The sequence below is a fragment of the Marinobacter lipolyticus SM19 genome, from assembly GCF_000397065.2.
In the GTDB taxonomy this organism is placed as follows: domain Bacteria; phylum Pseudomonadota; class Gammaproteobacteria; order Pseudomonadales; family Oleiphilaceae; genus Marinobacter; species Marinobacter lipolyticus.
The window spans coordinates 634,712-688,232 of the sequence record NZ_KE007317.1 but is presented as its reverse complement, the minus strand read 5'-3'; the positions used below and the strand labels follow the sequence as shown (position 1 = coordinate 688,232).

Below are 53,521 nucleotides of genomic sequence, written 5' to 3'. Positions count from 1 at the left end.
GGGTTCCCTCCGCTGGCGCTCCGGCGCCGGTTACCTCAGCGTTATAAGCTGTGTGCAGACCAATGAAACGAGTTAATTTTGACGAAGTTTCGCATAGAGTTGATGAGTACCTGCGGATCTTCAATGAGTCGGGTGCACTAGCTTTTGATATACCTGAGAAAGATTATTTTCAGCTCACTAAATTGACGAAGTGATACCAGAAGAACCGAGGCAATGCTAAGGATTTGAACGAAGGCCAGCTTGGGGAAGTTTTTCAAAGCCTTGGTGTTAAGAGTGATTCGAAGATCATATTCATCTTTGGATTTCTCATGCTGGTTTGGAACAAGAACACGAAAATTCAGGCAGAGAGAAAGGCTGGTTCAATAGAGTTCACAGTAACCAAAACCGAAGCTTATGGCGACCGGTCAGGCTCATAACCGTCAACCGGACGCCAAAAGCGTACCGCTTTTGGTTCCCTCCGCTGCGCTCCGGCGCCGGTTACCATCAGCGTTATGTAGCAAGGTGAACATGGATGACTTGGCAGTATTTGGTACTCGCACCTTGGATTGTGGTTCTTCCAATCTGGTTTTTTCTCATGTTGAGACGAAACTATCGAAAACAGTCGGGTCTGTGTGTCGGGTGTGGCGAGCGGCTCGCCGGTCGCAATACTTGTGAGAACTGCTTGGACCCGAAAGCAAAGAAACTCGGTCGGTTTAAGCCGGTGGTCATCACGGTATTTTTCTTATGGGGCATTCTGAGTATTTCAGTTTTTAGGTATCTGACGTGGTCTTAAACTGTTCACTACATAACAAGTGACTGTGGTGTCAATCGCACACATTAAGCCTTATTTTCGCGCCACGGCTCCTGGTTTTTGACCATGGTATTGAGCACCACGATCATCTTTCTCATACAGGCAATGAGGGCTACTTTTGGGATCTTCCCCTGGGCCTTGAGACGTTCGTAAAAGCGTTTGAAAACCGGATTGCATTGGATGGATGAGAGCATGGCCATGAACATCACGGTTCGAACTCTGTGCCGGCCACCTCGTATCCGCCGCTTTCCATTGAGCTTGCCGCTGTCCCGGTTGATGGGTGCCACGCCGACGAGCGCAGCAATCTCCTTACGGTTCAGCGAACCGAGTTCCGGGAGCTCACTCAGGAAGGTGTAAGCAAGGACCTTCCCAACACCAGGTACGCTGGTCATGATCTCCATTTTGGTACGCCACTGATCGACTTTGGCGACCTCTTGGTCGATCTGTCGGGTCACGTTTTCAATCTGGCTCTGGAGCATTCTGAGCAGGCTTTTGATAGACCGGTGAAGGTATTTGGGCAGTATCTGGAGACGGTTTTTCTCCATGGTGGACATTTCCAGAAGCTGAGAGCGTCGAATCAGTAAGTCCTTAATTTTCTGGGAAGTCTTATCCGGAATCGGCTTGATCTCAGGCTTTAGCGTGGCGGCATACCGGGCAATGACCTGTGCATCGATCCGGTCGGTTTTGGCGAGCACACCGATAGCCTGAGCGTAGCGCCGGACGCTGATGGGATTGACCACAATGATGGGCAAACCAGCCTGGTCGCAGGCTTGAACCAGCGCATGTTCGTACCGCCCTGAGGCTTCCACAACGATGCGTTCGACGTTGTAGTTTTGGAGGATTTTAACGAAATGCCGGATGTGGGCTTCGGTATTTGGAATGGTATGGAACTGCCCGGAGGGATGAAGAGCGATGTCCAGGTTGGCTTTACCGACATCGACACCGACGTTGACTGGGGTTTGGATTTCCGTGTTGTTCATAATAAGCTGACTCTGCCTTGCTATACGGGCTCGAGGCCCCGATGACTGTTCGAGTTATCGCTTGAGAGTCATGCAGCGCTGCGCACTTGTTATCGGTCTCTCGAAAGAGGAGCCAGGCAAGCATCGAGCTGCTGCATGAAGGCCCCCAGCGGCCACTGGGGGTGGGCCTCAATTTACCCAAACACAGCAGAAATTATCCATACAATCGCAGGCACGGCGACGTCTTTTCCATCGCGGCTTCGCCTCCATTCCAAAGCCGCGCATGCTACGGGCGTTATGCCTATGAATAAGAAACGTCTGTGGTTAGCTTCAACTGTTGCTCCAGTTACCCCAATCGTTGTGGTGATCCTTGTGCCCGCGTTGCTTACCCAAGGGCAGGCATATGGTAATGCGCTGCCGATGGCTATTTTGTTCGGCCTACTCACAAGCTACTTGGGAACCATTGCTCTGGGAGTGCCGCAGTTTCTCATGTTGCAAAGGTTCGGGCGGCTCAACCTGACTGCCTTGTCGTTAGCTGGTGCCGCTTCTGGTGTCCTGGTGTTTTCTTGTTTTCTTTATCTTTTTGGGTTGTTATTAGATTCTCAAGCAAGCATCGGAGCTACAGAAATTTTATGGGGCGCTGGTTTGGGGGTCATGGTAGCGGTTCCTTTCAGCCTGCTTGCAGGCATAACCAATGCAGGCAAGGGGCGCTCCTGACGTCGCGCCCCTGCTGCAAACGTTGATATGAGTAAAAGCGAGCTTTATGTCTAAGCTGCAAGTTATTTCAATTTCCGTCCTGTGCTTCGCAGGATTCGCTTCGGTTCTGTCGCTGATTTTCTATTTTGGTGATTGGCCTCGACTGATTGTGTTAGTCGTAGTCGGAGTATTTCTGGGATTGTTAGCTGCACCCTCGATTGAACCGAAAGCGTTCAAACATGCTTGGGCTTACGAACTTCTATCAGGGGCAATGGCAGGTGCCTTGATTGGTCTGATTTTTATTGGCACCGGCGAGGCGCTTTTAGTGGGTGCGTTAATTGGGGCTGTGCTTGGTTATACGGCTCCCTATTGGATAAAGCATGCCCCAACTCCTTAAAACTCATAACAAGGCACATCAGTACGTGGCCTTCGGCCGCCGGACGCCACTGACGTGGCGCCGCTTTGCTTGTCGTTATGCAATCGAGTTGAAACAGAGCAGTAAAACAGATTTGCCCCGTTCTCCCTCCACGCCCCATTTTGATACGTTTCACAGCGCAAAACACTGAGGTTCCAGTCACTCCGTGATTGGCTGTGAGAGGATCCACAGGCTCAGTACAGTCAACCCGACCATGGCGATTGTCATCGGGACCTGCGAGAGCGCTGCGCGCCGCGCATCTTTGAACAACTCGAGAGCGAGCCGGTGCGCGACCAGGACAGAGAGCGCGTGCCCCACAATCAATGCTGTGAAGGCTATCCACCAGATGTGTCGGGTCCCGATGACGCTGATGTCGATGGACCAGTTCCGCGTGCCGAACAGATCCCACCCCAGACCAAACGGATCGGACGCCGCGGGGAAGATCAGCTGGCCGGCGATCAGCAGGTACGAGACATAGTGCGAGAGGTGGTAGGCGACCGCGATAGGCAGGAGCGTGCCGGCGAAGGCGCGCGCGAGATGACCGATCCTGAACATATCTCCGACCAGTGCCTTCATCACCATCATCAAAACCCAGTAAGCGCCGTAGAATCCGGCAATGGTCACCAACAGGCCGATGGTGCGAATCACCTGGATCAGATCCGCCCCCTGATCACGCAGCCAGAGCAAAGAGGGGCGCAGCGATTGCGAGTTGCTCACGTAATCCAGCACTGCGCCCCAGACGGGGGTCTCGGACAAGCCATCGAAGAGCACAATCCCGATGAGGCCGGTGGCCAGCGTCACCTCGCCGCAGACCGGCGCTGCCCTGGTCAACAGGCCCTCGCCCGGCGGACGCACGCGTACGGTGGTGGGGCTGATCACTGCGAGAGGTGCAACCCGGCCAAGCACAGCGAAAATGCGGCTTAGGGGGTCTGCCACCCGGAACCACTGTTCTCCGAAGGCGAGCCCGCCGAAGAGAGCGACCAGGAGATAGACGGTCACCAGCAGGCCTACCACGTGCGGATCTTCCGGCCCGTCCGATGCCAGCTCGATCCATCCGATCGCCAGCAGCCCTGCCGGCGCCAAGAGACCGGCAGCCGACGGCAGGTTGGCCGCACTGTCATGCCATGGCCGGCTGGTCGCCAACGCCGAAAACGCCGCCAGCCTGCGGAATGGGTCGATCTGCGGCCAGAGGCCGATCACCAGGGCCGAGAACAGCACGAAACCTACCCACCAGATCACCCAGACCCAGACGGTCGCGAAATTGCGCATGGCCTCCTGGGGTCCGAAGAACGCAGAACCGAGTAGGACTGCCAGTACAATCAGGCCGGCAGTGCCCAGCATCGCAGAAAACGCGTGACCGGCTTTGGCGGGCAGCGGTATGTCCAGATGCCGAGGGCGCGCCCGCCCGGTGCGGAGAAAAAACAGTGCACCAAGAAACGACGCCGCCACCGCCATCCCCGCTGCGGCAAGATACAGACTGAGCGGCAACGGCAGGTCGTAGCGGGCGCCGAAGGCATGAGCCTGGGCCTGCGACGTCGCCAGAACCGTTATTGCGAGCGCAACCGGCCAACGTGTCACTCAGGCCGAACCTCAAGGTAGGCGAGCACGCTGTCGGTGCGGCCCAGAAGGTCCTGCAATCCGTGCGCTTCAATGGGAAAGCGGCCCGCATGATCGGCGCGGAAGTTCATGACGACCGGCGTCTTGCCGTTAAAGCTTCCGGACAGGTTGTACCCGTGCAGGTGCAGTTCAACACCAGTGGGCGAGTGCAGTACCAGGCGGACCGTCGTGCCCTGGCGGACCACAATGGTCCCGGCGGGGCCCTCCCCCAGCGTTCGTTCAATTACGGTAACCCCGCTATCCGCTACCTTGTGCGGGGCCTCGGGTACGGACCCCGCAGGTCGATGGTCGGACGTATCCCGAGCCCAGCCAACCCCGAGTGCTGTACATAGCAGGAGAACGCCTATCATTGCTGCCACAAGCCCGTTCAGATGCATCGCCACCTCCGGGAGGTCTACCGTGGCGCCGCCGATCCAGCGCCGCGGCATTCGCCTAGTGTCCGGCCAGGTGGTTCCACTCCGGCAAGAGCGTGAGCGAGTTCGGATTGAACCCGGCGTTCTTGAGGGTGTCCATCGAGGCGACTACCTCACCGCTCTCGAGATCCACCACCGAGACCGAACCGTCACTCATGTCCGGCAGGTTGATGAACGAGTTCTGGACGAATCCGTACCTGAAGTCCGGCGTGAATCCGACATGGTGGGCACCATCGGCCGTGACAACCTGTCTAAGCAGCTTCGGCTTCGTTGGGCCTGCCGAAATGTCGAAGATGTGCAGGTGACCGGGCTTCATCGCCGTCGTCACGTACATGCGATCGGGGTTCTGGTTGTCATTGAAGTAGATCTCAAGCGGCACAGAGGCCTTATACTCTGCGAAGTTGAAGATCGTCTCCCGGGCGAACGCCTGCGAGTCGGTATCCCAGACCAGCGCCTCGAGTGTGTGTCCGAACATGTTGGTCACGATCGCGGTCGCCGGGTCGGCACCGGGCACGAAGAACACCTCGACGGGTGCGACCTTGGACGGCGACGCGGCATCGGACATCTTGATCTTGCCAAGCGGCTTGAGATCAGAGGCACGCACCACCGAGACGAACTCGTCCGGGGTGGTCAGATCCGGCGTGATGGTCGAGGTGACCAGTATGCGATCAATCGCAGTGTTGACGGCGAGGCCGTGGGGGTAGGTACCCGGCAGCTCAATCTCGCCCACCATTTCGTCGCTTGCGACGTCGCCGACGATCACCTTGCCGGAGCCCATGCAGGTCAGATACCAGCGCTCGTTCGCTTCGTCCAGGATGACGTCTTCGGCCACGTTACACGGCGGCGTTTCGATCGTGGAGAGGCGGTAGGGATTCTTTGTAAGATCAAGAACCTGAAGCGCTGGCTGTTGCAGGCCGGTGATGTAGGCCTTGCTCATCGTTCGGTCATAGAAGATGTGGTGCGCGACTGTGGCGGGGTCAATCGGAATATCAGAAACGATCTTTCCGAAATTCGGACTCTCCGGGTCGACATCGATTATCGCCAGACCCTCGCGCCGAGCTGTTTCGCCAGATAACTTGAGGCTCTTCAACTGGTCAGCGGGTTTGCTTTCGTAATTCATGACGGCCAGGATTTCTGCGGTCGTCGGGGTGAAGGGGGCGAATGCTGCCAGGGCAGCCAACGTCCAGGGGATTGCTGTTTTCATGGGATGCCCTCCTCAGGGAAGGACGACCACCTGAGCCAATCCCAGGCAGTCCCATAGCAATATATAGCGCTCGCCGGACAGGAAAGCAACGAGTTTCAGGACGGGTCAATCACGCAAAAACCGAGGGCTGGAACCGATCTGTTAATAAAGAAGGTGAAATTTGGTGCGTTCGAAGCTGAGGATAGGAAATCGAGAAAGTGAGTAAAAGCTTGGGTGTGAAAGTTATCGCCGAGCTACGGCGAATATTCAGAGGGCTGCCGGGTAAAGCTGTGGAGAAAAGGCCCATCAGCAAGCAGGAGAAGCGGCATTGCGCAAGAATACTGGGAGCTGCTGGAAATGGCAGGGATGGTTCGCAGCATGAGCCGCAAGGGCAATCCGCTGGACAATGCGGTCATGGAATCCTACTTCCACACCCTGAAAGCGGAGTTGGTGCACGAGCGTCTGTTCGACACGAAAGTGCAGGCGGTCTCAGAAATCAATCACTACATGATGTTCTATAACAGCGAGCGGCTGCACTCGAGTCTGGGCTACCAATCCCCGGAAGAGTATGAAAAGCTCAGTGCCTAAAGTGTCCACCAAAGTGGTGAAAGATCAAGGCCGCTGAAGATTGGCGTTATGTTGCAAAGAAATGGTGAGTCGTGGACGAAGAAGAATCACTCAACAGAGCAATTTATGAAGAGGTGGTTATTATCCCTTATGACAAGGGATGGCCGCTTTTGTTTGAAGAAGAACGTGACCGCCTCCTTCATCTTTTTCCAGGTAGCTTTTTGGCGATCGAACATATTGGAAGCACTGCTGTACCAGGCCTTTCAGCCAAACCTGTCATTGATATCCTGGCGGGCGTAGATGCGATGCCACGCGCTGATGCTCTGATAGAACCGTTGTGCCAGGCAAAATATACAACGTCAATGGAGTTCAACGCCTCATTAGTTGGGCGACGCTGGCTTATGCGATGGGCTGAGGGGCGTCGAACACACCATTTGCACCTTGTGGTTTACGGCAGCCAAGAATGGCAACAACGGTTGGCTTTCCGCGACAAACTCCGTACCAATGCTGAGATAGCAGCGCAATATGAGCAGAATAAGCGGGTATGGGCGGCTGAATTCAGATCGGATAGAGAGGGCTATACTGCGGCGAAGGGTGATTTCATACGGGGAGCTCTGAGCAGTTCAACATAACCATGCCAAGGACAGCGATAGTTTTTACGTTGCGGCTTCGCCTTCACTACAAAGCTGCGCGTGTTGGCGGCGTTATCACACAAGGAGGTGCATCAATGAAGCAAACAGGCCGTTGCCTCTGCGGGGGCATTCAGTACGAGATCAATGCTCCGCTGGGCGATGTTCTGAACTGTCACTGTTCAATGTGTCGAAAGCTTCATGCTTCGGTATTCAGAATCAACCAGCCGCGTATGGCGGACGCCCCTGTCTGGCCGCCGTTTCGTTCCGCGATATACGGATTCGTATGGTCGAGTACAGCCCCGGCTATCTGGCTGATCATTGGTGCGCCATAGGGCACACGGAGGTTTGCTGGAGCGTCCTGCAGCTATGCCACCAAGTGAGTGTGGAACGAAAGCGTATGTTTGCTCAATGGAATAAAGACTCTCAAGCATTCACCAGGCCTTGAAAGTGAGCTGGAGTTTCACCTGTGTTCGCCCTACATTAAGAACATAGGGGTCGGCGCCGCTTATTTGATATGGCTTGGTATTCCATGGACGATGAAATAGTACTGATTGGCAATACCGTTGTTTCAGAGTTTTCAGGCCTCACTGACCTGGGCGAAATGCTGATTGTTTTGCTCAGGCTCCTGCTTGCCGTGCTTCTGGGAGGAGTGCTGGGGCTTGAGCGGGAACAACGAGGCAAAGCAGCCGGTGTGCGCACGCATATGCTGGTTTGTATGGGGGCGGCTTTGTTCATCCTGATTCCTCAACAAGCAGGCATCTCTGACGTGGAGATGAGCCGTGTTATTCAGGGCGTGATTACCGGCATCGGCTTTCTCTGTGCGGGAACAATCATCAATCGCAGTGACGAGCAAAGTGCATCCGGACTCACCACGGCGGCGGGCATCTGGTTCACGGCCGCAATAGGAATCGCCGTCGGACTGGGTCGGGAACAGACGGCTGTTCTATGCACGCTTCTGGCCTGGATCGTATTGTATGTGGTACCTAAATTCTCGCGCCTCATCGGTTCGAAAGAACGCAAATAGGCTAGCCGCCCTAAAATAGCAGAGACGCTGGCTGGCCCCGTTCACTCATACAACTTTCAGGACATAACACAAGATGACGACTGTCTTACCGCGCCGTTTGCGAATTGCCTTGTCACTGACAGCGGCTCTTGTACTCGCGGGCTGCGACACTTCGCAGCTGCTGCCGCCCGATGCCCGCCTACCGGATGGCAGCACCTATTCCGGCGATGTCCGGGACGGCTTCTTCCATGGTGAGGGTGTTCAGGAATTTGCCAATGGTACTGTTTACAGCGGTCAGTTCCGGGAAGGGTATTGGCATGGCGAGGGGGAACTCGAATCTGCGGCGGGCTGGCGTTACCAGGGCGGGTTTCAGAACGGCCTGATGGCGGGGCAGGGCGTGTTTGAAGATGAAGACAGTGGCGGTGTCTATATCGCCGAATTCGTAGAGGGTAATCCGGTAAAGGGCAAGCACGTTACTGACTACGGCACCTATGAAGGGGAGTTCCGCGACTGGTATTACCATGGTGAAGGTACTTACACCTTCGAATCGGAGGATATGGGCACCTTTTCAGGCACTTGGGAATACGGTGAATTTGTTGATCGGGAGGAGTATAGCCCGGAAGAGCCGCCAGAGCCCGCCACGGAAAAGGTACTCACGGAAGATCGCCAGCGCCTGGACGACCAGATCGACAATCTGGAGTCTGAACGGCCAGGAGTGACCGACGCCTATTTCCTCGCCGTGGGTGGGGATGGTACCGAATCAGTTTTCAAACGCGACATTCAGGTTGCCAGAACGGGGCTTCAGGCGCAGTTTGATGTAGAGCAGAGAGCTATTATGCTGCTCAACCACCGGGATTATGAAACCCTTCCCCTGGCCACCCGGCCTTCCATCGCAACTGCTCTGCAGGCGTTGGATGAGCAGATGAATCCGGAGGAAGACCTGCTGTTTGTCCACCTGGTCAGCCATGGCAGAAAAAATGGGCAGCTACTGCTGCAGCAACCCGGTATCGAGCTGCCTGACCTGGCACCCGAGGACTTCGCGAAGATGCTGGAGCCGCTGAACGTCCGTCGGAAACTGCTGGTGGTCTCTGCGTGCTATTCCGGACACTGGCTCAACCAACTCAAAGATAGCGATACACTGATTCTGGTCTCTGCGCGGGAAGACCGTACGTCCTTCGGCTGTGGCGACGACTCGGAAATGACGTGGTTTACCAAAGCGGTGTATCAGAGTGTCGGCTTGTCACTCACCAATCCTGATGCCATGTTCGAGCAGATCGACCAGCGAATCAGAAGCTGGGAGGAAGACGCCGAAATGGAAGAAGAAAGCTGGTCCTATCCCCAGTACCACCTGGGTGAAAGCCTCCGGCAATGGTTAGGCCGGAGAGTTTCCGACCCGACCGGTTAATCAGGCGTACCGGAAGCCTCCCGTCACACTTCACACCTCTCGATTTGCACCGGCACATGCTTGTGGAACGGTGTGCGCGAAAGTGGATCGCAGTGCTTGCTATCGGTGAGCCGGTTCAGTTCAGGGCCTATCGGTGCGCTGTCCCGGTAGCGCATGCCGTACCCATGGGGCAGGGTGACCATGCCAGTGCGAACGCTGTCGTCCACCTCCACCACTACCTCGATACTGTCCCGGGCCGAGCGGCACAGGGCCTTCTCGCCGTTATCGATGCCCAAGCGGGCGGCATCCTCGGGGTGCATGCGCATGGCGCCGTGGGGGTCTACCTTTCGCCAGGACGGATCCCGGTAGATCTGGTTGGCGTTGTAGCTGCGTCGTTCGCCGGCCATGAGGATAAAAGGATAGTCCTTGTCTGCGGCGGCTTCGGTTTGAATGCCCTTCAGTTCGTCGAGCATCTCGGGAATGGCAAGGTGAATGCGGCCGTTCTTGTGGGCGATGAAGGTCCACAGGTCTTCGAAACGATGCTCGCTGAGTGTGATGCCAGAACGCCCGGCCAGGATCGCCTGGTACAGGTTTGCGCCCAGGGTTAGGCGGTTGCCCTTGTGACCGGCCCGCTTCACTGCCTTGTAGTGCTGTTGGGCGTAAACGTGGGTCAATGCCAATAGGGGAGCGGTGGCGGCTGCGTTGTTGGGCAAGGTTTTACCGATGGTGCGGTAGACGATGGAGGCGGCGAGAGGAATCCATTGGCGGTTTCTCGCCAACATCGTACCCAATGCCGCAAGGCTGCCGAGATACTGGCCGCGTTTGGCCTCCAGCCTGGCCAGGCGCTCGAGTTTGGGGAAACGTTCTGGCAGTGCTCCCATCTTTTCCAGTAACCGGGTGTAGATCTCCGGCTCTGGCAAAGTGCCGGTTTTAGGTGGAAACAGGGGGTGACGCAGGTGGAAACCGTTTACCGGGAATTCCAGGTTGAAACCGGTAGCTTCCCATTTCTCGAACTGAGACGAAGCGGGCAGCACATAGTGGGCGGCGCGGGCGGTTTCGGTGAAAGTCACGTCGATTACGACCGCCAACTCCAAAGAAGCAAAGGCCTTTTCATACGCCAAGGTATCCGCCCAGGTGAGCAGGGGGTTGGCGCTGTCGACAAACACCGCCCGCACCCGGTCTTTTCCCTCATGAAGGATTTCATCTGGCAGGATGTTGGGCGGGTAAATGCCGGCGATGGGGAACATCTTGTGGTGGACGGTGCGCTTGTACTTTCGGTTGCGCTCGTCAGTGTGGCCAAGGATCGGCAGCAGCATGGTGTGCAGGTTGTTGCCGCCAGGTTTGCCGAAGTTGCCGGTGACCAGGTATAGAAGCTTTTCCAGGTAGCCGTTCAGGGTGGTGTGCAAGGTCTGCTGGATGCCCAAGTCGATACGCACGCAGGCGCTGTCGGCGTTGGCAAAGTCCCGGGCTACCTTCTCCAGAGTCGCCAGCGGCACATCGGCTCGGGCCGCATAGTCGGCAATAGGGATGGTTTTCAGGGCATGCTCTACCTGATCAAAGCCCCGACAGTGCCTGGCGAGGAAGTCCCGGTCGTGCAAACCCTCGCGCACGATGATCGCCAGCATGGCGCTCATCAGATAAGCGTCGGTGCCTGGGCGAAGTTGCAGGTGGATGTCCGCCATCCTGGCGGTTTCGGTGCGGCGCGGGTCCACCACGACCATGGTGCGGTCGGGGTCTTTTTTGATGTGTTTCAGAGTATCGCGGGCGTTGGGAATACCGTGGGCCTGGAACGGGTTGGTGCCAATAAAAAGCACATAGTTCGCGTGCTCCACGTCCTCAGTGGTGTGGCAGGTCTGGTTACCGAACAGCCGCCCATTGACCCAGAAATCGCCGGTCTTTTCCTGGCCCAGAGAGTTGTAGCTGAAGTGGCTTTTCATGGCTGCCAGTAGTTGACGGCTGTAAGCACCACCAAGATGGTTGCCCTGGCCACCGCCGCCGAGAAAAGCGAAGGCGTTGCCCCCATGCTGGTCGCGAATCGCCGTCAGTCGTTGAGCGATATCGTCCAGTGCCTCATCCCAGCTCACCGGTTTGAACGAACCGTCGCTTTGGCGCTGCAGTGGTGTCGTCAGACGGTCGTCGTGGTTCTGGTAATGTTCCAAGCGCGCCGCCTTCTGGCAGATATAGCCCTGGCTGAAAGGGTGCGCCTTGTCGCCCTTGATCTTTTTGAAACGGTTTTCCTCGATTTCCACGCTCAGGCCGCAATTGCGGGAGCAGAGAATGCAGGCGGTGGTGTCGGTAGTCGTCATGATGACCTCGTCATAATTCCCTGGTGCCGGAGCATGGCGGCTTTGGTTGTATGGGTAACTTAATGCCCGTTAAATAAACGATCGTTTATTTAACGGGTAAAAACAAGCCCTATCTTGTAACAACGCGATGGTTAAGGCGTTCTAATCAGTGGAATTCGGGCCATTTTTGCCGGCGATGACCATAGCCTGTTCTACACAGGCATTGAGTACCTGATCCTGCAGTGCTGGGTTGTTCTGCGCTCTTGCCAGGGTGATGCCGCCCACCGCCATGGCCAGTATCGCCCAGGCTCGGTCCGGATCTGGGGTCGGCATAGCGTCGCTGAGGTTAGCTACAAGCTCCTCAAGGTGGCGTTCATAGGTTGCCTTTACGCTGGTGTTTGCACGGGCGACTTCGCTGCTAAGCGAAGGCAACGGACAGCCCAGCTCAGGGTGGGTCAGGTGGCTGCGGCTCAGGTAGCGTTGTAGCCTGTTCCGCAATGGGATCGGGTTCGAATCGTTGTTGAGAAACTGAGCCTGGGTTAAGCGCATCTCATTGTCGACTATGGCCTCAAGCAGTTCCCCCTTGTTCTTGAAGTGACCATAGAAGGCACCGCCGGTGAGGCCGACGGTAGCCATCAGGGCATCGACACCGGTGATGCCGAAGCCTTGCTTCTTGCTCAGGGCGCCGGCGGCAGCAATCAGTTTTTCGCGTATTTCGACTTTGTGGCTGGCTGAGTAGCGCATGGTGCCCATCTGGTTACTAAGTGATCGTTTAGTCTAGCAGGAAAGCAGACCCGGCACGATGGGCCAGTTTCAGTCACCACTGTCCCCGCACAAGGGCTGCATCAGGCCACGGCGGAGTGCTTGCCCCTTATGGCCAGTGGCCAGCAGGTAGTGCAACTTGGCGAAGGCAGCCTCTGGTGTCAGGTCCGAGCCGGGCAGAACGCCGATTCTGTCCAGTGCCGCGCCGGTGGCGTAGGCGTTCTGGGAAACCGGGCCTTGCAGGCATTGGGTGATGTTCAGGATGGAGATCCCTTGATTGACGCCGTGTTCCAGGGCCTGGATCAGCACGGGGTTGGCGTCGGGTGGGTTGCCGGCACCATAGCTGTGGATGATCAGGCCCTGGAGCCCCGGTAGTCCTAATGTTGCCTGAACGAGGGCAGCGGGAATGCCTGGGTAGAGGGTGAGTGCGGCGACGGCACGGGTGTCAAATTCCGGTATCAGAAAGTCCGGATGATCTGAAGGCAGCCGCATTTCGTCCCGGAGACTGATATCGATACCTGCCTCGCCAAGCCAGGGGGCGTTGGGGGAGTCGAACGCATCGAGTCCGTTGGTGCTGATTTTTCGTGCCCGATTGCCACGGAGAAGTCGGTTGCGGAAGCAGATGCAAACCTCCCGGAGTTGTGGCATGGCCGCCATCGCCAGGGCGGTGGTGACATTGTCCAGGGCGTCGCTCCGTTGCTGGTCCAGGGGAATCTGGGCACCGGTCAGGATCACTGGTTTGTCGCAACCGCGAAGCATGTAGGACAGGGCTGAGGCGGTGTAGGCCATGGTGTCTGTGCCGTGAAGCACCACAAAACCGTCGTAGTTGTCCCAGTGGCTAACCAGAACTCGCGCGATGCCGGCCCAATCCGATGGCGTGAGGTTGGCGCTGTCAATCAGCCGGTCCAGCTCAATGACGTCAAGGCCGGGCAGGTCGAGGTGCCTCTGCAGGCGGCCCCTGAAATTCGGGCTGGGTACGTACCCCTTCCCGGAGGGCACCATTCCGATGGTGCCTCCGGTATAGACCAACAGCAACTTGCGGTTCATACACTCTCTCCGACGGGAGCGAGCATTGAGCGGGGGCTGAGCAGTCGGTCCAGCTCCTCCGGTTGCAACAGCGCTTCGGCAAGCACCAGCTCACGCACGGTGGCACCGGAATTCAGCGCCTGGCTGGCAATACGGGTGGCATTGGCGTAGCCAATCCGTGGCACCAGCGCGGTGATGATGCCAATGCTGTTGTCCAGGTGGCGCGCGCATTGTTCGACATTGGCGCGGATATCCTTGATGCAGCGCTCGTCAAGCATCGTGCAGGCGGATTCCAGCATTTTCATGGAGTTCAGCAGGTTGTAGACGATAAGCGGCTCCATGGCATTGAGCTGCAACTGGCCTGCCTCTGCAGCCATAGTGACAGCCAGGTCGCTGGCGATCACCTGGTAGGCGGTCTGGTTGACGGCTTCCGGGATCACGGGATTGACCTTGCCGGGCATAATGGAGGAACCCGGCTGCCGTGCCGGCAGCATGATTTCACCGAGCCCGGTTCTTGGCCCGCTGGACAGCAGCCGAAGATCGTTGCACATTTTGCCGAGCTTGACCGCGAAGCGCTTGAGTATTCCGGAGAACAGTACGAAGGCACCCATGTCAGAGGACGCTTCCACCAGGTTGCTGGCGGACACCAGCGGTTTGCCGGAGATCTCCGCCAGGTAGCTCACTGCCAGGCTTTGGTAGCGGGGAGGCGTATTGATGCCGGTACCAATGGCGGTACCGCCCAGGTTCACCTCACACAGCAACAGGCTGGCTTCGTGCAGGCGGTCGATATCCTCGCCCAGGTTGACGGCAAAGGCCTCGAACTCCTGCCCCAGCGTCATGGGTACGGCGTCCTGTAACTGGGTGCGTCCCATTTTCACCACGTCGGTGAATTCGCGGCCTTTTGCCTCCAGGCGTTCCTTCAGCCGGATGATGGCGCGCTCCAGCGGGGTTGCAGCGAACTGGACTGCGAGGCACACCGCGGTCGGGTAGGCGTCGTTGGTGGACTGGGAACGGTTGACGTCGTCATTGGGATGCAGATGCTGATATGCCCCGAGACCATAGCCCAGCTTGGTCAGTGCCAGGTTGGCGATCACTTCGTTGGCGTTCATGTTGGTGGAGGTGCCGGCTCCACCCTGGATCAGGTCCACCACGAACTGATCGTGTAACTGGCCTGCGACGATGTCGTCGCAGGCTTCCACTATGGCTTGCGCCTTGTGAGGGGCGAGCACGCCCAGATCCCGGTTCGCCAGCGCGGCAGCCTTCTTGACCATCGCCAGTGCGCGGACAAAATCCGGGAAGTGGCTGATGGGTACGCCGGTGATGGCGAAGTTGTCCAGGGCGCGCTGGGTCTGGATGCCGTACCAGGCGTCTTCGGGCACCGCCAGGTCGCCCAGGAGATCATGTTCGAGACGGGTGTTCATTGCTGACTGTTTCCTGCGTGGTGATACGTTCAATATCTTCGGGCTCGATGGTCCAGGCGGCGGCGTCCACATTCATGTCCTTGAAGCGGGCGGCGTCGAATACCGGTTGTTCAATGCCAGCGGCAATCTGCCGGTCAAAATCCTTCAGCACGCGCAGACCGGGCTTGAACAGACACAGAAGGGCGATCAGGTTGACCAGGGCGAGCAGTCCCATGGTGACATCGGCGAAACCAAAGACGGTGCCCAGGTCAGTGGTGGCGCCCCAGCACACAAGGCCGATGACGGTTACCCGGAAGATGTTGAAGAACTTCAGGTTGGCGGAACTGAAGAAGCTGATGCTGTTCTCGCCCAGATAGTAGTTGTAGAGAATGGTGCTGAATCCGAACAGCAGCAGGGCGATACTTACGAAGCTTCTCCCCCAGTCGCCGACATGGTCTGCCAGGGCCGATTGGGTAAGTGCTACGCCGCCCACATCGCTCATGCCCGCGGGGTCGTAGATTCCGCTGAGGAGAATAATGAATGCCGTGGAGGAGCAGATGATCAACGTATCAATAAATACCGAAAACGACTGCACTACGCCCTGGTTGGCGGGGTGGGGCACATAGGCAATCGCCGCCACGTTGGGGGCGCTGCCTAAGCCAGCCTCGTTGGAGAACAGGCCACGCTTGACGCCCATCATGATGGCTGCACCAATGCCGCCACCGACCACCGGTTCAAGCCCGAACGCACTGTTGACGATGAGCATGAACACATCGGGAATCTGCTCCAGGTTCAGGGCAAGCACCACTGCGGTAATCAGCAGGTAGCTGCCCGCCATGATTGGTACCAGGAATTCGGTAACGCGGGCTATGCGCTTGACTCCGCCGAAGATGATGACGCCCACCAGTACCGCCAATGCAATGCCGGTCGCCAGGACGGGCACACCAAAGGCGTCGTCAACAGAGGTGGCCACGGCGTAGGACTGCAGTGCGGTAAAGCCGAAACCGAAAGTCATCAACAGCAACACCGAGTACACGCCCGCCAGCCATTTCCATTTCGGGCCCATGCCCCGGGCAATATAGTGTGCCGGGCCACCCCGGTAGGTGCCGTCGGCCTCCGCCTGTTTGTATGTCTGGGCCAGGGAGCACTCGAGGAAGCTGGTGGCCATGCCCATCAGACCAACAACCCACATCCAGAAAACCGCGCCGGGGCCACCAAGGGTAATAGCCACCGCTACGCCTGCGATATTACCCCCACCGACACGGCCGGCGACAGACAGCAACAGAGCCTGGAAAGAGCTGAGGTGGCCGTGCTTGTCTCGTTGGAAGGCCTGGCTGGCGCTGAGTATCCGAAACATGCGGCCGAAATAGCGGAACTGGACGAAGCGGGAAGCAACGGTAAAACCGATGCCAACGACAACGAGCAGGGCGATCAGGACCTTGCCCCAAAGCAGGTCGTTGAGTAACTCCAACATAGGGAACTCCAGTGGTTGTTTTTGTCAGGGGATTGCATTTAACCAGCCTGGGGCAACTGGTAGAATTCGTAGACTGGCGTCAACCTGGTGCGATATGTCGCACCATTAGCGCCAAAACGCGCCAGCGCAGGCTGGTGCTTCCGGATGAGAGGGCGAGTACGATGGGCGACACCAGCACGCATCAGGACCTGGCGCAGAACCTGAGGTTGCTGTGCAGCTACTACAAGTCGATTGCGGAGGTGTGCCGTCGTCTGGACATCAACCGTCCGCAATTTAACCGTTACCTCAGCGGGCAGCACAAACCCTCGGCGAATATCCTGCGCCGCCTGTGCGACTTCTTCGGGGTTGATGAACAGGAAATTGCACTGCCGCACTGGCAATTTCAACGGCTGGTGCGGGTAAGGCCCGTTCCCGAGAAGAAACGGCAGGGGGACGATGAAACCTTCCTCGAACATCTGGATAAGTTGGGGCAGGAGGGGCGCAACGATATAGACCGTTATCTCGGCTATTACTTCGAATACTATTTGTCGATGTCCACGCCGGGGAAGGTTTTACAGAACCTGGTTTGCCTGGAACGCCGGGGCGACCAGGTGGTGTTCCAGCGTACCGAACGGATGCGTCCGAGCAAGCATGAACCGTTCTGTCACAACCAGTACCAGGGTGTGGCCTACCTGCTGACGGACCGGTTGTTCCTTGTGGACTATGAGACCCTGAACCGCCACGAAATTACCCAGACCATCCTGTTCCCCAGTTTCCGCAACCGGCTGAGCCGGCTCACGGGACTCAAGATCGGTGTGTCTGATAACAGCGAACGTATGCCTTGTTGCGCCCGGGTACTCTATGAATATCTGGGGCCCAGCGTGCGGGTACGTAAGGCTCTGGCGAGTTGTGGTCTGCACGATTTGCGGGAAGACACCATGGATCCCTCTATTCTGGAGGCCGTTCGCAATGACATGCTGGCGGGGGAGTTCCTGTTTCGCGCCCGCCACTAACTGGCAATCTGTTGTGAAACAAAGTCTGGTACACAAGCTGGATTTAAACCGCTAATTTCCACTGTTTCGCTATTTTTTGGAACAAAAACCTCTCGTCAGCCGTCCTCCCTAATGCATACCAACCAGGAATGGTAAAAAAGGAGAACGTATCCATGAAAAAGCATGTACTGACCATCGCAATTTGCTCCATCCTATCCACCGGTGCTCTGGCTCAAGAAGGCTCAGCCAATGCCAACGCACAGGCACAGACCAACATGAGTGCTGAGGCCAGCGCTCAGAACGGCGTTTCTGCCAAGGGTGGCGCATCAGTCAAGGCGGAAGGTGGCGTCGACGGTCAAGCGGTTCGTGATAACGCCAGTGCGAAGGGTAAGGCAGTCAGTAACCAGGCCCGCCAGAGTGCTGACCAGGCAGTAAGTGCCGGCGCTGAAGCAGGCCAGAAGGCCCGCAACAAGGCCAGTGCCTCTGCGAAGGCAGGCTCTGAAAAGGCCAGCGCAAAGCGCGAGCAAGCGCAGGAGCGGATGAAAGGCGCTGGAAATGCCGAGATTCGGGCGGAATCCAATCAGCAGCTGGGAACGTCTGTTTCCGACGGTATCAAGGGTGAGATGCAGAACAGCGTGAAGGGATCAGTGAAAGGATCCGGTAGCGGCGGCATGCTCTAACGGTCACTCTCGGCTGTACCATTTGACAAAAATGATGTGATTTTCGAATGGTAATACGGTTCGGCCAGTAGCGTAAGTTCAGGTTTTTCAGGCAGGATAGGCATTGCTTCTCATAACGTGAGTAATGTTGTGGATGGATAACCTGAACTTTCGCCACCTCTATTATTTCTGGGTGATTGCGCGCGATGGGTCCATTGCTCGTGCGGCAGAGAACCTCAGCCTCACCCCCCAGACCCTCAGTGGTCAGTTGGCCACGTTCGAATCTGCTTTGGGCAATGCCCTTTTTCGTCGTGCCAATCGATCATTGCAGCTGACGGACTTCGGGCAAACCGTGTTCAGTTACGCGGATGAGATGTTCCAGACCGCCCAGGCGCTGACGGATGTGCTTCGGCAGCCGCCGGAGAACAGACCGCTGAGCCTGTCCGTCGGCATTGCCGCGTCTATTCACAAGTTGATTGCCTACCATTTGACCGCGCCCGCCCTTTCCCTTTCCCGGGAGGTGCGGCTGAACTGCCGTACCGGAGATACCACGGAGTTGTTGAAGCGTCTTGGCCAGCGGGAGCTGGACATCGTACTGACTGACCGGCAGCCAGCGTCTGCGGAGGCGGGCCAATTTCGCAGCCATCGTTTGGCGAGCTCTTCCATGTCGCTATTCGCGGCCCCGGATCTCGCCGCCAGTCTGTCGGCCGATTTTCCCGCCAGTCTTGACCGGCAACCGTTTCTGGCGACCTCCCTGGATGCGCCTTATATCAGCGCTCTGATGAACTGGTTCTCCAGCCAGAACATTCGGGTGAAAGTGGTGGCCGAGGTGGATGATAGTGCGCTAATCAAGGTCTTCGGCCGGGAGGGGTTAGGTTATTTTGCGGCACCCACCGCCATCAGTGAGGAAGTATGTCGGCAGTACCGGGTGGTTCACGTTGCCAGTATTCAGGAGGTGAGGGATAACCTGTATGCAGTTACTCGTGCCCGGGGTGGATACAATGCGGCGGTAGCGGAATTGCTGCTAGAGCGGCCAGAGCTGGACGATAAGATCGAAAATACCGAGCAATAAACCAGAAAAAACTATGTTCCTTTCGATTTATTGATTGTGGATGATGGCTGTGTGTTCCACAAAAGGAGAACCGACCATGAAAACGATCCACAAGTTTCGTCTTGAGAGCGGTAAAGAACCCAATACTCTGAAGCTCCGGGAGGGGTATCGTGTGGTTCGCTGCGAGTACGTAGTACCTCAGAAAGGTGTTTATCTCTGGGTGGAGCAGCCCCTGAATGTCGATATTCCGGTGGTCGAGCGGCAATTTCTGGTGGTGTATTCGGGCGATCCGGTGCCGGCCAGCTACCAGTACCTGGATACCGCGCTCGATCCGTTTGGCCCGGAGGCCTACCACGTTTTTGAGGTAACCGAGGCCAGGCCGGTGCAAGCTACTATCACCAAGCCTCACCAGGTCAGCTCTGTGTTGTTTCGGCCGGTTTCCCAGCAGGTAGGATCAGCCTGATCAAGGGAGGAATATGAAGGGCCCTTCGGGGCCCTTTTTTATGGGTTTTCTGATCGTTATAAAGATTGTGGGAGATAAATTAGCGGATATCCTGTCCAACCCGCACAATCTTCATGGTGTTGGTTCCGCCCTGGGCATTGACGTAATCGCCTTTGGTCATCACTACCAGGTCACCTTCTTTGACCACCTGTCGGCTGATCAGTTCGGAGACTGCCAGCGCATTGGTTCGCTCGTTGGGGATCTTCGCCGAATCAAACGGCACGGTCTGAACGCCGCGGAACAGTGCAACCCGGTGCTGGGTGGAGTGGTGGCGGGAAAAGGCAAAAATCGGCAGGCTAGACTTGATGCGGGACATCAGTCGTGGCGTGGCGCCGGTTTCGGTCATGCAGATGATCGCGGATACGCCTTCCAGGTGGTTCGCGGCGTACATGGCAGACAACGCAATTGCTTCGTCCACTTTCTCCATGCTCTCATGAATCCGGTGCTTCGACTGGTGCATGGAAGGCTGCTTTTCCGCGCCCAGACAGATGCGCACCATGGCCTCCACGGCTTCCGTCGGGTAGTCACCAACGGCGGTTTCCGCGGACAGCATGACCGCATCGGTGTAATCCATGACCGCGTTGGCTACGTCGGAAACCTCGGCCCGGGTGGGCATGGGGCTGGTAATCATTGACTCCATCATCTGGGTGGCGGTGATGACGGCGCGATTCAGTACCCTGGCGCGGGAGATGATGTGTTTCTGTACGCCGACCAGTTCGGCATCGCCAATCTCCACAGCCAGGTCGCCACGGGCGACCATCACGGCATCGGAGGCTTCGATCACAGCGTCCAGGGCGTCCACGTCATGGGCCAGTTCCGCGCGTTCGATCTTGGCGACCAGTCCCGCATCGGAGCCGGCTTCCTTCAGCAGTCGGCGGGCAGTATGCATGTCTTCTGCGGTTCGAACGAAAGAAACCGCCACATAGTCCGCACCAAGGCGAGCTGCCGTCACGATGTCCTGTTTGTCCTTCTCGGTCAGGGCTTCGGCGGACAGGCCGCCGCCACGTTTGTTCAGGCCCTTATTATTGGACAGTGGACCACCGATCAGGACCGTGGAAGTAATGCTGCTGGCGTCTACCGATGTCACTTCCATCTCGATGCGACCGTCATCCAGAACCAGGATGTCGCCGGGCTCCACGTCCTGAATGAGTTGCTCGTAATCGATACCCACCCGTTCCTCAGTGCCTGCTTCTTTATCCATCCCGGCATCCAGAACAAACGTCTGGCCAACCTTCAGGGTGACTTTATTGTCCGTAAAGCGGGCAATGCGAAGTTTGGGGCCCTGAAGGTCTGCCAGCAGTGCCACAAAACGGTTTTGACTGGCCGCTGTTTCGCGAACGCGGCGAGCACGGTCGATGTGCTCTTCGGCGCTGCCATGGGAAAAGTTCAGTCGGGTTACGTCAACGCCCGCTTCAATTATGGCAGCGAGGGATTCCGGGGAATCGGTTGCGGGTCCGAGCGTGGCGACAATCTTGGTACGCCTGAGCATGTTTGGTGTCCTATGGTTGATGAGAGGCTTTCCGAAAGGGTAGCGGATTCACGCAAGCCGGCCAGGTTTACTGGCCGGCTTTGATCAGGGCGATGGCATTATCCAGCATTCTGTTCGAAAAACCCCACTCATTGTCGTACCAGGCCATGACTTTTACGTGACGGCCCAGCACCCGTGTGTGGTTAGCGTCAAAAACACTGGAAAGCGCGCTATGGTTGAAGTCTACGCTGACCAGTTTTTCGGTGTTGTAACCCAGTATGGGGTTGTCCTGGGCTGCGATCCTGACCGCTTCGTTGATCTCTTCAGCGGAGGTTTCCCGGTTGGCAATAAAGCCGAAGTCAACCAGCGATACGTTGATGGTGGGTACCCTGACAGCCAGTCCGTCCAGCTTGCCGTTAAGTTCGGGAATGACCTTGCCGATAGCGGCAGCTGCGCCGGTTTTGGTGGGGATCATCGACTGGGTTGCGGAGCGGGCACGGTACAGATCCGAGTGGTATACGTCGCTCAGTTTCTGGTCATTGGTGTAGGAATGAATGGTGGTCATCAGACCACTTTCGATGCCAACGGCCTTATGCAGTGCTTCTGCCACCGGGGCCAGGCAGTTAGTGGTGCAAGAGGCGTTGGAAATGATGTCGTCGCTCGCAGTCAGGCTTTCGTGATTAACGCCGTAAACCACGGTGGCATCGGCGTCGGGCGAGGGTGCGGAAATGATCACTTTGCGGGCGCCAGCGTTCAGATGCGCCTGAGCCTGTGTGCGTTTGGTGAAGAGACCGGTGCACTCGAAGACGACGTCAATATGGAAGTCTTTCCACGGCAACTCTTCAGGGTTCCGGATGGCGGTGATGGCGATACGGTCGCCGTTGACCGTCAGCGACTCTGCATCATGGTTGACCACGCCATCAAAGCGGCCATGAACGCTGTCATACTTGAGCAGGTGCGCATTGGTTTCGGCGTCGCCCAGGTCGTTAATCGCGACAACCTGAAGCTGATTCCGGTAGTTGTTTTCGTAAAGTGCGCGAAGCACATTGCGGCCTATTCGGCCAAAACCGTTGATTGCGATGCGAATAGTCATTTTCTGACTCCTCTTGTGGTTGTTTTTTGTACGATGCCTAGGTCTAATGTAGTAAATATAACAACAAAAAGAGAAGAAATGAACGATTAGTGGGTGAAATCATCCAATAAAGAAAGTAAAATTACGTCTAAAAATGACGACGTTAATAATATTTGCTATGGAGTCCATCATGCACCCGACCGTTGACAAAGTGACTCAGAGAATCATTGAGCGCAGCCGTGCCACCCGGCAGGACTATCTCAGTCGTATGAATGAGCTCAAAGCCCAGTCGCCGCATCGGAGTTCACTCTCCTGCGGTAACCTGGCCCATGGCTTCGCCGCCTGTAATCAGGGAGACAAAGACACCCTGAAGTTCATGAACAAGGCGAATGTGGCCATAGTTTCCGCCTACAACGATATGCTTTCGGCCCATCAGCCCTACGAAAAGTTCCCGGATGCGATTCGTGAGGCCGCTCGTGGTATGGGGTCGGTTGCGCAATTTGCTGGAGGCACACCCGCCATGTGTGACGGGGTAACACAGGGGCAGCCCGGCATGGAGCTGAGCCTGTTTTCCCGGGACACCATCGCCATGAGCACGGCGGTGGCTCTGAGTCACAATATGTTTGACGCCACGCTACTGCTGGGTATCTGTGACAAGATCGTGCCGGGCCTGCTGATCGGCTCCCTGAGCTTTGGCTACCTACCTGCCATTCTTGTGCCAGCCGGCCCGATGCCTTCAGGGCTACCCAATAAGGAGAAGCAGCGGATTCGCCAGCTGTATGCCGAAGGCAAAGTGGGTAAGGATGAGTTGCTTGAAGCCGAGAGCAAGTCCTATCACAGCCCTGGCACCTGTACCTTCTACGGAACGGCCAACAGCAATCAGCTCCTGGTGGAAGTGATGGGCCTGCATATGCCGGGATCGGCCTTTGTAAACCCGAATACACCGTTGCGCGACCAGCTCACACGTGCCGCCACGGAGCAGGTCATCAAGCTTTCCAAACCCCACGGTGGTGAGCTTGGCCTGGGTGACATGGTCGATGAGAAGAGCATCGTGAATGCCCTCGTTGCCCTGTTGGTGACTGGCGGGTCCACCAACCACACTATTCACTGGATCGCCATTGCGCGGGCAGCGGGCATCATCATCGACTGGAATGATTACGCGGAGCTGTCCTCCGTTGTGCCATCAATGACCCGTATTTATCCCAACGGTCAGGAAGATGTAAACGCTTTCCACGAGGCTGGCGGCACGCCGTTCCTGATTCGTGAGTTACTCAGCGCCGGTTACCTCCACAATGATGTGGAAACCGTGGTAGGGCATGGACTTGAGCGTTATACCCAAATGCCGGATCTTGAGGGCGATAGACTGATCTGGCTGCCAGCACCCGAGAAAAGCCTGCGGCCCGATGTGCTCAGTTCCGCGACGGAGCCGTTTGCACCGGATGGTGGTCTGAGAGTGCTGGACGGCAACCTGGGTCGGGGTGTGATCAAGGTGTCTGCCGTCGCCAGGGAGCATCGCACGGTGGAAGCGCCAGCCGTTGTCTTCAATGACCAGAACGAGCTGAAAGCGGCTTTTGAGGCCGGCGACCTGGATAAGGATTGCGTGGTGGTTGTTCGTTTCCAGGGGCCGAAATCCAACGGCATGCCCGAGTTGCACAAGCTGACGCCGTACCTGGGCGTGCTGCAAGATCGGGGATTCAAGGTCGGCCTGGTCACCGATGGTCGTATGTCAGGCGCCTCCGGTAAAGTACCTGCTGCCATTCATGTATACCCGGAAGCGTTGGATGGTGGTCCACTTGCCAGGGTCAGAGACGGTGACCTGGTTTGTCTGGACGCCGAGAGAGGCAGACTGTCCATCGAGGTGGATCAGCAGGAATTTGCGGCCCGTGAATCTGCAAAGGCAGATCTGACCGGGTATCATCATGGTTACGGTCGGGAGATGTTTGGCTGGATGCGTCGTGCGGCCAGCACCCCCGAGGAGGGCGCCAGCTTTTTCTGGAATCATGAAGCATGACAACGATGAATTACTCCCTGGTAGGGGATATCGGGGGCACCAATGCCAGGTTTGCCCTCGTGCGCTCCGGTGACTTCGCGCCGGAGGCGGTGGAGGTTCTGGCTTGCAGCGATTATGACAACCTCGATTCCGCCATTGCCGATTATTTGCAGCGGTCGGGGATAGGGGAAGTCCAGGATGTGTGCCTGGCAGTGGCCTCACCCGTTTCAGGCACCAAGGTGCGGATGACCAACAATCACTGGCGCTTTGACAGTGAGGAAGTGCGCCGACAGTTTGGTTGGAGCGCATTCAAAGTCATCAATGACTTCACAGCGATGGCGCTTGGGGTTCCCCATGTCGCCGCTGAAAAGCTGATTCACGTCTGTGGTGGTCCCGGTGATGCCCACCGGCCGAGGCTGGTGATCGGCCCGGGCACGGGTCTTGGGGTGTCCGGTCTGGTGCCACTTCAGGATGGCTGGGTACCGTTAATGACGGAAGGCGGCCATGTGGATTTTGCGCCTACGGACGATACCGAGATGGCGATACTGCGGATCCTCAAGGCTCGTTTCGGTCGGGTGTCTGTGGAGCGGATTCTCTGTGGCCAGGGGTTGCTGAACCTTTATCAGGCTCATGCCGAGATACAGGGTGTTGCGGCTCCTTTGGATGCGCCGGCGAAAATAACGGCAGCAGCGCTGGAACAGTCGGATTCGCTTGCGCGACATACCCTCCGTCATTTCTGTGAAATTCTGGGACGGGTTGCCGGCAACGGCGTATTGACCCTGGGCAGCACGGGTGGTGTCTATCTGTGCGGGGGTATCCTCCCACGCTTTATCGATTTCTTCCTGGAAAGCCCATTCCAGAAAGGCTTCGAGGATAAAGGACGTATGCGGCCTCTGCTCGAGGCGACACCGGTTTACGTGGTCACCGAAGGTTATACCGGTCTGTTAGGAGCGGCAGAAGCGCTGACGAATCCGGAAGTGTAGGGTGGGAAATGTGTTGCAGCGCTATAGGAGCGTTGCAACATAGCCACTCAGAGATAGTGAACCAGTTCATCCTGATTGAATCGATATTGGCGATTGTAAACCCCTTTTTCGGCACGCTTGCCCGCCGCCAGCACCATGGTTACCAGTCCTTTTTCCGGTAGCGACAGCAACCGCCGCACCCGGTATTCATCGAACCCTTCCATAGGACAGGAATCGTAACCGTGTGCTCTGAGCGCCAGCATCAGGTTCTCCGCTGCGAGGGCAGTTGACTTGGTCGCCCAGACCTTCATTTCGTTGATCGAGTAGGGCCCCCTTGGAACCGGACGAGAGAGTCCAACGACCAGCCCAGCCGTCTTCTTGGCAATACCCAGGAGTCCGAAAGGCCCCTGGTTGTAATGAATGGGTGCGATCTTTGAATAATACTTTTCCACAATCCCCGGCAGTTTTTCTTCGGGCCATTGCTCCAGTGCCATGCGCGAATGCTGGCGCCAGGTGTCGGTGCGGGCAACGACCGCGATCAGCACCGGGGCGGTTTTCGCAGCGTTCTGACCAAGACAGGCCTCGGCGAGACGGTCCTTCAGTTCCGGGGTTCTTACTACAAAGAATTCCCAGGGCTGCAGGTTGCTGGAGTTGGGCGCCAGCATGGCCAGGTCCAGGCAATCGTCCAGCACATCCTGGGGCACCGGCTCATTGGTAAACCGACGAACCGATCGCCGGCTGCGGACCACCTTGCGGAATTCGTCCAGAGTTGGATTCGGTGCAATGTCAGACTTGGCATTCATAGCGGCCGTCCTTCTAGTCAGGGGGGAAGTGGCGGTTTTGTTGGATACGAGAGCTGGCTTTAAGGTGACGTTAACCGGAAGGTTATGCAAGCGTCGGTATGTCCTGGCGCAGTGAGCTAACCAAAAGGGGCTGGCAATCTCCCTGGGGGCTATCTCTTGTTTTTCGAAGGGGCTATTCTGGAGATACAAAGTGACGAGAACACCTGTACCTATCACACAACTATCATAACGAGCAGTGTTCCCCTTTTATGGAATTTTTAATTTCCCAGTTCGCCCGCTCATTGTCCGGCGCCGAGAACCTCGAGCAGCTGACCCGTCCCATTCTTGAGCTTTTGCAGCGTATCACCGGTCTTGAATCGACCTATCTGACAGTGATTGATGAATCGAAAGGCGTTCAAACGATTCTTTTTTCGGACAATTCCGGAAGTATTAACTTGCCTGAGGGAATGGAGGTGCCCTGGGCGGATACCTTGTGCAAGCGGGCAATGGATGAACGGCGATACTTTACTGATGATGTTGGAAAAATCTGGGGAGACTCCGAGGCTGCAAAGGATTTGGGCCTAAAGACTTATCTCTCTGTCCCTGTTAATAATCTCGACGGGAGCATCTACGGCACCCTTTGCGGCGCGAGCAGCTGTTCTTCAACAGTCGACCCGGAAGTATTGGATGTGCTGGAACTCTGTTCCGAGCTGATTGCCTATCAGATCGCCAGGGATGCTGCCGCCAGGGATTCGGTCCGGCGAGCGCGCAGGGCGGAGAAAAAGCTGGAGTCATTATCGTTGATTGCTGAAATCGGCGAGTTGTGTTTCCGGTCGTATACGCTTGATTCCGCCCTGATCGGTGCCGCCGGCTTGCTCGAAGAAAGTGGGGAGTGGGTAAGGGCGGTGCCCTTTGTCCAGACCGCGCAAGGCGTCAATACTCTGGTTGATGGTGGAGACGCCTGGTTGGGCAGGATCCGCGAGGTAGTCGACCTGATCCCGCTGACGGATTCGCTAAATAATCGTGCTCATCCTGATCCATTTGTCAGCGCCCTTGAAGTGGGGCTATTAGAGAGTCTCCAGTCAGAGGCAGGTTTGTCGAGCGATGCAAGCGCCGCTCTGATCAGCGTGGAGACGCGTGGTCGCCGGGTGGCAGGTATTCTCCTGATTCAGGAAAAGGTGCTGACCGAACCGGAGAATAACCGGCAGATTATCATCAGTTGTTCCAATTATCTGTCTCTGCTGGCCGATCGGTTGGAATATCTCACGCAGCTCGAACGTGCCAATCAGGAACTCGTTGTCTACGCTCTCCATGATCCTCTTACCGGGCTTGCCAATCGTCGATACCTGGTGGAGGAGCTTGCGCGAATGCTGGCCGCCGCGGAGCGCAATGGCAGTTGTGTTTATGTGGCCTTTATCGATCTGGATGGATTCAAGTACATTAACGACCAGCATGGGCACGAAGCAGGTGATCACCTTCTTAAGGGCATGGCAAAGCGTTTGCGGGAGGCGACACGTGCGGGGGACCTGGTCAGTCGTTACGGTGGTGACGAATTCGTGGTGTTGTCATCGGCAGGAGCCGAGGGGGAGTCATTAGAGCTCGAGGCTTTCCTCGGCAGACTCAGATCAGTAACGACCGGCCAGTTTATTTTGCCGGAGTTGACACTTGATTACGGCGGCGCGAGCGTGGGCGGTGTTGCCAGTCGGCCAGGGGAAAGGGATCCGGATAAGCTGTTGGCAAGAGCGGACGACGCCATGTATGCGATCAAAAAAGTCAGGAAACAATCATGACCGAGGCATACTCCTCTCTCTCGTTTGACGAGTTAGTCGCCAGGGTACGCCAATGCACATTGTGTGCAGAGTACTTGCCACTTGGGCCCCGGCCGGTGATTCAGCTCAGCGAGTGCTCAAGAATACTGGTGGTCGGGCAGGCACCGGGCCGGCGGGTTCATGAAACCGGGTTGCCGTTCAATGACCCCAGCGGCGATCGTCTCCGCAACTGGATGGGCATTAGCCGGGACGTATTTTACGATGAGAGCAAGCTGGCGATACTGCCCATGGGGTTCTGTTACCCGGGTACCGGTAAGTCCGGTGACCTCCCACCGCGCCCCGAGTGTGCGCCAACCTGGCGAGAAGCACTGCTGGCGAGGCTGAACCACATAGAGCTGACACTGGTCATCGGGCAGTATGCCCATGCCTGGCATTTGTCGGACCCGAAAAAGTCAGTGACCGACAATGTAAAAGAGTGGAGAAAAGACTGGCCCAGCGTGTTGCCGCTGCCCCATCCCAGCCCCCGCAACAATATGTGGCTGCGGCGTAATCCCTGGTTTGAGCAGGACGTCATTCCTCAGCTTCAGAAACGGGTTCAGCAGATACTCCGGTGCTGAGTTTGAGGTAGGAAGCCAGTTCCCCGACGTCCTCTGCCGTGGCGTAAAGCCCCTGTTTGGTCCGCCGCCAGAGGATATCTTCTGCCGTTATGGCCCATTCCCCCGACACGAGGTAATCCACTTCGTTCTGGTACAGGTTGCCGGTAAACCGTCTGCCCAGGGATTCCAGATCAGTCGCTCCATTCACAACCTGGTGAGTGCGTGTACCGTAGGTCCTCACGTAGCGGTTTAATAGCTCTTCAGGCAACCATGGCCACCGGGATTTCAGTTGTGCGGACAGGTCGATCTGGTCAGTAAAGTCACCACCCGGAAGTACGGCGTTCCGGGTCCAGGCCGGACCGGTTTTCGGAAAGAACTGGCACAGTTTGTCGGTGGCCGCTTCGGCGAGTTTGCGGTAAGTGGTGATCTTGCCGCCGAATACTGAAATAACCGGCGCGTTTTCATCAGAGGCATCCACCTCGAACGAGTAGTCACGGCTGGCTTTCTGGGCCGGTTGTTGTTCATCGTCCATCAACGGTCGAACGCCGGAATAGGACCAGACCACATCCTTTGTCGTCAATTGGTGTTTAAAGTGGGCGTTTACGATGTCGAGGAGATAGTCAGTTTCGTCCGTTGAAATGGTTGCCTTGCGAGGATCGCCTTCATACTCCACATCGGTAGTGCCGATCAATGAAAAGTGATCTTCGTAGGGGATCACAAAGACGATACGGTCGTCTTCATTCTGCAGAATGTAGGCCTCGGTATCCTTGTTCAGGCGCGGCACCACAATATGGCTGCCTTTGACCATGCGGATCATCCGCGGGGCGGGCATGGAGAATGCGTCACTGAACAGACGGCTGACCCAGGGGCCAGAGGCATTGACGATGGTCCGGGCAGAGATGGTCCGGGTTGTGCCGTTGGTTGTGTTTTCCAGTGTAACGCGCCACTGGTCGTTGCCCCGTTCCGCGTGGACGCATTTGGTCCGGGTGAGTATGGTTGCGCCGCACTCCTGTGCTTTAAGGGCGGTCAGAACCACCAGGCGGGCGTCGTCCACCCAGCCGTCCGAGTACTCGAAGCCCCGGGTGATTTCAGGTTTCAGGGGGCTGTCGGCGTCAAATCGGATGGAACGGGAGCCCGGGAGGAGTTCGCGTTTGGCCAGATGGTCATACAGGAAAAGGCCGGTACGAATCATCCAGGCGGGGCGCAAATGCTCTCGGTAAGGGAGGCGAAAGCGCATGGGCCACATGATATGGGGCGAATTCTTCAGCAGTGCTTCACGTTCGGCCAGAGCCTTCCGTACCAGTCTGAATTCGTAGTGCTCCAGGTATCGGAGCCCTCCGTGAATAAGCTTGCTGCTGTTGGAGGACGTGGCGGATGCAAGATCGTTCATCTCGCACAGCAAAACCTTCAGGCCCCGACCGGCAGCGTCCATGGCGATGCCCGTGCCATTAACACCGCCGCCCACAATGACGACATCATAATCTGTCTGTAGTGCTTTCATTATCCGGTCGTTCCCTGGCACATCTACTCGTTCATTCACCTGAGTATAACGCTGTTGACCAACAGTAACGATGCCCCTTGTATCAGGCGACCGCCGTTTTGCGAACGGATTCAAGAAGCCGGTACCAGAGCGGGCGGGGCAACGGGCTCTGGGCGCCGCGAGTGGCGGAATGGATCCTGTCAGGGTTCATGGAACCGAGCACCGGCACTGGTGATCCGGGAATCTGGTGTAGCCAGGCAATGGCGAGGGCGGTTTCATCCAGTCCGGTTTCCTCGCGCGCTCTGTCGAGCAGATCGGCGGGAATCCGCTCCGCCAGATTGCCGCCACCCAGCGGAGACCAGGCCAGCCAGCGCATCCCGTCAGTCAGGTGTGCTTCCAGTGTGCCATCGAACAGTGGGACAGTGTGGGCAATGGACAACTGGCTTTGGTTGCACACCAGTGGCAGGCTGGTATTCCGGGCCAGCCATCGCCACTGTTCCGGCAGGTAGTTGGACACACCAATATGGCGTATCTTTCCCGCTGATACCGCATTTTCCAGCACACGGGCGACGTCGTCAGCCTGCAGCAACGGGTCGGGCCGATGGATCAGAAACGTATCAATCTGCTCCACGGACAGTGACGACAGGGCCTTGTCGATGGCGTTCGCCAGGTATCCGGCTTCTGCCTGGTAGTGTTTCACTTGCCAGGGTGAGCTGTCCTGACCAGCCGGTACGATACCCGCTTTGGTGATAACGCGAACCTGTTTGGCCAAAGTCGGGTGTGCGCGCAGTGCGTCACCGAACAGCCTCTCACATTCGCCGGCGCCATAGATGTCGGCGTGGTCGAACACATTCAGCCCTTCATCCACGCGTGCTGATACCCAGTCGGCCAGCTTCGCCGGTTGGGTGAGCTCGGGATGATCGTGGAGCCGCATCATCCCCAGAATCAGGGGTGTTTCCGGTGTAAAGCCTGCTGTTGGGGTGTTTTGCACGGTTACTCCTTGCCGAAGGCGATGACCACGCGGTCGTCGCCGTGGATTCTTGAAAAAACATAGGGCTCTGCGCTAAGGCGTGTATGCGCCCCTGCACCAATGGCTGGATGGCGCGCGCGAAACTGCCCCAACTTCTTCCAGTGGGACAGGACTGGGTCTGCCTTGCCACTTTCGATATCGGTCCAGTTCATATCGGATCGGGTTCCCTGGTGGCCATCTGAACCGGTAGGCCCGAACTCGCGCCCGGTCTCATCCCCATAGAAGATCTGGCTGGTTCCCGGTGTAAACAGCAGGGCGCTGGCTACACGCTTCTGCAAGGCGGGATCATTATCGTCGATTCGACTAAACAACTGGGTATCGTGGGACGAAATGTAGTTCATTACGTTGAACGGATTGTCGCCGTTCATCTTCTTCGAGTAATCACTGTAGATGGCCTCCATCTCAGGCAGGCAGGTAGCACCGGCATGGGCTTCTTCCTGCAGATCAAAGTTGATGACTGCGTCGAAGCCGGAATCAAAGTAACTACTGCGAGTCACCGAGTGGGGGAAAACCTCGGCTACCATCCAGAAGTCCTCCGCAGGCAACGGTTGCCCGGGGTTGTTGCTGCGATAGGTGTCCAGCGCATTCTGGGCTTGGGTTTTCAGTGCCTGCCAGGCTGCCGGTTCCACATGTTTGGCGGTATCCACCCGGAAACCGTCAACGCCAAATTCACGCACCCAGCCTGTCAGCCAGGTGATCAGGTAATCCCGGACGGTTGCGTCATCAAGTTGCGTGGCACGGGTGTTTTCCTTGTTCTGGAGGAACAACGGCAGGTCAACCGCTTTGTCCGATTCGGTCTTGAAGTCCGGTAGGAAGGCCAGCGAGCCGCGTACCGGGTCGATGGAGGCATTCGGCGGTGTGTCATAGTCCCCGATGCCGGCACGGACCCAGTCCTTGCCCCACCAGTTGCGCCAGTGGGGGTGATCGTAATCGATCAGCGCGTGGTAGGCGTGGAAATTCTCCCAGGATTCCGGCTGCCACTCGCCCCATTGTTCCGGCAGGTGTTTTTCGAACCCTTCGCGCAGTCCGCCGAAGCTAAACCCCTGCATGTCCTGGAGTGTGGCGTAGCCGGGGTGGTTCATGACCACGTCCATCACCACGCGAATACCGCGGACATGGGCTTCTTCCACCAGGGTGCGGAATTCTTCACGGGTGCCGAAATTGGCGTCCGGTTGGGTAAAATCCAGGGCGTAGTAACCGTGGTAACCATAGTGCTGGAAATCGCCCCGGTCGCCACCACCAACCCAGCCGTGAATCTGCTCGAAGGGCGGGGTGATCCAAACGGCATTAACGCCCAGTTCCTTGAGGTAATCCAGTTTTTCGGTCAGGCCGGCGAAGTCACCGCCGTGGAAGGTGCCGATTTCGTCCTTGCCGTCGGGTTTTCGCCCGTAGTTGCTGTCATTATCGGTACGGCCGTTGGCGAATCGATCGGTCACGGTAAAATAAACCGTGGCACCGGCCCAATTAAAGCTCTTTTGACCAGCATCAGCGGCCTCAAGCAGTATCAGGCCTTCTGCTGCCGGGGCGGGGGTAAGGGTTACTTCGCCATTTTCCACCCGGGCTTTGTCGCCGCTGTAAAAGTCCCGCACCCAGTCACCATCGGCGAAGGTGTCGCCAACAGGAATCGTCATCTCTGATTGCGTAGCGGTACACAGGCCATTATTGACTGAACTGATTGGGCTTTCAGACAGCGGGGCGACGGTCTCATACTGGCTTCCGGCACAGCCGGCAAGGGACAGGCACGTCGCAAGGCTTACGGTTAACCTGATGTTTTTGGGGTGCTTGTTCATGCAAAGGGCTCCGGTTCCATTTATTGTTGTCTTACCGTAATCAAACCAGACCCGGAGGGTGGGTGGTAGGCGGAATTCACTACGCCTCACTACTCCCCCATTCTACGCCTTAGGGAATGAAATCAGGGCTGATGCCAGCGACGGAAAATTGCAACACAGTTGGGTTACTCGCAATAGAAAGATTTGCGTTAAGCCCGTCCGGCCAACCTCATGCGAGGACGGACAACAAGAATAAGGCAAGTACAAGCAGAGGAATTACCTGATGAATCGTCGAACTTTTATCCGCAGCACACTCGCCGCTTCCATTGTTGCAGCAACCTTTGGTCTGTCTGCCCCCGCTCACGCCGAAATAGATGAGGGCAAGCTCCTGGTCTGGATTAACGGTGACAAGGGCTATGATGGCCTGCAGGAAGTTGGAAACTGGTTCACTGAGGAAACCGGCATCCCTGTTGAAGTAGCTCACCCTGACAGCGCCACTGACAAATTCCAGCAGTCTGCCGCCACCGGTAATGGCCCGGATATCTTTATCTGGGCCCACGACCGGCTTGGTGAATGGGCCCAGAGTGGCATTATCTCTGAAGTAAAGCCATCACAGAGTGTTATCGACGCGAACTTCGATTTTACCTGGGATGCGGTGACAGTTGACGGCAAGATGTACGGTTACCCCATGGCCGTTGAGTCCATCGGCCTGATCTACAACAAAGATCTGATTCCAGAGCCGCCCCAGGCATTTGAGGACATTCCAGCCATTCACAAGAAGCTGGCGGAAGAGGGCAAACGCGCCATTTTGTGGGACTACAACAACACCTATTTCACCTGGCCGATGGTTGCCGCGGCCGGAGGCTACATCTTCGCCCAGAACGAAGATGGTAGCTATGACGTAAAGGACACAGGCGTAAATAACGAGGGTGCCTTGAAAGGGGGCAACATGCTTGCAACCCTGATTGAAGAAGGCGTCATGCCGCGCGGTGCGGACTACAGCGCCATGGAGTCCGGTTTCAATAAGGGCGAGGTTGCCATGATGATCAACGGCCCCTGGGCCTGGGGTAACCTGGAGAAAAGCGGTATCAATTTTGGTGTAACCACCTTGCCGACCGTTGACGGCCAGCCAAGCAAACCAATGGTGGGTGTCATGGCGGCAACGCTGAATTCCGCAAGTCCAAACAAGGACCTGGCCGTTGAGTTCCTGGAGAGCTACGCGCTATCGGTCAAGGGGCTGAAAATGGTTAATGACGACGTGCCCCTGGGTGCCGTAGCCAACAAGGAATTCATGGACGAGCTGTCGTCTGATCCCAACATCGCTGCTACCTTCGAAAACGCCGAACTGGGCGAGCCTATGCCGAGTGTGCCCGCCATGGGCGCGTTCTGGTCATCCATGGGGCCAGCTCTGCAGAACATCACTTCTGGAAGACAATCCGTTGAGGATGCCCTGAACTCAGCAGCACAGCGCATTACACGATAATGTGGAGCCGGAAGCGTCGTCCGCCAACGGGCTGGCGGCGTTTCGGGTTGTGCTGACCTGTTGTTGAATATCTGCCACCGCCGATTGTGGCGACGGCTTTAAACGGGCTGACTACAATGATAACGGAATCCCTGTCCTCCTACGGACCCGAAAGCAGACTTCCAATGATGCGAATAATTCTGAAGTGGGGCGTTCTGGCCGCGCTGGTGGGAATGGCGCTCTACCTGATACTGGCGCTCTATGCCCAGCAGGAATTTGTGTTTGCGATGCTGTTCCTGGTGCTGACCGCATCAGCAGTATTTGTCTTCGTTAATAAGAAGCTATACGCCCACCGCTACATCTTTCCTGCCATTGCTGGCATGGGGCTGTTTGTTATTTTCCCGCTGATGTACACCGTAGGCATTGGTTTTACCAATTACAGTGCCAGTAATCTCCTGAGCTTCGAACAAGTGCAGGATAACCTGATGGGGCGGACCTATCAGTCCGATTCCATTCGCTATGATTACGGTCTTTACCAGACCGATGCCGGGTATGTGGTTTACCTGGAAGGGGAACACCAGGATCTCGTCACGCCTCCCCTGGAATTGGACGGCTCGGAAGCGAGTGTGCCTGTGCTACCCGCCTCAAAGAGGCCGACAGGAGAATCTCTGGCTATGCGGGATATCATCCAGCTTCGTTCGAATCTGGGCAGTCTGAACCTGCTGACCGAAGACGGACGCGAGCTGAGCATGGCCAGCCTGCGTTCATTCGCCGCGATTCATGACCAGTACACGCTGCACGATAACGGCAGTATTACCAATAACCAGACGGACGTAACCTATTTCCCCGATCACGACACCGGGTTTTACCGCAGCGCCGATGGTGACAGCCTGTCACCAGGCTGGACAGTAAATATTGGTTGGGACAACTACCTGAAGGTGGTATCTGACCCCACTATTCGCGGGCCATTTTTTGAGATCTTCGTTTGGACGCTGTCCTTTGCGGTAGCGACGGTCGTGTTTACCCTGGCACTTGGGTTGCTTCTGGCGAACCTGCTGCAGTGGGATCAGATCCGTGGTAAAGGCTTCTATCGCACCATGCTGATTCTGCCTTATGCCGTGCCGGCCTTCATTTCAATCCTCGTGTTCAAGGGGCTGTTCAACCAGAACTTCGGTGAAATCAACTTGGTGCTGGAAGGACTGTTCGGGATGCGTCCGGACTGGTTCAGCGACCCGGCACTGGCCCGCACGATGATCCTGATCGTGAATACCTGGCTTGGCTATCCCTACATGATGCTGCTCTGCATGGGCCTGCTGCAGGCAATTCCACGGGATCTTTATGAGGCATCCGCCATGGATGGGGCAGGGCCAGTGAACAACCTGTTCAATGTCACCCTGCCGCTGATCATCAAGCCACTGATGCCGCTGTTGATCGCAAGCTTTGCGTTCAATTTCAATAACTTCGTCCTGATCGCCCTGTTGACTGGTGGTGCCCCCGATATTATCGGCGCCAGCACACCCGCAGGCACTACAGACCTGCTGGTGAGTTACACCTACCGCATTGCGTTCCAGGATTCCGGACAGAACTTTGGCCTGGCGGCTGCTATTGCCACAGCCATCTTCCTGGTGGTTGGCGCTCTGTCGCTGATCAACCTGAAACTGTCCAAAGTGAAAGTATAAGGAGCTACCCATGGCGATGGTTCAACCGCGCTCCACCAAATATCGAGTTCTGGCGTCCCATCTCGGGATGCTCGGGTTCATCGTGATCATTCTCTTTCCACTGCTGATGGTGATTTCCATCTCCTTCCGCAGCGGTAACTTTGCGTCCGGCAGCCTGCTGCCGGAGAATCCTTCCCTTGAACACTGGTACCTGGCGCTAGGAATACCTTATACCGGCGAAGACGGTACGGTGACCCAGCCGCCGTTCCCGGTGCTGCTCTGGCTGTGGAATTCCATCAAGATCGCAGTGGTTTCGGCAGTACTGATCCTGGCGCTTTCCACCACCAGCGCCTACGCCTTCGCCCGCATGCGCTTTGCCGGTAAGGGCTTTGTGCTCAAGTCCATGCTGATCTTCCAGATGTTTCCACCGGTGTTGTCCCTGGTGGCGCTGTATGCCCTGTTTGACAAAATAGGCAATCACGTCAGCTGGTTGGGGCTGAATACCCATGGGGCGGTGATCGTTGCTTCGCTGGGGGGCATGGCGCTGCATATCTGGACTATCAAGGGCTACTTCGACTCTATCGATCGCTCCCTGGAGGAGGCGGCCATCGTGGATGGGGCGACCACCTGGCAGGCGTTCCGTTACATACTGCTGCCGCTGTCCGTGCCGATCCTGGTGGTGGTGTTCATTCTGGCGTTTATCATGACCATCATGGAGTACCCGATGGCGTCGGTGCTGCTCGTTGATACCGACAAGCTGACGCTGGCGGTGGGTGCGCAACAGTATCTCTATGAGCAAAACTATTTGTGGGGCGATTTCGCCGCGGCGGCGGTGCTATCCGGCCTTCCTATTACTTTGATTTTCCTCTACTGCCAGAAATGGATTGTGGGCGGTCTGACCGCCGGTGGCGTCAAGGGATGATGCCCTCGTTGTCCTCCTGGCTTCTCTGAAGTCCCTTCCCTGGCCGTGACGGAAGATCCCGCGCGGCCTTTCCGCGATCTCCGCGTCTTCCAGCGTTAACTTTCGCGACCCGGTCAGGCTGAATCCCCCCTACTGACCGGGCTTTTTTGGTCTTCCCGGTTCGTCGATCAAAAGCAGATTCGGGCGTGGGTGCAAAAAAGGGGCCGGTACGTGACGGAACCGGCCCAAAGGGAACCCTGTTAAGGGTGACGACAGATCGAATGGAACAGGGGCCGAATCGGCCCCGGGGAGCTTTCAGGGGGAATCAGAAATCTATGCAGGGTTCCTGGAATAGGCGGGGGCAGGCGCTGCCATCCTGACGGAACAGGTGACACTTGTTGGCATTCATTCCCAGGGTCACCGGGGCCCCTTCCTGTACTGGATTTCCGCCGTCGGTCCGCATCGTGATGACACCGTCCACATTGTTCATGACCAGGTGTACCAGAGTCTGGTAACCAAGGCGCTCGACCACGTGAACTTCACCTTCCAGGTACATATCCGCCTCCTGGTTTTCGCTCAGATGCTCTGGGCGGATGCCCAGGGTAACCGTTTCACCCTCGGTGAGTTCGGAGCCGTTCACTGGCAGCTCCAGGTGGTGGTTGCCAGGCATCACAATGGTTGCGGACTGGCTGCTTGCGGATGCGACCGTACAGTCGATGAAGTTCATCTTCGGGGAGCCGATAAAGCCGGCAACAAAACGTGTTGCGGGGTAGTGGTAGAGCTCCATGGGCTTGCCGACCTGGGCGATGGCGCCATTGTCCAGGGCTACGATCTTGTCTGCCATGGTCATGGCTTCCACCTGGTCGTGGGTTACGTAGATCATGGTGGCGTCAAGGCGTTTGTGCAGCCGGGAAATCTCGATACGCATTTGTACGCGCAATGACGCATCAAGGTTGGACAGCGGCTCATCAAACAGGAATACCGCTGGCTCGCGAACAATGGTGCGACCGATGGCAACCCTTTGGCGTTGGCCGCCGGACAGGTCCTTGGGCCTGCGTTCCAGCAGTTTGTCCAGCTGCAGCAGGTTTGCGGCATCCTCGACCCGGCGGTAAATTTCCGCCTTATTGGTCTTGGCGAGTTTCAGACCAAATGCCATGTTCTCCGCTACGTCCATATGCGGGTAGAGCGCGTATGACTGGAAAACCATGCCCACTTCCCGCTCCTTGGGTGGCAGGTTGTTGACCCGTTTGTCGCCGATGTACATGTCGCCGGACGTGATGTCCTCCAGTCCGGCGATCATGCGTAGCAACGTGGATTTTCCACAGCCGGAGGGACCGACAAAGACCACAAACTCGCCGTCTTCAATATCCAGGTTCACGTTACGTGTAACCTGGGTCTCGTCATAACTCTTGCAGATGTTGCGTAAGGTTACGCTGGCCATAACTAGCCTCTTCTTGTTTGATCTGTGTAATGCTATCTCAGCCCCGGGCGATGTCTACGCCCCAGGCCTCAAGTTGCAGTTCCTGTCCATGCCACTGGCCACCGACAAAGTCCGGTGTGCCTGCCAGGGGCGTCGTTTTCGGCAATGTCAGAGTGACTGGCCGCTCGCTCAGATTGAGGGCAATCAGTAAGGTTTCCCCCTGGTAGCTGCGCGAGTAGACAAGGGTGTTTTTCGGTGCCTTGTGAAAGCGGATATCTCCCTTGAGCAGTATCGGTTGCTCCCGACGCCACGCGAGAAAGGCGCGATAGGCTTCCAGTACTGAATTGTCTGCATCCTGCTGGACGGCGACGGCGGCGCCATAATGATCATCATAAACCGGCAGCCATGGGCGCGCATCGGAAAAGCCGCCATGGCTCTTCTTGTGATGCCACACCATTGGCGTGCGGCATCCGTCACGACCTTTGTATTCCGGCCAGAAGTTGATGCCATAGGGGTCTACCAGATCCTCATAGGCCAGTTCGGCTTCGGCCAGCCCCAGCTCCTCGCCCTGATAAATGCAAACGCTGCCGCGCAGCGTCAGAAGCATGGCCATGTAGGCCTTTAGCTGCTGTTCAGATTTCGCTTCCCATCGGGTCGCTACCCTGGTCACATCATGGTTGCCAATTGCCCAGCAGGGCCAGCCATCGGTAAGCTTTTCTTCAATGGTGTTGACGGTTTTACGGAAAAAGTCCGCACCGTGTTGCTCAGTCAGCAGGTCGAATGAATAGGCCATGTGCAGCTTGTCACCGCCGCTGGTGTAATCCGCCATGGTTTGCAGCGAGTTGTCATCGCCGATCTCACCAACGGTGGTGGTGCCAGGGTACTGGTCAAGCAGGGCCCGGAGCCGTTTGAGAAAGGCAATATTCTCCGGCTGTGTTTTGTCGAACTGATGCAGCTGGTACGCGTAGGGGTTCTCTTTGCGAACCCCGATGGAACCTTCGGCCACGGTGCTGGCAGGCGGGTTGTCTCTTAGCTTGCGGTCATGGAAGCAGAAATTGATCGCGTCCAGGCGGAATCCATCGACGCCCCGGTCAAGCCAGAACTGCACATCGGAAAGAACCTGTTCCTGTACCTCCGGGTTATGGAAGTTCAGATCGGGCTGGCTGGTAAGGAAGTTATGCAGATAATACTGCTTGCGACGACTGTCCCAGCTCCAGGCTGGACCGCCAAATACCGATAGCCAGTTGTTTGGTACGGTGCCATCTTCTTTCGGGTCTGCCCATACATACCAGTCGGCTTTTGGATTGCTGCGACTTGCGCGGCTCTCGACAAACCAGGGATGCTGATCCGAAGAATGGCTGAGTACCTGGTCAATCATAATGCGAAGACCCCGTTTGTGGGCCTCGGCAATCAGCGTATCGAAATCGCTCAGGGTGCCGAATATGGGGTCCACATTGCGGTAGTCAGCGACGTCATAGCCAAAGTCTTTCATTGGCGATGTAAAAAACGGTGACAGCCAGATCGCATCCACGTTCAGGCTGGCAATGTAATCCAGCTTGGCGGTGACACCCGGCAAATCGCCGATCCCATCGCCATTCGAATCATAAAAACTGCGTGGATACACTTGATAGGTGACGGCGCCGCGCCACCAGTCAGGGTTTTTGATCATGTTGCCTCGCTTACACTCTGGTGGTGAATCTTGTTTTTTACCCTGAAGTCATAGTGCGTTGGCGGTGGCAACCATTCATCCTCCTGCCCGAGTTTTTGTTGGCGTAGATGGGGGGAGGAGGGGGGCGTAGAGGGGGGAGGCCTGACCATGAAGGGTCAGGCCGAGAAGCTTTTTCTGCCTATTTCCGTCCGGCCAGGGCCGCCAGAATAACGCTGGCGGCCACGGAACAGAGAAGAGCCCCGAGGAAGGGGGACAGTGTTGGAAAGGCCCCAGGGAAACTCGCGGCCATCAAGCCGGCACTCAGGGTGCCACCGCTGATCCAGCCGGGCAGGATGGCACCGACCAGTCCCGCCAGTCCTCCGCCTACGGCTGCAGTTGTCGACATTTTTTTCCACAGTCCCATAAGTACCGGAATCACGGCGGTCGCACACAGCAGGTCGGCGATCAGAAACAGCCGGAGGACGGAGATGCCCTGCAGCGCCACCAGTACCACGGGTATCATCAGCAACACTGTAATCCAGCGGGCGGCGGTCAGGGATAACCCCTTCTTTTCGGTAACGGCCAGCGAGGCCAGGGCGTTCTGCAAGGTATCCACGGAGGACGCGACCAGAGTCAGTGCCAGTACAAGAGCCGGAATGGTCAGCCACGCTGGTGCGCCTGAAAGCATGGCGAAGAATGGAATCGGTGGATTACCAAGATCCGTTCCGCTCATGGCCGCTGCGATGCCCATCGAGCCCACCAGGGCAACCACGGCAATGGTGATGATGCCCCCGAAGAATGCGCCGCGCTGGAGGGAAGAAGTGTCACGTGCGGACCACAAGCGTTGCCAGTAACCCTGGTGAAACAGGTTGGCCGCAGTTACCGCGATTACCAGGGTGAGTGCCACACTCAATGCGCTGCCAACCGGAACCGAAGGGCTATGATCCAGACTGATCTCAGGCAGGCGGTTGATCGCAACCACGCCGACTATGATGAGCAGAGCGATCAGCAGGAAGGCCTGCCATTGGTCCGTCACGAGGCTCGCCCGTAAACCTCCCCAGGCCGTGTAGATCAGCGTTGCTGAAGCCACGGCCACAACCGCCAGATTGCCGTTCACGTTGGAGAGCAGGGATGTAATAGCACCGATGGCAGTGAGTTCGGCGGTCACAAAACAGAGCATGTAAAGCACTGAGATCAGAGATACATAGCGGCGGACGCCGTTGCCGTAGCAGGCCTGTGCAAACTCTCCAATGCTTCGACCCTGTGGTAGAAGCCGACGAATGGCGGGGCCGCAGAAGGCGAATACAATGAATGGCAGGGCCGCGCCGAGTGCGTAACCTGCCAGCGCCAGCGGTCCCACCAGTGCGCCGACTTCCGGGGGCGCAAACAGGATCCAGCCGCCCATCCCCGAGGCCAGGAAACTGAGGCCGAGAGCTCTTGCGCCCTGTGTATTCCGTGCGGTCACGAAATCATCAAGGCCCCCGTCGGCCAGTCTTGCCCGCACGCCAAGCCAGGTAAACAGGATGAGGGCAACAGCCAGTGCGGCCGTGGTGGTGTAAAACATGACAATCGCTCCGCCGATAAGAAGGAGCGAAATAGTGACATATAACGGGCTATTGGGCGAGATACTCAAATGTCAGCGGCAATTTTGACAAGCATCAATCCACAGTCCAGCTTATGATTTACTCTGTGTCCTCTATAGTTGACACATCATCGGCAGCGATTTCAGGAGGTGCGCGATGAATAACCGACAATCCGAGTTGGAAACCCTACGGTCGGATCTGAAAGCCAGGCTGTCACGCTTTGAGGCTCACCAGCACCGTGAAGACGGGGCTCTGGAGAAGGATTTCGAGGAGCAAGCGGTACAGACCCAGAACGACGAAGTGGTGGATTCCCTGGAATCCGAGACCCGCTCCGAGCTGGCCCAGATTGAACATGCGCTGGAGCGAATCCAGCAGGGTATGGGAGATGAGTGCGAGCGGTGTGGAGAAGAAATTGATCCGCGCCGGCTTCAGGTGCTGCCCTATACGACCGTTTGTGTGGATTGTGCCGACGGCTGACTTGACCTCTACGATCATACTGGCCACTGAGTCGCCAGGATAACGACGAATCCTTACGCAGGGATAGGCGCATGGTAAATCAGCCGGTTTTCCAGACCCGTGGACTGACCAAGGTCTACGATCAGGGAGAGGTCCAGGTCCATGCCCTTCAGGGTGTGGATCTTGACCTGTACGCTGGTGAACTGGTGGTGATGCTTGGTGCCTCGGGATCGGGAAAATCCACATTGCTGAATATCCTCGGCGGTCTGGACGTACCGAGTACGGGGACCGTCTCCTATCGCGATGAACGCCTGGACGGTGCCCGGGAAAAGGACCTGACCCGCTATCGACGTGATTTTGTCGGCTTTGTTTTCCAGTTCTACAATCTCATCCCCAGCCTGACTGCGCGTGAAAATGTGGCCGCAGTGACTGAAATTTCGCGCCATCCCATGGAGCCGGAGCAGGCGTTGGCACTGGTTGGCCTTGAGGGAAGAATGGATCATTTTCCTGCCCAGCTTTCCGGTGGCGAGCAACAGCGTGTTGCAATAGCACGGGCCATCGCAAAGTGCCCGGAGGTACTGCTGTGCGATGAGCCCACCGGTGCCCTGGATTCAGCCACCGGTATCCGGGTTCTGGAGGCGCTGGAAAAAGCTAACCGGGAGACCGGGACCACCACAGTGATCATTACCCACAACGCTGCGATAGCCAATATGGCGGACCGGGTGATCACCCTGTCCGATGGCAGAATCAGTGGCGAGCACCGCAACGGGTTGCGCCAGGACCCGCGGTCGCTGAGCTGGTGATGATATGAGCGGCCATACTCTGCGTACAAAACTCTATAGAGAGCTTTGGCATCTGAAGGGGCAGGTCATTGCCATCGCCCTGGTGATTGGCGGTGGCGTTGCCGTGTGTCTGATGTCACTGGTGAATTATTCCTCGCTGACCGCCACTCGGGCTGATTACTACGCTGAGCACCGGTTTGCGGATGTCTTTGTATCTCTCAAACGGGCGCCGAATCACGTGCTGCAGCAGGTTGCACGTATTCCCGGCATCTACAACGTCGGTGCCCGGGTAGAGGGCGCGGCCAAGCTTGATATTGCCGGCTTTGATGAGCCGGTCTCGGCACGGCTCATCTCGTTACCCGAAACCGGCATGCCAGAGGTAAACCGACTGTATTTGCGACTTGGCCGCTTGCCGGAGGCTGGACGAAACAATGAAGTTGTAGTCATAGGCAGCTTTGCCGATGCCCACGGTCTGGTTCCCGGCGATACCCTTTCCGCCATTATTAACGGCCGGCGTCAGCAGATGACAGTGGTGGGAGTTGCGGAATCACCCGAGTTTGTCTACATCATCCCACCGGGCGCGATGCTGCCTGATTATGAGCGATACGGCGTCCTCTGGTTACCCCGTAAATCGCTCGCTGCTGCGATGGATATGAGCGGTGCTTTTAACAGCCTGGTTCTTCAAACGGAGATGGATACCCCGATCGCAGGTGTCATCGACCATCTGGATCGGTTATTGGCGAGATACGGTGGCACCGGCGCCTTCGACCGGTCAGAGCAGTTCTCTCACCGTTTTCTGAACGATGAATTGAATCAGTTGAAGACCATGGCAACGGTATTTCCGTTGATTTTCATGGCAGTGGCCATGTTTCTCCTCAATGTGGTGATCTCACGGCTGATCAGCACCCAACGTGACATCGTTGCTGTATTGAAAGCCTTCGGATACAGCAATCGGCAGGTGGGATGGCACTACAGCCAGATGGTATTGGTCATTGCCAGCGTTGGTCTGCTGTTGGGGACGGTGGCCGGGCTCTGGCTGGGGCGTGAACTGGGCCAGCTGTACATGGAGTTCTACCGGTTCCCGAGTTTGCTGTTCAGTATCAATCCCTGGTGGCTGGTATTCCTTGCGGCTATTACCCTGCTGGTCGCCTGGATCGGAGGCTGGCGTGCGATACGTGCCGCAGCCGCCTTGCCCCCGGCGGAAGCCATGCGTCCCGACGGCCCCGGCCGGTTTCGCAAAGGGGCTTTTGAGCGTGCTTTGGGTGGTCTCCGATTCAGTCAGCCGTCAAGGATGATCCTTCGCCAGCTTGCCAGCAGACCGACTCGCACCCTGTTATCAGCCACCGGTGTTGCGATGGCCGCGGCCATCGTTATGGTTGGTAATTTCCAGTTTGACTCCGTCGGTTTGATGGTACACACCCAGTTCGCCCGGGTGCAGCAACAGGACATATCTGTCAGCTTTGTCGAGCCTGTTAATGAGGCTGCGCTGTATGGTCTTGCCCGACAGCCTGGGGTGCTTTACGCCGAAGGTCGACGATTGGTATCAGCCCGCCTGATTAACGGTCACCGGGAATGGCGCACCGTGCTCACGGGCATCCCCGGTGATGCCAAAGTCCAGTTTGTGATCGATCAGAATCTGAACCCGGTTCCACTGCCACCCGCTGGTCTGTTGCTGACCGATTTTCTGGCTGTTGAGTTGGGCGTGAAACCGGGTGACATATTGACTATCGAGGTGCTGGAGGGGGAGCGGCGAAAGCTTGAGATTCCGGTGGCCGGCATTACCAATGAGTTTCTGGGCGTCGGTGCCTATATGATGCTTTCCGCTCTCAATCGCAGCCTGAGTGATGGGCCCCAGATCAATCAGGCGCTTCTGAATATCGAGGATGAGCGTGCCCCCGGTCTTTATCGACAGCTCAGGGAAATGCCCGGTGTGCTCGGCATTGGTATCCGGCAGGCCATGCTGGACAGTTTCTTTGACACCCTGGCCCGGAATTTCCTGACGTTCACGCTGGTAAACAGCATCCTTGGGGGCATCATTGCGTTCGGGGTGATCTATAACACGATACGTATCTCGTTGGCGGAGAAAGGGCGTGAACTGGCAAGTCTGCGCGTGCTGGGATACACCCACAACGAGGTGTCTCATATCCTTTTGGGTGAGCTCGCACTGTTGCTGATATTGGGTGTGCCACTGGGCTGGGCAATCGGTCATGGTTTGGGTGAACTGATCGTGTCGGCAATGCAGACTGAACTCTATCGCGTCCCTCTGTTGATTACGTATCAGACGTTCGGAATCTCCGCTGCCGTTGTTGTGTTGTCTGCATTGGGTTCCGGATTTATTGCCTGGTGGCGGTTGCGGGGTCTGGATCTGGTGGCGGTACTGAAAACCCGGGAGTAGGGCTGTTCAGCAAGGGGTTAATGATGGTGACGAAAAAAAGGGGCTCCGGCAAGTATGTATTCTGGGGCTTGATGGGATTGCTGGCGCTGGGGGCAGTCGCTCTTGCACTGCGCCCCGATGCCGTCTGGGTCGATCTTGCCAAGGTTGAAAGAGGGGCGCTGGCTGTGACCATTACGGAAGAAGGAAAAACCCGTGTCAGGGACCGATACGTCGTGTCTTCGCCAGTTGCGGGCTACCTCCACCGGGTGGAGCTGGAAGTCGGTGATTCTGTGATCCCCGGCGAATTGCTCACAGAGGTGGAACCAATGCCAGCCAGTGTTCTTGATGCCCGCAGCCGGGCGGAAGCGCAGGCACGGCTGGCGGCAGCAAACTCAGCCCTGAATTCGGCACGACAGAAAGTGGCTGCGGCAAAGGCGGACGCGCAATTGGCCCAGAAGGAGTTCGAACGGCTACAGTCATTGAAAGGGTCTGACTTTGTTTCCACCGAGAGGGTCCAGCAGGCGGAGCTTGCAGCGGTTCGATCCGCCGCCATTCTGCGATCCGCCAGATTCGATGAAGAGGTGGTCGCTCACGAGCTGGAAGTGGCCCGTACTCGCCTCGACGTTTCTGCCGCCCGATCAGCGGGTGAAATCCCGGTGGAACGAGTAGCGGTTCGTGCACCCGTAAACGGCGCAGTGTTGGGCGTTTTACGCAAGAGTGAGGGCGTAGTCCAGGCCGGTGATGCCATTGTTGAAGTCGGCGATCCCGGTGCTCTGGAAGTGGTGGTCGATGTACTCAGCTTTGATGCAGTGCGGTTACAGTCGGGCGGCCGGGTACGGTTGGACGGTTGGGGTGGGCCGGAGCTTGAGGCTGTTGTGCGACGGATAGAGCCGGTCGGATTCGTGGACATCTCGGCACTGGGGGTGGAAGAGCAGCGTGTCCAGGTGGTGGCTGACATTGTCAGCGCAAGGGATGAATGGCAGGAGCTTGGTGATGGCTATCGGGTGGATGCCTCATTTCTGTTGTGGCAATCCGACGACGTGCTGAACGTCCCTGCCTCCGCGGTGTTTCGCCGTAACGGCGAGCCCTTTGTATTTCGTGTGGTCGAGGGGGTAGCACGTATTACCCCAATTGCGACGGGTGAGAGCAATGGACTGTTTACCGTCGTAGAACGCGGCCTCGACGAGGGGGATCAGCTGGTCAGGCATCCGGACCGGCAACTGTCTGATGGAGTCCGGGTCAGAGCTCGCTAGGAGGAATAGATGATGCGGTCGAAAATCCAAAAACAAAACGAGGGTTTGCCCAAAAGTCAGATGATCGGCTTGTTTCTGGGGCCGCTGTTTCTGCTGCTCACCCTTGTGCTGCCGGCACCGGAGGGAATGAACAACGCCGCCTGGGCTGCAGCCGGACTGATGTTGCTCATGGCAACCTGGTGGTCCACCGAAGCCATTCCCATCCCGGCCACGGCACTGCTGCCGATCGTATTGGTGCCGGCGTTGGGGTTGGGCTCGGTCAAAGAAGCTACCGCGCCTTATGCCAACCCGATCATCTTCCTGTTTCTGGGTGGCTTTACACTGGGTCTCGCAATGCAACGCTGGAACCTTCACCGGCGAATCGCATTGCTGACCCTGCGTTCCGTGGGGGATAAACCCAAACGTCAGATTGCCGGGTTCATGATTGCCACGGCCTTCCTCAGCATGTGGGTCAGTAATACGGCGACATCCATCATGATGCTGCCCATTGGTTTGTCGGTGATTGCGATGATGGGAAGTTCAGAGCCAGAAGCGCAGCGCCGGTATGCGACAGCGCTTCTCCTGGCGATTGCGTACTCCGCAAGCATTGGCGGCATTGCCACCCTCATCGGCACCCCACCCAATGCGCTTTTGGCCGCCTATCTCAGTGAGAATCAGGGCGTGTCCATCGGATTTGCCCAGTGGATGCTGATCGGTGTGCCGGTCACTTTGCTGATGTTGCTGTTGACCTGGTGGTGGTTGACCCGGAAGGATTTTGGCCTTTCCAGTCAAGGTGACAGCGGCACCATGATTGATGATGAACTGGCAGCCCTGGGCTCGCTGAAGAAAGGGGAGAAACTGGTTGCAACGGTTTTCATACTCACTGCCGCTGCGTGGATCTTCCGACCGTTGTTGTCGGACAGCCTGATGCCCTGGCTCAGTGATACCGGTATTGCTATTTCAGCAGCGGTGGCCATGTTTCTGATCCCTGTAAATGTGAAAGAGCGGCTATTCGTGCTGGATTGGGAAACCGCCCAGAACATTCCCTGGGGCGTGTTACTTCTGTTCGGGGGTGGCCTGGCGATGGCCGGTGTCATCAGCAGTTCCGGACTGGCCGAATGGATTGCCGAGAGCCTGAGTATCGCCGGTCATCTGCCTGTCATTGTGATGATTGTCCTGGTCGCCGGCGTCATTATTTTCCTGACGGAAGTGACCAGCAACACTGCCACCGCCGCGGCTTTCCTGCCATTACTTGGCGCAGTGGCTATGTCCCAGAACCTGTCACCCCTGCTACTGACGGTACCGGCGGCGATTGCCGCGAGCTGCGCGTTCATGATGCCAGTGGCCACGCCACCAAACGCCATTGTGTTCTCCAGTGGCCACATGAAGATTCAGGACATGATACGCGCAGGGTTTGTGCTCAATATCATGGGCATACTGGTGGTGACCCTGGCCAGTTACCTGTTGCTTGGTCTGGTATTCACCCTGTAATACCTATTCGCCCTGAATCTTGCTCAGAAGGTCCTTAGCCAGTTCGATGGCTTCTGCACGGTGACTGATGTTCTGTTTCTGGTACAGGCTGCGAATGTGGGTTTTCACCGTGGTGGACGCCACCTTCAGGTGTTCCGCGATCTGGTCGTTGGACAGGCCGGCATGAATCAGGCTCAGGATCTGCCATTCCCTGCGGGTGAGGGGAGATGTGCGGATCAGCTCTGGTACATCCGGACGATCGATGATGTCCTGGATAATGGCCTCATCCAGTGAGATACGAATCGCACGGCTAAAATCCCGTTGCTGTTGTGCCAGTTGAATCAATCGTTCCGCGCGTTGTAATTCCATGCCATCAATGGCACCTTCATTGATCAGTGCTTTCAGGATAACAATCAGTACTTTACCCATGCGCAGAAAACTGCCGACTGCGCCAGTGGTGCTGGCCAGGGTCAGCGCGGTTTTCATGTGGACCAGAGCCTGATCCCGATTCTCCATTTGCCAGAAAAGATAGGCGAGGGCAATGTGGTTGCGATTGAGATCGGTCTTCAGGCCGATCCTCTCAGCCACTTCTGTCAGTGATTCCAATAATGGCAGGGCGAGTTCATATTGCCCGAGACTCACTAATGCCCGTGCCCGGTTACGACCGTTGCACTGGTGAAAATGGTTGGTGGCCGATGCCGGGTCACAGGGCGGGGCAATGGTCAGCCAGCGCTGAATTGAATCATGGTCACGAACGGCATCCCAATACGTCAGCATGGTGGCATGGGCATTGGCGACCCAATCCAGGTGATAGTCTCCGGCTGCCAGCATTTTCTGGATCCGGCTGATGTAGTCGGCGCACAGGCTTTGCCGGCCACGGGCATGGGCGACCTTGGCCAGGGATGTGTGGCTCTGGACATACCAGCGCTCGCCCTGTGCTTCCAGAATCTCAATCCCCTGTAACGCACAGCGCTCAGCGCTCTCCAGGTGATGCCATTCCCACATGATCTGGCTGCGGATACGGAACAGGAACTCGAGAATGGGCAGGTGATTGAGATGGTTCTCTTCGGCATACTGGAACGCGCGTTCCTGGATGTTGTAGGCCTTTTGCAGCAACCCCATCGCCACACTGATCTCGGATTGCTGACACAGGGCCCAGAGTACGTTCTGGTGCGCGTGGTGAGTGCGAGCCAGGTGCTCGGTATCCTGCATCCGTGCCAACGCTTCATCAAGTTGCCCCTGCACGAACAGGGCTTCACCGATCACGGACGCCGCCGCAACCCGGGAAGTGGGCAGGAAACGGGCTTCCTGGTTGATGGCCTCTGTTGCCAGCACCAGGGCTCGCTCATGGTCCCCGTAATTCATGGCAACCTGGGCCCGAATGGCACTGAATTCTCCTTCGATAGCGCGCTGGGTGTCGTCATTCATGGAAGCCTGTAACCGGGCTTCCGCAGCTGACAGCCAGTTTTCCACCTCATCAAACTTGTATTGCCCCTGGGCAACCCAGGCTCGCAGCAGTGTCAACGTGGGGGCTTGCGCAATAATGTCCTGGGGCAGTGTGTCGAGGCAGCGTTGCAGCAGGGTAAATTGCCCCTCGGTGAAGAATTTGCGGCCGTGGGCGGTCAGGACCCGAGTTATACGGTCGACATCTTTCGCCGCAATGGCGTGTTTTGCTGCTTCCTCCGCATGATCCAGTTCCAGCCACGCATCAACGGCGCGCTGGTGAAGTTCCTGCTGGTTTTCCTGTGTTGTGCAGCTGAGCAGGTGACGTAAATACACCGAAAACAGCGGATGATAACGGAACCAGAGGGCTGAATTATCAACAGGGGTGATAAACAGCCCCATGCCCAGGAGACTGCTGAGCAGCGCCTGGCCATCGCTGTCATTCATCACCCGCATCACCATGGCAGCATTGAATCGATCAAGAATGCTGGTTCGCAACAGGAAGGTCCGTTGTTGCTCGGTTAGCCCCTGTCCAAGCAGTTCGTCAAAGTAATCGAATATATACTGGTTGCCATGGGCCAACTGGTCTACGAAGTCACTGAACTCTATGCTGGTGGCCGCCGAGGCGGACAGCAGCTGAAATGCGGATATCCATCCTTCAGAACGCCTTACCGCACGTTCAATGCTTTCCCGGGAAACCTCGTAGGGCAGCCGGCTCTCAAAATACTGTTGTGCTTCGTCAGCGCCGAAAGCCAGATCGCGAGTGGTTATCTCACTCATACGTCCCTGCATTCGTAGCTGAGCCACGCCCACTGGTGGCATGGTACGGCTGATTAACACCAGGGTCAGGTAGGCGGGAATATGGCGAAGCAGGAAGCGGAGGCTGTCGTGGATGTCCTGATTGGTGATCAGGTGATAGTCATCAAGGACAACATAAAGCGGCTCGTCGTCTTGAGGTAGCTCAGCGAGCAGATCGGTCAGAAACGATTCCAGGCTGGAATAGCCGTCGTTCTGCAGTGTTTCAAGTGTGCTCTGGCAACATCCCGGCACCTGCACTTCTAGTGCCTGAGCCAGGTAGCCTGCAAACCGGGCGGGATCATTGTCTCCACTCTCGAGTCGATACCAGGCAGCCCTGGCTTCCAGTGCCCGGAGTCGGTCGGCCATGGTCGTGGTTTTGCCGTAACCGGCTGGCGCATGCACCAGAAGCAGGTTGACGGGAGCAAGTCCATGCAACAGGTCATTGAACTTCTCTCTCGGGAGGAGTGCCGTTGGTGGCTGGGGAGGCTGATTCTTCGCAGCAATAAATGTCAGGTGACCCGGGCTAAGTGTTGTTGTCATCAGGATCTTCAAATTGGGTTACAGGCAAATTCAGTAGGTTTGATACCGGCTTTCGGTCCCGCCGTCAACTCTGAGCCGATTCGCGGCGATGCCTTGAACCAGTTCTCAAAACCTTGCCCCACGGCCTCTTCTGCAGCGATAGATTTGAGGCACAGTTATCTTTAAGCACCGGGGCTTTTCGGTATCTTACCGTAACAACATGTAACTCAATAATGCGTGCGAATTACCGTGACAAATAATAACAGGGACTTCTTCTGACATGCTGCTGGTGCTCGCCGGATCCATCCTTACTTTCACCATGGTGCAGGAAGCAACCGTTGTGGAGCCGTTTGATAAGGGAGCGATAGTCATCGAACAGGATGTCGACAGCAGCCCGGTCAAGCTGCGCTCGGATGTCCGGGTGGAACCCCTGGTAGAGCAGAAGTTCCGCAACATAGTCCGCCAGGCATACGACTACAGTTGCGGCAGCGCTGCGCTGACCACCGTGCTGAACTTCTATCTGGGGCGGACACTGAACGAGCGACAGGTAATGGAAGGTCTGCTTCATTACGGGGAGAGTGAACGGATCGTTCAGCGCCGTGCCTTTTCCATGCTGGACATGAAACGCCTGGTGACGGCTCTGGGGTATCCCTCCGGCGGATTCAAGGCCAGCATCGAAGATCTGATCGACCTGGATCACCCCGCCATCGTCCCGATTCATCACGCCGGTTTCAAACATTTTGTTGTGCTCAGGGCTATCCGGGATGACCGGGTTTATCTCGCTGATCCGGCGGTAGGGAACATTTCCTTCACCCTGGCGCAGTTCGAGGAGAAGTGGGACGACAACGTGTTGTTCATTGTGTTTCCGGGCAGTGACCAGCCACTGGATTACCTGGAGCTCAAGGAAGAGGACTTGCGTTTCATCGATGACCAGACCATGACCCTGCTGGCGCTACAGCGAGTACCCGAGTTCCATGAATCAACCGCCAGGCGTGTTCAGAACCTGCTTGAACGCCAGAAGAACAACCCGGATGGCAGCGTGGAAAACACGCGTAAGCAGCTTCACTACCGCCGGAATTAATCGCCCGGATTCAGCCTCCGGGAATCAGGAATAATAAAATCAGAATTAAGGGAGTCAGGATGAATCGTTGGTTTACGCGAGGCTTTATCCTTTGTTCAATAGCAGCCTTGGTGCCTGGGGTCGCTGCAGCACAGGAAGACAATGTCGACCAGGCACGGGAAGCACTGGCGAAACAGGAAGGTGATGAGGATTCCACTCGTCAACTGGAAGAGGTCTTTCAGGCGTCTGAGAAAAATTACTCCCTGCAGAAAAAAGGCTCCCATGCCCTGAATTATTCGTTTGATTACAGCTACACCGCGGACCAGCGGCTGGACCTGGCGATTACCAACGGTTCGGTTCGCAATCTGGATGTGGTGCCCTCGGCCACCCACAGCTTTACCAATGCTTTCTCCTATGACTATGGCCTTCTGGATAACCTGACAGTGGGCACACGGGTTCCGCTTGTGGTGAAGTATGACACGCAGGATGAACTCAATGTTTACGATTTTGGGGATATCTCCTTTACGGCCCGCTGGCAGCCATTTGCCTATGTACCCGGCAAGATGTCCACCACTCTGTTCGGCACACTTTCTTCCAAGACCGGTGTTAGTCCCTACGAGATAGACATCAATGAGCAGCTCTCCACCGGCAGCGGCTACTATTCGATTGGCGGTGGAGCAAGCCTGTCGAAGGTACTAGATCCGGTGGTTATATTCGGTTCCCTCAGCGCCACCTATAACGTGACCGAGTCGGGCCTGCAGCAGGTCCGGGGGGCGAGGTTGCTGGAGAAAGTCGAGCCCGGGTTCGGTCTGTCAGGTTCGGCCGGTTTTGCCTACTCATTGTCCTACGACATTTCCCTCAGTGTTTCAGCACAACTCAGCTACAGCGACGAGACCATCCTGACGTTCACCAATGGGGACCAGGCGGTCGCCCAGGACCAGATGACCGGTTTTCTCAGTTTTTCACTGGGCACCCGTGTCAGCGACACCACCATCGTGAACACCAGCCTCGGTATTGGCCTTACTGAGGATGCCCCGGACTTTTCTCTGGGCGTGTCCCTGCCCATTAATTTCTCCGGCCTCAAAGAGTGATCGAAGTCGCTGACGTTTTACGGGAAGGGAAGACTCCATGGGAATGACCAGCCACAACAGGCAGATTCTCGGCGCAGTGATCGCCGCGACCATCTCGTGTGGTGCCGAGGCCCAGCTCGCGCAGAACCTGACGATTCACCCCAAGGCCCTGGCTCTGGGGAACGCGGTGACGGCAGATCCGCCCGGCATCATGGCGATTCACTATAATCCGGCGGGGCTGACCAAGCTGGAAGGACGCCAGCTTGAAGTCAACCTGATGAGCGTTTATCTCGATGTCGATGCCGATTTTCATGCCCCGGAAGGCTATGAAATATTCGGCATTGATGGTCTGGAGACCGACCCGCTCACTGGTGAACAGCGGGATCCGGTCGCCAATAGCCACAGTCACACCAATAACGTGGCGTTGTACCTGCCGGGGTATGGAATCTTACGCGCTCCTCCGGGACCGGCGATTGCGCCATCGGCCGGCATCAGCATTAACCCTCCGGGGTCAAAACTGACTTTCGGTAATGCGTTCTATCTGCCGCTGGCTGCCGGCTTTTACCGGGACAAGGACGATCCGGGGCGCTATCAGCCCCAGGCGACGGCACTGCAGAGAACCACCTACCTGGCCCCCACCGTTGGATACGAGATCAATGACGAATGGTCCGTAGGCGCAGGGATTCACCTGTCCCACATGGGGATTGCTGCAGACCAGTACATGCGTGCACCCAATATGCTGCTGGGTGTCGCGGAAGTGCTCCAGGACGCCTTTAACTGCGAGAGCGGTGATGAACCATTGCAGCCATGGCTGGCGTTATGTGGCGGTAACGTAGGTCCCTGGGATGACATTGGTGCCTTGAGCATTGATGTTCAGGATACTCTGTCTCCCACTTATACACTCGGGGTGATGTGGGAGCCGACCCACTGGTTTAGTT

Annotated in this window: 44 protein-coding genes and 2 pseudogenes (1 of these 46 only partly in view); 27 read left to right on the top strand and 19 right to left on the bottom strand. The window is 56.9% G+C overall.

Going from position 1 to position 53,521, the window contains the following annotated elements; all coding sequences use genetic code 11:
• Nucleotides 1–816: 816 nt before the first annotated feature.
• Nucleotides 817–1,770, bottom strand: a complete 954-nt coding sequence (locus MARLIPOL_RS09500; protein WP_012137847.1) for an IS110 family RNA-guided transposase — start codon at nucleotides 1,768–1,770, stop codon at nucleotides 817–819.
• Between the two features lie 282 nt (nucleotides 1,771–2,052).
• Between MARLIPOL_RS09500 and MARLIPOL_RS09495 the strand changes: the two genes are divergently transcribed.
• A complete protein-coding gene (locus MARLIPOL_RS09495) occupies nucleotides 2,053–2,466 on the top strand; it encodes a hypothetical protein (RefSeq protein WP_145768765.1) in 414 nt (137 codons plus the stop codon).
• A gap of 46 nt (nucleotides 2,467–2,512) precedes the next feature.
• The gene (locus MARLIPOL_RS09490; RefSeq protein WP_012137845.1) at nucleotides 2,513–2,842 is read left to right on the top strand and encodes a hypothetical protein; all 330 of its coding nucleotides are present in this window, start codon (nucleotides 2,513–2,515) and stop codon (nucleotides 2,840–2,842) included.
• Between the two features lie 177 nt (nucleotides 2,843–3,019).
• On the opposite strand, the gene MARLIPOL_RS09485 is transcribed toward MARLIPOL_RS09490, so the two are convergent.
• The 3 genes from MARLIPOL_RS09485 to MARLIPOL_RS09475 are packed head-to-tail and all read right to left on the bottom strand — an operon-like array spanning nucleotide 3,020 to nucleotide 6,094.
• A complete protein-coding gene (locus tag MARLIPOL_RS09485; protein WP_012137844.1) occupies nucleotides 3,020–4,438 on the bottom strand; it encodes a hypothetical protein in 1,419 nt (472 codons plus the stop codon).
• A complete protein-coding gene (locus MARLIPOL_RS09480; protein ID WP_051123117.1) occupies nucleotides 4,435–4,905 on the bottom strand; it encodes a hypothetical protein in 471 nt (156 codons plus the stop codon). Before MARLIPOL_RS09480 ends, MARLIPOL_RS09485 begins: the two co-directional genes overlap by 4 nt.
• 4 nt (nucleotides 4,906–4,909) lie before the next feature.
• Nucleotides 4,910–6,094 (bottom strand): hypothetical protein, encoded by a 1,185-nt coding sequence (locus MARLIPOL_RS09475; RefSeq protein ID WP_012137842.1) that lies wholly within the window; start codon nucleotides 6,092–6,094, stop codon nucleotides 4,910–4,912.
• 336 nt (nucleotides 6,095–6,430) lie between these two features.
• Between MARLIPOL_RS09475 and MARLIPOL_RS09470 the strand changes: the two genes are divergently transcribed.
• The 6 genes and pseudogenes from MARLIPOL_RS09470 to MARLIPOL_RS09450 all read left to right on the top strand — a co-directional run bounded on the left by MARLIPOL_RS09470 (nucleotide 6,431) and on the right by MARLIPOL_RS09450 (nucleotide 9,680).
• The gene (locus MARLIPOL_RS09470) at nucleotides 6,431–6,661 is read left to right on the top strand and encodes an integrase core domain-containing protein (RefSeq protein WP_082446117.1); all 231 of its coding nucleotides are present in this window, start codon (nucleotides 6,431–6,433) and stop codon (nucleotides 6,659–6,661) included.
• Between the two features lie 71 nt (nucleotides 6,662–6,732).
• Entirely contained in the window at nucleotides 6,733–7,272 is a 540-nt protein-coding gene (locus MARLIPOL_RS09465; RefSeq protein ID WP_012137840.1) for a GrpB family protein, read from the top strand.
• Nucleotides 7,273–7,274: 2 nt separating this feature from the next.
• Nucleotides 7,275–7,481: pseudogene (locus MARLIPOL_RS19040) on the top strand (GFA family protein); the annotation flags it as partial.
• Between the two features lie 53 nt (nucleotides 7,482–7,534).
• A pseudogene (locus MARLIPOL_RS19035) lies at nucleotides 7,535–7,621 on the top strand (DHCW motif cupin fold protein); the annotation flags it as partial.
• Between the two features lie 165 nt (nucleotides 7,622–7,786).
• Nucleotides 7,787–8,296, top strand: a complete 510-nt coding sequence (locus MARLIPOL_RS09455) for an MgtC/SapB family protein (RefSeq protein WP_407638055.1) — start codon at nucleotides 7,787–7,789, stop codon at nucleotides 8,294–8,296.
• 73 nt (nucleotides 8,297–8,369) lie between these two features.
• Nucleotides 8,370–9,680 (top strand): C13 family peptidase, encoded by a 1,311-nt coding sequence (locus MARLIPOL_RS09450; RefSeq protein ID WP_012137837.1) that lies wholly within the window; start codon nucleotides 8,370–8,372, stop codon nucleotides 9,678–9,680.
• Nucleotides 9,681–9,703: 23 nt separating this feature from the next.
• Here MARLIPOL_RS09450 and MARLIPOL_RS09445 read toward each other — a convergent pair whose 3' ends face one another.
• From MARLIPOL_RS09445 to MARLIPOL_RS09425, 5 genes are all read right to left on the bottom strand, one after another.
• Nucleotides 9,704–11,965 carry a molybdopterin-dependent oxidoreductase gene (locus tag MARLIPOL_RS09445; protein ID WP_012137836.1) on the bottom strand — a complete coding sequence of 754 codons (2,262 nt, stop codon included), beginning with the start codon at nucleotides 11,963–11,965 and terminating at the stop codon, nucleotides 9,704–9,706.
• 141 nt (nucleotides 11,966–12,106) lie between these two features.
• Nucleotides 12,107–12,688: a TetR/AcrR family transcriptional regulator gene (locus MARLIPOL_RS09440; protein ID WP_036191024.1), complete on the bottom strand. Its 582-nt coding sequence runs from the start codon at nucleotides 12,686–12,688 to the stop codon at nucleotides 12,107–12,109.
• Nucleotides 12,689–12,757: 69 nt separating this feature from the next.
• Nucleotides 12,758–13,753, bottom strand: coding sequence for an asparaginase (locus tag MARLIPOL_RS09435; RefSeq protein ID WP_012137834.1), 996 nt, complete (start codon nucleotides 13,751–13,753; stop codon nucleotides 12,758–12,760).
• Nucleotides 13,750–15,153 carry an aspartate ammonia-lyase gene (locus MARLIPOL_RS09430; protein WP_012137833.1) on the bottom strand — a complete coding sequence of 468 codons (1,404 nt, stop codon included), beginning with the start codon at nucleotides 15,151–15,153 and terminating at the stop codon, nucleotides 13,750–13,752. The genes MARLIPOL_RS09435 and MARLIPOL_RS09430 overlap by 4 nt, the downstream gene beginning before the upstream one ends.
• Nucleotides 15,131–16,606 carry an alanine/glycine:cation symporter family protein gene (locus tag MARLIPOL_RS09425; protein ID WP_012137832.1) on the bottom strand — a complete coding sequence of 492 codons (1,476 nt, stop codon included), beginning with the start codon at nucleotides 16,604–16,606 and terminating at the stop codon, nucleotides 15,131–15,133. The genes MARLIPOL_RS09430 and MARLIPOL_RS09425 overlap by 23 nt, the downstream gene beginning before the upstream one ends.
• 161 nt (nucleotides 16,607–16,767) lie before the next feature.
• Between MARLIPOL_RS09425 and MARLIPOL_RS09420 the strand changes: the two genes are divergently transcribed.
• From MARLIPOL_RS09420 to MARLIPOL_RS09405, 4 genes are all read left to right on the top strand, one after another.
• On the top strand, nucleotides 16,768–17,598 hold the full coding sequence (locus MARLIPOL_RS09420; protein WP_012137831.1) for a helix-turn-helix domain-containing protein: 831 nt from the start codon (nucleotides 16,768–16,770) through the stop codon (nucleotides 17,596–17,598).
• Nucleotides 17,599–17,750: 152 nt separating this feature from the next.
• Nucleotides 17,751–18,257 carry a hypothetical protein gene (locus MARLIPOL_RS09415; RefSeq protein ID WP_012137830.1) on the top strand — a complete coding sequence of 169 codons (507 nt, stop codon included), beginning with the start codon at nucleotides 17,751–17,753 and terminating at the stop codon, nucleotides 18,255–18,257.
• A 133-nt stretch (nucleotides 18,258–18,390) separates the two neighbouring features.
• Complete coding sequence (locus tag MARLIPOL_RS09410; RefSeq protein WP_012137829.1) at nucleotides 18,391–19,308, top strand: LysR family transcriptional regulator; 918 nt, start codon at nucleotides 18,391–18,393, stop codon at nucleotides 19,306–19,308.
• A 76-nt stretch (nucleotides 19,309–19,384) separates the two neighbouring features.
• Nucleotides 19,385–19,750 carry a DUF7352 domain-containing protein gene (locus MARLIPOL_RS09405; protein ID WP_012137828.1) on the top strand — a complete coding sequence of 122 codons (366 nt, stop codon included), beginning with the start codon at nucleotides 19,385–19,387 and terminating at the stop codon, nucleotides 19,748–19,750.
• Between the two features lie 79 nt (nucleotides 19,751–19,829).
• On the opposite strand, the gene pyk is transcribed toward MARLIPOL_RS09405, so the two are convergent.
• Both pyk and gap read right to left on the bottom strand, forming a co-directional pair.
• Nucleotides 19,830–21,278: a pyruvate kinase gene (pyk, locus tag MARLIPOL_RS09400; protein WP_012137827.1), complete on the bottom strand. Its 1,449-nt coding sequence runs from the start codon at nucleotides 21,276–21,278 to the stop codon at nucleotides 19,830–19,832.
• A 67-nt stretch (nucleotides 21,279–21,345) separates the two neighbouring features.
• Complete coding sequence (gene gap / locus MARLIPOL_RS09395; protein WP_012137826.1) at nucleotides 21,346–22,350, bottom strand: type I glyceraldehyde-3-phosphate dehydrogenase; 1,005 nt, start codon at nucleotides 22,348–22,350, stop codon at nucleotides 21,346–21,348.
• Nucleotides 22,351–22,519: 169 nt separating this feature from the next.
• Between gap and edd the strand changes: the two genes are divergently transcribed.
• Nucleotides 22,520–24,340 (top strand): phosphogluconate dehydratase, encoded by a 1,821-nt coding sequence (gene edd, locus MARLIPOL_RS09390; protein ID WP_012137824.1) that lies wholly within the window; start codon nucleotides 22,520–22,522, stop codon nucleotides 24,338–24,340.
• A complete protein-coding gene (locus MARLIPOL_RS09385) occupies nucleotides 24,337–25,302 on the top strand; it encodes a glucokinase (protein WP_012137823.1) in 966 nt (321 codons plus the stop codon). The genes edd and MARLIPOL_RS09385 overlap by 4 nt, the downstream gene beginning before the upstream one ends.
• 47 nt (nucleotides 25,303–25,349) lie before the next feature.
• Here the strand turns inward: MARLIPOL_RS09385 and MARLIPOL_RS09380 are convergent, their stop codons facing one another.
• Nucleotides 25,350–26,084 (bottom strand): nitroreductase family protein, encoded by a 735-nt coding sequence (locus MARLIPOL_RS09380; protein WP_012137822.1) that lies wholly within the window; start codon nucleotides 26,082–26,084, stop codon nucleotides 25,350–25,352.
• Between the two features lie 281 nt (nucleotides 26,085–26,365).
• Between MARLIPOL_RS09380 and MARLIPOL_RS09375 the strand changes: the two genes are divergently transcribed.
• Nucleotides 26,366–27,853 carry a sensor domain-containing diguanylate cyclase gene (locus MARLIPOL_RS09375; RefSeq protein WP_186008479.1) on the top strand — a complete coding sequence of 496 codons (1,488 nt, stop codon included), beginning with the start codon at nucleotides 26,366–26,368 and terminating at the stop codon, nucleotides 27,851–27,853.
• Entirely contained in the window at nucleotides 27,850–28,449 is a 600-nt protein-coding gene (locus tag MARLIPOL_RS09370; RefSeq protein ID WP_036191021.1) for a uracil-DNA glycosylase family protein, read from the top strand. The genes MARLIPOL_RS09375 and MARLIPOL_RS09370 overlap by 4 nt, the downstream gene beginning before the upstream one ends.
• Here MARLIPOL_RS09370 and glpD read toward each other — a convergent pair.
• The 3 genes from glpD to MARLIPOL_RS09355 form a co-directional block, all read right to left on the bottom strand.
• Complete coding sequence (gene glpD, locus MARLIPOL_RS09365) at nucleotides 28,403–29,929, bottom strand: glycerol-3-phosphate dehydrogenase (RefSeq protein WP_012137819.1); 1,527 nt, start codon at nucleotides 29,927–29,929, stop codon at nucleotides 28,403–28,405. The two genes, MARLIPOL_RS09370 and glpD, sit on opposite strands and share 47 nt — an antisense overlap.
• Nucleotides 29,930–30,011: 82 nt before the next feature.
• Complete coding sequence (locus MARLIPOL_RS09360; protein WP_012137818.1) at nucleotides 30,012–30,899, bottom strand: aldo/keto reductase; 888 nt, start codon at nucleotides 30,897–30,899, stop codon at nucleotides 30,012–30,014.
• Between the two features lie 2 nt (nucleotides 30,900–30,901).
• Complete coding sequence (locus MARLIPOL_RS09355) at nucleotides 30,902–32,728, bottom strand: alpha-amylase (protein ID WP_012137817.1); 1,827 nt, start codon at nucleotides 32,726–32,728, stop codon at nucleotides 30,902–30,904.
• A gap of 262 nt (nucleotides 32,729–32,990) precedes the next feature.
• Here MARLIPOL_RS09355 and malE point away from each other — a divergent pair, with 262 nt between their 5' ends.
• From malE to malG, 3 genes are all read left to right on the top strand, one after another.
• Nucleotides 32,991–34,190, top strand: a complete 1,200-nt coding sequence (gene malE / locus MARLIPOL_RS09350) for a maltose/maltodextrin ABC transporter substrate-binding protein MalE (RefSeq protein WP_012137816.1) — start codon at nucleotides 32,991–32,993, stop codon at nucleotides 34,188–34,190.
• Between the two features lie 164 nt (nucleotides 34,191–34,354).
• Nucleotides 34,355–35,848: a maltose ABC transporter permease MalF gene (gene malF / locus MARLIPOL_RS09345; RefSeq protein ID WP_012137815.1), complete on the top strand. Its 1,494-nt coding sequence runs from the start codon at nucleotides 34,355–34,357 to the stop codon at nucleotides 35,846–35,848.
• Nucleotides 35,849–35,858: 10 nt separating this feature from the next.
• A complete protein-coding gene (malG, locus tag MARLIPOL_RS09340) occupies nucleotides 35,859–36,749 on the top strand; it encodes a maltose ABC transporter permease MalG (RefSeq protein WP_012137814.1) in 891 nt (296 codons plus the stop codon).
• A gap of 304 nt (nucleotides 36,750–37,053) precedes the next feature.
• Here malG and malK read toward each other — a convergent pair whose 3' ends face one another.
• From malK to MARLIPOL_RS09325, 3 genes are all read right to left on the bottom strand, one after another.
• The gene (gene malK / locus MARLIPOL_RS09335) at nucleotides 37,054–38,169 is read right to left on the bottom strand and encodes a maltose/maltodextrin ABC transporter ATP-binding protein MalK (protein WP_012137813.1); all 1,116 of its coding nucleotides are present in this window, start codon (nucleotides 38,167–38,169) and stop codon (nucleotides 37,054–37,056) included.
• Between the two features lie 37 nt (nucleotides 38,170–38,206).
• Entirely contained in the window at nucleotides 38,207–39,817 is a 1,611-nt protein-coding gene (locus MARLIPOL_RS09330; RefSeq protein WP_012137812.1) for an alpha-glucosidase family protein, read from the bottom strand.
• A gap of 178 nt (nucleotides 39,818–39,995) precedes the next feature.
• Entirely contained in the window at nucleotides 39,996–41,360 is a 1,365-nt protein-coding gene (locus MARLIPOL_RS09325) for an SLC5/6 family protein (RefSeq protein WP_012137811.1), read from the bottom strand.
• Between the two features lie 175 nt (nucleotides 41,361–41,535).
• Here MARLIPOL_RS09325 and MARLIPOL_RS09320 point away from each other — a divergent pair, with 175 nt between their 5' ends.
• The 5 genes from MARLIPOL_RS09320 to MARLIPOL_RS09300 all read left to right on the top strand — a co-directional run bounded on the left by MARLIPOL_RS09320 (nucleotide 41,536) and on the right by MARLIPOL_RS09300 (nucleotide 47,714).
• Nucleotides 41,536–41,856 carry a TraR/DksA family transcriptional regulator gene (locus MARLIPOL_RS09320; RefSeq protein WP_012137810.1) on the top strand — a complete coding sequence of 107 codons (321 nt, stop codon included), beginning with the start codon at nucleotides 41,536–41,538 and terminating at the stop codon, nucleotides 41,854–41,856.
• Nucleotides 41,857–41,927: 71 nt separating this feature from the next.
• A complete protein-coding gene (locus MARLIPOL_RS09315; RefSeq protein WP_012137809.1) occupies nucleotides 41,928–42,638 on the top strand; it encodes an ABC transporter ATP-binding protein in 711 nt (236 codons plus the stop codon).
• A gap of 4 nt (nucleotides 42,639–42,642) precedes the next feature.
• Nucleotides 42,643–45,012, top strand: coding sequence for an ABC transporter permease (locus tag MARLIPOL_RS09310; protein WP_012137808.1), 2,370 nt, complete (start codon nucleotides 42,643–42,645; stop codon nucleotides 45,010–45,012).
• Between the two features lie 23 nt (nucleotides 45,013–45,035).
• Entirely contained in the window at nucleotides 45,036–46,244 is a 1,209-nt protein-coding gene (locus MARLIPOL_RS09305; protein WP_186008478.1) for an efflux RND transporter periplasmic adaptor subunit, read from the top strand.
• A 9-nt stretch (nucleotides 46,245–46,253) separates the two neighbouring features.
• Complete coding sequence (locus MARLIPOL_RS09300; RefSeq protein ID WP_012137805.1) at nucleotides 46,254–47,714, top strand: SLC13 family permease; 1,461 nt, start codon at nucleotides 46,254–46,256, stop codon at nucleotides 47,712–47,714.
• Nucleotides 47,715–47,717: 3 nt separating this feature from the next.
• Here MARLIPOL_RS09300 and malT read toward each other — a convergent pair whose 3' ends face one another.
• Nucleotides 47,718–50,474 carry an HTH-type transcriptional regulator MalT gene (gene malT, locus MARLIPOL_RS09295; protein WP_036191016.1) on the bottom strand — a complete coding sequence of 919 codons (2,757 nt, stop codon included), beginning with the start codon at nucleotides 50,472–50,474 and terminating at the stop codon, nucleotides 47,718–47,720.
• A 259-nt stretch (nucleotides 50,475–50,733) separates the two neighbouring features.
• Here malT and MARLIPOL_RS09290 point away from each other — a divergent pair, with 259 nt between their 5' ends.
• The 3 genes in view from MARLIPOL_RS09290 to MARLIPOL_RS09280 are tightly spaced (at most 59 nt apart) and all read left to right on the top strand, a layout consistent with a single transcriptional unit that may run on beyond the window.
• Nucleotides 50,734–51,534 carry a C39 family peptidase gene (locus MARLIPOL_RS09290; RefSeq protein ID WP_012137802.1) on the top strand — a complete coding sequence of 267 codons (801 nt, stop codon included), beginning with the start codon at nucleotides 50,734–50,736 and terminating at the stop codon, nucleotides 51,532–51,534.
• 59 nt (nucleotides 51,535–51,593) lie between these two features.
• Complete coding sequence (locus tag MARLIPOL_RS09285) at nucleotides 51,594–52,604, top strand: hypothetical protein (protein WP_012137801.1); 1,011 nt, start codon at nucleotides 51,594–51,596, stop codon at nucleotides 52,602–52,604.
• A 37-nt stretch (nucleotides 52,605–52,641) separates the two neighbouring features.
• A protein-coding gene (locus tag MARLIPOL_RS09280; protein ID WP_012137800.1) for an OmpP1/FadL family transporter crosses the window boundary here: on the top strand, nucleotides 52,642–53,521 show its 5' portion. 746 nt of this gene lie beyond the right edge of the window; only the first 880 of its 1,626 coding nucleotides appear in the window; the start codon lies at nucleotides 52,642–52,644; its stop codon lies beyond the right edge, outside the window.

Bases quoted from the DNA above. Each gene is read 5' to 3' on its own strand.
- MARLIPOL_RS09315 (WP_012137809.1), top strand. From the start codon at position 41,928: ATGGTAAATCAGCCGGTTTTCCAGACCCGTGGACTGACCAAGGTCTAC.
- gap (WP_012137826.1), bottom strand. From the start codon at position 22,350: ATGACTATTCGCATCGCAATCAACGGTTTTGGCCGAATAGGCCGCAAT.
- MARLIPOL_RS09455 (WP_407638055.1), top strand. From the start codon at position 7,787: ATGGCTTGGTATTCCATGGACGATGAAATAGTACTGATTGGCAATACC.
- malF (WP_012137815.1), top strand. From the start codon at position 34,355: ATGATGCGAATAATTCTGAAGTGGGGCGTTCTGGCCGCGCTGGTGGGA.
- edd (WP_012137824.1), top strand. From the start codon at position 22,520: ATGCACCCGACCGTTGACAAAGTGACTCAGAGAATCATTGAGCGCAGC.
- MARLIPOL_RS09310 (WP_012137808.1), top strand. From the start codon at position 42,643: ATGAGCGGCCATACTCTGCGTACAAAACTCTATAGAGAGCTTTGGCAT.
- MARLIPOL_RS09500 (WP_012137847.1), bottom strand. From the start codon at position 1,770: ATGAACAACACGGAAATCCAAACCCCAGTCAACGTCGGTGTCGATGTC.
- MARLIPOL_RS09320 (WP_012137810.1), top strand. From the start codon at position 41,536: ATGAATAACCGACAATCCGAGTTGGAAACCCTACGGTCGGATCTGAAA.
- MARLIPOL_RS09305 (WP_186008478.1), top strand. From the start codon at position 45,036: ATGGTGACGAAAAAAAGGGGCTCCGGCAAGTATGTATTCTGGGGCTTG.
- malK (WP_012137813.1), bottom strand. From the start codon at position 38,169: ATGGCCAGCGTAACCTTACGCAACATCTGCAAGAGTTATGACGAGACC.
- MARLIPOL_RS09470 (WP_082446117.1), top strand. From the start codon at position 6,431: ATGGCAGGGATGGTTCGCAGCATGAGCCGCAAGGGCAATCCGCTGGAC.
- MARLIPOL_RS09425 (WP_012137832.1), bottom strand. From the start codon at position 16,606: ATGTTGGAGTTACTCAACGACCTGCTTTGGGGCAAGGTCCTGATCGCC.
- MARLIPOL_RS09300 (WP_012137805.1), top strand. From the start codon at position 46,254: ATGATGCGGTCGAAAATCCAAAAACAAAACGAGGGTTTGCCCAAAAGT.
- MARLIPOL_RS09420 (WP_012137831.1), top strand. From the start codon at position 16,768: ATGGGCGACACCAGCACGCATCAGGACCTGGCGCAGAACCTGAGGTTG.
- MARLIPOL_RS09440 (WP_036191024.1), bottom strand. From the start codon at position 12,688: ATGCGCTACTCAGCCAGCCACAAAGTCGAAATACGCGAAAAACTGATT.
- MARLIPOL_RS09410 (WP_012137829.1), top strand. From the start codon at position 18,391: ATGGATAACCTGAACTTTCGCCACCTCTATTATTTCTGGGTGATTGCG.
- MARLIPOL_RS09290 (WP_012137802.1), top strand. From the start codon at position 50,734: ATGCTGCTGGTGCTCGCCGGATCCATCCTTACTTTCACCATGGTGCAG.
- MARLIPOL_RS09475 (WP_012137842.1), bottom strand. From the start codon at position 6,094: ATGAAAACAGCAATCCCCTGGACGTTGGCTGCCCTGGCAGCATTCGCC.
- pyk (WP_012137827.1), bottom strand. From the start codon at position 21,278: ATGCTCAGGCGTACCAAGATTGTCGCCACGCTCGGACCCGCAACCGAT.
- MARLIPOL_RS09435 (WP_012137834.1), bottom strand. From the start codon at position 13,753: ATGAACCGCAAGTTGCTGTTGGTCTATACCGGAGGCACCATCGGAATG.
- malG (WP_012137814.1), top strand. From the start codon at position 35,859: ATGGCGATGGTTCAACCGCGCTCCACCAAATATCGAGTTCTGGCGTCC.
- MARLIPOL_RS09450 (WP_012137837.1), top strand. From the start codon at position 8,370: ATGACGACTGTCTTACCGCGCCGTTTGCGAATTGCCTTGTCACTGACA.
- MARLIPOL_RS09285 (WP_012137801.1), top strand. From the start codon at position 51,594: ATGAATCGTTGGTTTACGCGAGGCTTTATCCTTTGTTCAATAGCAGCC.
- MARLIPOL_RS09430 (WP_012137833.1), bottom strand. From the start codon at position 15,153: ATGAACACCCGTCTCGAACATGATCTCCTGGGCGACCTGGCGGTGCCC.
- MARLIPOL_RS09405 (WP_012137828.1), top strand. From the start codon at position 19,385: ATGAAAACGATCCACAAGTTTCGTCTTGAGAGCGGTAAAGAACCCAAT.
- MARLIPOL_RS09385 (WP_012137823.1), top strand. From the start codon at position 24,337: ATGACAACGATGAATTACTCCCTGGTAGGGGATATCGGGGGCACCAAT.
- MARLIPOL_RS09490 (WP_012137845.1), top strand. From the start codon at position 2,513: ATGTCTAAGCTGCAAGTTATTTCAATTTCCGTCCTGTGCTTCGCAGGA.
- MARLIPOL_RS09330 (WP_012137812.1), bottom strand. From the start codon at position 39,817: ATGATCAAAAACCCTGACTGGTGGCGCGGCGCCGTCACCTATCAAGTG.
- MARLIPOL_RS09415 (WP_012137830.1), top strand. From the start codon at position 17,751: ATGAAAAAGCATGTACTGACCATCGCAATTTGCTCCATCCTATCCACC.
- MARLIPOL_RS09355 (WP_012137817.1), bottom strand. From the start codon at position 32,728: ATGAACAAGCACCCCAAAAACATCAGGTTAACCGTAAGCCTTGCGACG.
- MARLIPOL_RS09480 (WP_051123117.1), bottom strand. From the start codon at position 4,905: ATGCCGCGGCGCTGGATCGGCGGCGCCACGGTAGACCTCCCGGAGGTG.
- glpD (WP_012137819.1), bottom strand. From the start codon at position 29,929: ATGAAAGCACTACAGACAGATTATGATGTCGTCATTGTGGGCGGCGGT.
- MARLIPOL_RS09325 (WP_012137811.1), bottom strand. From the start codon at position 41,360: ATGTTTTACACCACCACGGCCGCACTGGCTGTTGCCCTCATCCTGTTT.
- malT (WP_036191016.1), bottom strand. From the start codon at position 50,474: ATGACAACAACACTTAGCCCGGGTCACCTGACATTTATTGCTGCGAAG.
- MARLIPOL_RS09495 (WP_145768765.1), top strand. From the start codon at position 2,053: ATGAATAAGAAACGTCTGTGGTTAGCTTCAACTGTTGCTCCAGTTACC.
- MARLIPOL_RS09445 (WP_012137836.1), bottom strand. From the start codon at position 11,965: ATGACGACTACCGACACCACCGCCTGCATTCTCTGCTCCCGCAATTGC.
- MARLIPOL_RS09370 (WP_036191021.1), top strand. From the start codon at position 27,850: ATGACCGAGGCATACTCCTCTCTCTCGTTTGACGAGTTAGTCGCCAGG.
- malE (WP_012137816.1), top strand. From the start codon at position 32,991: ATGAATCGTCGAACTTTTATCCGCAGCACACTCGCCGCTTCCATTGTT.
- MARLIPOL_RS09380 (WP_012137822.1), bottom strand. From the start codon at position 26,084: ATGAATGCCAAGTCTGACATTGCACCGAATCCAACTCTGGACGAATTC.